The following is a 57,671-nucleotide window of genomic DNA, read 5'->3' on the forward strand; positions in this document are numbered from 1 at the left end:
CCAACATTTGCCGTACTTTCTACCCAAATTTTCCCATGGTTTAGTTCAACCAGTTCTTTACAGATAGAAAGCCCTAGGCCGGTACCCTTTTCGTTGTTGGTTCCAGTAGTTGTGAAGGAAGTGTTCTTAAACAACTTTTCCATATTCTCTTTAGAAATACCTATTCCAGTATCGGCAATACTAACAATACAACTCCCATTACTGATATGGTTTGATATGGTAATCGTGTCACCACTCTTACAGAATTTAATAGCGTTGGCTAGTAGATTTTGAATCACAATTTCAAACATACTTCTATCGGCATAAGCAAAATCCCTGAGAGAATGGTCTACTAATGTAATTCCTTTACTTTCCATTCTATTGTCAACAAGTTTAATTTTATCCTCAAATACTTCTTGTACATCAAATAAGCTAGGTTTTGGTTCTAAGGCGTGCATTTGAGATTTAGACCAGTTTAGCAAATTAAAAAGTAATAAAGAGGCACTGTGGGCATTCTCACTTAATTCAGGTATAAGGTTATCAAACTCTTCTCTAGAAAGAGAGCCATCACGTAATAATTCAATAAAGCCGTTGATGGAAGAGAGGGAATCCTTCAAATCATGAGAAACAATAGAGAATAGTTTGTCCTTCACATTATTTACATTCTCTAGGTGTTTGGTCTGTTCCTGGAAAGCTTGGTTCTGTAATTTAATCTTAATATTCTTCTCTTCGAGTTCTTGCATATACTTAATACTACTGTTTCGTCTTAAGTATATTAAAACAAGAAACGTAGTAACAATAGCAAGGGCAGCCAATAAACCATAAAAGATAAGTTTGTACTTATCTAATTTTGAATTTATTTGAGCTGTTTCCGAAGTAGCTGCATTAGTATCTTTTTGTGGAATGGCCTTTTCTTTTGGCTTATCAAAGTTTGGGTCAAATTCAAGAGGAATATTAGGTTTTGTGTTTTTTGTTAAAATATTCTCGCTTTCGATTTGGTCTTTCAGGTTGTAATATTCCCGTTGCCAGACAAATGCCCTGTCAAACCTACGTCTTATAGAGTCTAAGGTTTTCCTAAGTTTGTAATGTTTTAATAACTCTTGTTTGTTGTTTAGTTCTTTGGCAATAACTCCAGCCTCTATAAGCTGTTTTTCCGCAACTACTAATCTGTTTTGTTGAATGTTTAAGTCTCCTAAGTAATTATAGGCAATTAGCAAGTTAGCCTTGTCGTTATTTCTAAAAGCAGTATTGTAACCTTTAATGAGGTACTCGGTCGCTTTATCGTAATTGTTGAACAATAAATATTCACCACCTAATTTGGGGTAAATAGCAGCTTTAATAGAATCATGGGTATTCGTTGCCAATACTTTCTCGTAATACTCAATAGCTTTTCTATGCTCTTTTTTGAAGGAATATAACTCGGCTAGATTTTTATGCGAAATGTTAATGCCTTTCTTGTCGTTGAGTTGTAGCTGAATAAGCAATGCTTTTTCAAAGTACTCAATAGCTTTGTCGTTAGCTTTTATGTTTTTGTATGCTTTTGCTAAACTACTATATGCTAGTTTAAGTTCTTTTTGTAGACCTCTGTTTTCAAGTTCCTCAATTGAGGCTAGAGCGTATTGAAGTCCTAAAGCATAGTTTCCGCGTTTAATTTCTATAAGACCAATGCTGTTGTTTACTTTCGCAACATTTAATGTGTCACCTAGCGATTTAAAAAGAGATTTGGCTTTTTCGTAACCGTCAAGAGCATTGATGAAATCATTTTTTTGGGAATAGATAAGAGCTTTGTAGTATGTGATTTGAGCAATTCCTTTGTCATATTTTATACTACTAGATAGCTTTTCGCTCTGTACAATATACTTCAGGGCTCTGTCGTATTCGCCCATCTCGTAAAGAGATTCTATAAGTTTCAATGAAGTATCGACTTTAAGGGAGTCTTGAGTTTGGTAAGCTAGTTCAATTGAGAGGCTATCTATGTTATTGGTTTGGGAAAAACCAATGCACATGGATAAACAAAAAATTAAAGTAAATACTTTCCTCATCAATTTTAACATAATAAAACAACCCAAAAAAGATGTCTTATTTTGAGGGAAAAGTAAGATAACTTTATAAAGTTGTAATGGTTTGTCAGTATTTTAATATCCCCAAAGAAATATTGAGTGATAATAGCTCTCTAGACAAAATTTGGAAAATCCCATTTCATAATCTAATTTCTAGGTTTTATTACCGATAAATTAGATAAAATGATACCCTGTATTTTCGGAAAAAATCGACGAATAGACGAACGGTAAAAAACATGGGAAAAATGCACTTTGCTCGATGAAATACACTTTGTTTTGGAACGTATTTCGTGTGTTATCATAATATCTTAATTATGAGTTTTTTAAGTTATGTTGTTTAAATGTCATCCTATTTATTTTGCTTTATTTTTATTAGAAGAAAACTTTATCTTTGCTCACCTAAAAAATATTTAATGAGCCTTCAGGATACCTTATCTAAACATGTAAAACAAGCCGTTTTAGAAACGTTTAATGTAGAAATTGAATCTGTTGAATTTCAAGCGACGAGAAAAGAATTTGCAGGAGACATAACAGTTGTTATTTTTCCTATGCTTAGGTATGTAAAAGGTAACCCCGTTCACATTGGAGAGACCATTGGAAATTACTTGGTAGAAAATGTTGGAGACGTTAACGCATTTAACGTTGTGAAAGGCTTTTTGAATATTGAAATTAGTGACTCGTATTACCTTAGCTTTTTTAGTAACATTACAAACAACAGTGATTATGGTTTTAAGTCTCATAATCCCGAAGAAAAGGCTGTTATGGTTGAGTATTCATCGCCTAATACCAATAAACCTTTGCATCTGGGACATATTAGAAACAACCTTTTGGGTTATAGTGTTTCCGAAATCTTAAAAGCTAGTGGAAAGAAAGTTTACAAGACACAAATTATCAACGACAGGGGTATTCATATTTGTAAAAGCATGCTGGCATGGCAGCGTTTTGGTAATGGAGAAACTCCTGAAAGCACAGGTCTTAAAGGTGACAAGTTAGTCGGGAACTACTATGTAAAGTTCGATCAGGAATACAAAAAGGAAATAGAAGGTTTAGTTGCTAAAGGAGAAGATTTAGAACAAGCTAAGAAGAATGCTCCAATTTTGTTATCGGCACAAGAAATGTTGAGAAAATGGGAGTCTGGAGATGCCGAAATCGTAGCCCTTTGGAAAAGCATGAACGATTGGGTCTATGAAGGTTTTAATGAAACGTATAAAAATCTTGGAGTAGATTTCGATAGTTTATATTTCGAAAGCAATACTTACTTGCTAGGTAAGGAATTTGTAACCGAAGGTTTAAAGTCGGGTGTTTTTCACACCGAAAAAGATGGTTCTGTTTGGTGCGATTTAACAGATGAAGGTCTTGATAAAAAGATTGTACAGCGCGCAGACGGAACAGCCGTTTATATGACTCAGGATATTGGTACCGCTATACAGCGAATTAAAGACTTTCCAGATGTTGGTGGTATGGTTTATACTGTTGGAAATGAACAAGATTACCACTTTCAAGTACTGTTCTTAATTTTAAAGAAATTAGGTTTTGATTGGGCAGATAACTTATATCACTTGAGTTATGGTATGGTAGATTTGCCAAGTGGCAAAATGAAAAGTAGAGAAGGTACAGTTGTCGATGCCGATGATTTAATCGATGAAATGGCTGCTACAGCTGAAGAAATATCAAAAGAGCTAGGTAAGCTCGACGGATATTCTGAAGAAGAAAAGAAACAATTATACAAAACTATAGGGTTAGGTGCTTTAAAATATTATATATTAAAAGTAGATCCTAAAAAGCGAATTTTATTCGACCCCAAAGAATCTATAGATTTTCAGGGTAATACAGGGCCTTTTATCCAATATACTTATGCCCGAATTCAATCTATACTTAGAAAAGCTAATTTAAATGCAGATGTTAAATTAAATGCCTCTCAAATAGCTTTGCACGATAAAGAGAAAGCGCTGCTTAAACAGTTACAATTGTTTCCTGAAATCATTCAGAATGGGGCATCTCAACATAGTCCAGCACTAATAGCTAATTACACCTATGAATTGGTAAAAGAATTTAATTCATTCTATCAAAATGTATCGATTTTAGGAGCTGATAACGAGCATGAAAAAAACTTTAGGGTACAACTATCTAAAGTAGTAGCTTTTACCATTAAAAATGCGTTCCAAGTATTGGGAATTAATGTTCCTGAGCGAATGTAATTTTAAATTACTAGCTATATTTTAATGATTTTATGGATTTCTTTTTTGCCACCTAAAATCTCAATGAAATAAACTCCAGAACTTAGTGTAAACATAGCAACTTCAGCGCTGCCATCTACTATCGTACTAGAGCTTTCTGTAAGGAAAAGCCCAGACGAATTATAAATTCTATAACTTACTGTTTCAGAAGTAGTGATACCAGACATGTTTATGTAATCTTTACATGGGTTAGGGTATAAGAGCCAGTTTTTTGGATTTCCCTCGCCTGGATTGCTGTTGGAAACACAATTCTTAGAAATGTCATATTCAGCTCTTAAAATATCTTCAATTTTTAAATTAGTGAAACTATCATTTAAAGAGTGGTTAAAGAATGTATTATCTATAATAGCATTGTCTGCTCCAAGGAAATCCTGAAGTAAAGTAGCAAAGGTCTGCCTGTAGTCATATTGCACAGTTTTAATCTGCCAGTTATTATCCTGAACGGCCTCAGATAAATCGGGGTTTATTCCTGTCATACCTCCAGAGACGGGTTTTCCAAATATAAACATTGGCGCTATTTCACCATGATCGGTTCCTAGATTGCCGTTTTCGGCAGCTTTTCTACCAAACTCAGAAAACGTAACGCCAACAACATCCTCAGATAGATTTTGACTTTCTAAGTCGGCTGTAAAAGCATCGATACTCTCAGAGAGTTCAGTTAACAAGGCATGGTGTCTTCCTAAAACATCGCCCTGTGCTTGTACTTGAGCGTTGTGTGTATCGAACCCACCAATTCTTACCATGTATATTTTAGATCCTAAATCGCCACTAATTAGACGTGCCACAGTTTTTAATTGATCTGCTAAATCTGTATCTGGATAAGTAACATCATTTTTACCTTTGTTAAACGCGTTTGATATAGAGGCAGCATAAGTGTTTGTTAGGCTATCGGTATTGCTAATAAATTCTAACTGTTTTCCGTAATCTGAATCTGGAATATTTGTTGGGTTTTCTCCTCCCAAACCACTAATAACATTATAAAAACCAGCTGGATCTTGCCCCGTTATGTTAAGAGACAGACCATGAGCTTCTTCAGCATGAAACCCAAGCGAGGTCTGGTTTGAACCAATTTCAATGGCTAAAGGGAATGACTCAACTATTAAATCTGAATAATATTGTTCCATAAATCTACCCATCCAACCGGTGTCTAAACCATTCTGCATACTGTTTCCGTCGTTTCCGGTAAAGTAAAGATCTGTAGATTTGAAGTGACTTTTATTTTGCGAGGGGTAACCAACACCCTGAACGATTCTCAAAATACCTTTTTCGTAAAGCGGTTTAAAACTTGCTAATGCCGGATTTAGACCAACCTGTTGTTCTTCTGGTAAAGTACTGTCTAGAGTGATGTATTTGTTAAGTCCGCTTTCTGGCACTTTTATGGTAGGTCTAAGATTACTATAAACATCGTATTGGTTAAGCGGAACAATACTGTTCAAACCGTCGTTCGCACCTCTAAGGTTAACTAAGACCAGTTTTCTGCCAGAAATATCCGGACAATTTATAGGAATAAAAGTTTTTAAAGCAGCTTGAATTTGAAACGGAGTAAGTCCAATAACAGAAGCGGTTGCCGATAATTTTATAAAATTTCTTCTTTTCATGATTTTAGACTTTTACATTAGTTGAAATTCTGCTGCATTAACCAAAGAAAGAATTAACGAATCAAGTCTGGTTTTAACTGTGATTTTATCATCTTCACTGTGCGTGTTAATATATTGTAACCATGCACCAGTCCAATTATAATCGCCTGCACCACCTAATAATATGCTTTTAAAGTAGTCTGTTCTGTCGGTGTCGATGTTTTCAGGAAACATTAAGTTGGCCAAAGCTAAAATTAATGTTTCAGGGTATTTAGCCTCTTCGGGGTCAATTTTAGTTTCAACGAAAATAACTGTATCAATATCTGTATAAATATTATTTCTAGTAAATAAAACGGGCATGAGGGTATATCTGCCTATAATCGTATTTGAAGAAAACCAATTTCTGTCAAATCCAGGCTCTTGATAATATGCAGGGTAACCGGCTACAGAATCTGGATTGAAAAACTCCATTCCCGAGCTTTTAAAATAGGCATTGTGTATGTATCTCAAGAAGAAGTTTCTGTAATACCATAGAGCTTGTGTTTCTGGATCAGGGTATTTCACTTCAAACAGGGAAACGACTTCAGAAAGTAATTGCAATGGACTCTTAATTATAGCGCCTATCGTGTGGTCTGTACTATCGTCGTCATCTGCATCATAAAAATGTTCACTAGATAGCAGTGCCGTTACTACAGGTAAAATTTCATAATTATTATTAACCATTATTTCCGCAAGAGGTGTAATAATGTCGGTTTCAACCGATGCTGAAATATTACTTTTTACAAAATACCTGTAGAGTTTTCTACAATATGACTTAGAGGTTTCTTCTTGAGAAAACACCATATCAACAAAGTCCTTCAGCTCGTCTAAAATACCTTCTTTTGTGTTTCTTCCAGTAATTACCTGGTTGTTAAATGCGCTGGAAAACGTTTTGTCTTTTGGGTCGTGTTGATTTGCATTGATATACCCAATGGGTATATTGGTTTCGGGGTCAATGTCACCATTTCTGTCACCTTTCTTTTTAAATCCAGAAAAGACTTTGGCAGCTTGCTGGATATCTATTTCGGTATAATTAGTATAATTATCCTCTCCAATTTGTTCCCCCTTTAGAATGGTAAATAGTTCTAGATACTCTCTTGCATAGTTTTCATTAGGATTGTTTTTGTTATTTTGAGTATTATCCAAATAATCCAGCATACCATTATCTAAAGTGATTTTTGTTGCCAATGTTTTAATATTCCCAAGGGCATAAAAATCCAGTAAGCGAAGGTGGTCAAAAAAGAATGTTGCTGCGCCGACACCAGAGTCTTTACCTACTGTAAAGCAGGTATGCAAAAAGAATGACAACTTATATTTTAAAGTAGTTTGATTTACAGCATTGTGCCACCACCATGCAGCTACATGAGCTCTTTTCCTGCCTTGACCATCGAAAGAATTTGGATGTTCACTTGAAGAGGTCCAAAAGCCGTCTGGAGACGATGTGGGTAGAGGATCGTAGGGCTCGTTGATTACATATGGTGTGTTAGATGTTAGGCTATTAACTGCTTCGGTAGCAGTGAGTCCAACTAATGCATCTAACTCTGCTTTGTTATAGTTAAAAGTAGCTCTCCTAAGCAGGTGTTTTGCCTTCCTTAGGTCTAAATTTGAACTGAGCGGATTAAGTGAAGCCATGAACTATTTTTTTTCAATGTAATAAATAAAATGTTTCAACATCTAAAAACCATTCGTAAAAGTCTGTATTTGAGTTTTTTTCATCGATGAACGGTATTTTATATTTAAAAATGAAATCTTAAACTTACATTTGGGGTGATTCCTAACGATTCGTTTTTAACCGAAGTAATTTCATCATCTATTATTGTGTAGTATTCATTGATGATGTTTTTCCTGTTTAAAATATTCCAAACTGAAGCACCCAAAACAGCTCTTGAAGTTCTAGATACATCCAGTGTATATGTTGCAGAACAATCTACCCTAAAATATTTGCTTAAGTTAGCAGCATTTGGATTTTGATAAATTATGGATTGTTGCCCTATATCATCGACTTCAATGCGAATAGGTAGTGTTTTGGGCCTTCCCGAATTCCAGTTTAATCCAGCTCCAAGTTTTAAATTATTATAGGTATAATTTCCTCCAAAGCTTAGTACATGTCTTATGTCTACGTTATTCCTGAATTTTTTCCCATCATTTAAATCAGGAAACATATAATTGTTGTTGCTAATTGAATAAGAAACCCAAGTACTAAAAATATCATCAAATTGTTTGTTACACAGCAAGTCAATACCTTTTATTTCGTAACTACCTATGCTATTGGAAAATTGGAATTGGTTTTGGAAACCTTGGCTCCTTGCGGTTATGCCGTCTACTTTTTTTATGTATGATTCTGCACTAACCAATAATTTGTTTTTGTTGTAGTGAATTCCGGCAGAAACCTGTTTGCTTTTTAGTATTGGAACTGGATAAACGGTTTGATTGTTTATTTGGGTCTCCTCTACGAGGTTATTGGATAATATCCATCTACGCTTTTCAATGCCCAGAAAATCATTTTGTAAATCTATTCTCTGTGAAGTTACTTGACTTTTAAATTCGCCTAAGACCTCAAATCTAAAACCATTTAAAAAACGTTGACTGAAGCGTAATCTAGGTTCAAAAATAAATTTATTGAATTTATCAATGTAATTTAACCGCGCGCCTAATTTTAATTTGGTTTTGGCATCATAGGATAGAACCGAGGTTTCGCCATAAAGTGCATGCGTTTCTAAAACTTCTTTAATGAAGCTTCTAAATAGCGGATTGTTAACGTCTTCTAAATTACTTATTCCAACTTCATTGAACTGATAGCCGCTAATGAATGAAAGTCTTTGGTTGTGTTTGTAATTAATGTTTAGCTTTATCGCTCTGTCGTTTACACGATTTTCTTGAATTAATCTTTGGTTGTTTAAAATATCATGATTGGTGGCATCTAGATCGTAATTCGAAGCATATGCTTGTATCGATGTAGATAACTGACTATTCCAATCGCGTTGATAGGTCAACCCAACCGATATATTTTGCTGAGACAGTTTACTGTTTAAAACTTCGGTTCTGTTATTTATGCGCGACTGTTCATCGTAATCAAATTTGTTATTGATATTTAAAAAATTGAGTCTTAACTTATCTTTTTCTGTGAGGTCTACAAGAAGTTTAGCCGTGATATCGTAGAAATAAAACGATTCGTTTTGAGATAGTGAATTTCTACCTCTGTTACTAAAATCAGAGTCTCCAAAAACACGGTTGAAATACTGTTCGTAGGTTGCAGATTCAACTACATCTGTTATGGATCTTCTTGAGGATAGATGTAATTGAGTGTTGTCTGAAATTGGGATTTTTACGAACCCATCGGCATTGATAAAGTTTAAACCAATTCCTCCTTTAAATTCGTTATCTATTTCATCGGGTAATTGCATGTCTATAATGCTGGAAATACCATCTCCATATATGGCGCTAGTACCGTTTTTATAGACATTAACTTTTTTAGTTATGTAAGGGTTAAATGCAGAAATGAGTCCGAAAAAATGTCCGGATTGATACATTTTTATACCATCCCAAAGTAATAAGTTCTGGTCGTGTGTTCCTCCTCTTACATTAATATTCGAAACGGTTTCGTCGGTACTTAAAACCCCAGGTAAGAACTGAATGGTCTGCAACACATCGGGTTCAATTAATCCCGGTAAAATGCCAAAACTTTCAGGTTTTATCGTTACAGAACCATCATTAAGTTTTGTTAATCCAGTGGTTAAGTAGTTGTTGATGACGACTTCCTCTAGTTTTTGAACCCTAAAACTGGTACGCTTTTTTTTTATGGGCTTTATTACAATAAATCTATTGTTCAGTAATTCAAAATCTAGTTTAGTCTCTTTTTTTAGCAGCCGCAGTACCTCTTCAAGAGGGAGTTCCTTTGGTGGTAATGTGGCTGTTTTGTCTTCTATGGTTTTGTCCGCATAAGAAAAGCTCACATTATATGACTCTTCTAAAATTTTTAAAATAGCAGTAAGGGGTTGTTTTTCTTTTTGAATGCTTTGTGCCCTTGAATGAGAAGCATTCAAAAAAAATAACAAGACAAAAAAGGGAAGTAGGTGCTTGCTTTTATTCACGCTTTAAAATTATAGTATCGTTAGATTGACTATAAGTTAAGTGTAAAGGTAATGTAATAGATTTTAATGCAACCTCAATACTGTCGTGAGTAAAATTGCCGGTAAACTTTTCGTTAGAATCTACGCCAATCAAAGTAATATTTACATTGTATTGTCTCTCAAATTCTTGAATAACCTGTTTGTATGGTAGACTTTTAAATTGGCTTTCGTTATTAAGCCACGAAGGAGTTAAGCCGTTTTCTTTTTCTTTAGCAATAATTTCCCCATCTAAAATTAAAAAACTGTCGCCAGGATTTAATTTTGTCTCTTGAGAATTGAACGTAACGCCAACTAAACCTTCGTAGCAAATAACCTCAAAGTAATTTTTTCTTTGTTTTACATTAAATTGTGTTCCATAAACAGTAACAGTACCTGTTTCTGTTCTAACGTTGAAAGAAGAGCCTTTTGCGACCTTAAAAAAGGCTTCGCCTTGTAACTCTACTTCTCTGTTGTTTTTCCAGGAACTTTTGTTGAATATCAGGGCCGATTCGGCATTCAAGGCCACGCTTGAGTTGTCTGGCAATTCAACTGTGGTTTTTTGAGCCAAATCTGTGGTAATGGTAGTGTCTATTGTGGTGGTGTAATAATAAAGACTGAAGCATATTGCTAAAATTGCAGCAACACGCATTAATGGTTTAAGCCACAGGTTTTTTTCTGTTTTCTTTTTTGTGATGGACGAGAGAACATGTTCAAGCTCTTTGTTGGCATCGTATTCCGGAGCCTTAAAAGCGTGTAGGTTGTTATTTAACATTACTAAATCGTCATAGTCTTCAAGGCTTTTAAAAGCCTGAAGTTCTTGGTCGTTAAGTTCGTTATTTAACCATTTTAATATGAGTTCTTCTCTTTCCATTTTTCCTTTATTCAACTATAAAACAATTAACTTTAATTTTTTCCTACCCTTGTCATTTATTTTTTTATGAGAAATTGAATTTCAGTGTTCAGTGTTTGTAGTGCATACTTCCAATTGAGGACTAGGGTTTTTACAACTCCTTAATATCTTCCCTTAGTTTTTTCAATGCGCCGTATATGCGTTTTTCAACAGCTTTGGTAGAGATGCCTAATAATTCCGCAATTTCTTTAAAGCGTTTGCCTTCAACACGGTTCATCATAAAAGCAACACGTTGAGGTTCTGTTAAATTAGCCAAGGCATTTTGTAATTTGACGCTATATTCTTTTTCACGCATTAAAAACTCAGGACTTTCATTGGTGCTCAATTTAGGTTTGGCTATTTGCTGGTGTTTTAAAACAACCTTTTGGTGTGCAGCCTCATTGAGCATAAGGTTATTGGCAGTAGTAAAAAGAAAACTTTTGGCTTTATCTGGTGCAACCTTTGCACAGTTTTCCCAAAGCTTAACAAAAGCTTCTTGAGCTTTATCTTTTGGATTTAATAAATCGCCGAATTTGTAATAAAGAAAATTGTGTAGGTCTTTGGCGTGTTTTTTAAATATAGCAGAAAAAATATGCTCAGCGCAGATATTATCGTGCAGTTGTTTACTCATTTTTATTGGTAGTTGGAGCCACTAAAATAAAGGTTTTGAAACTTGGATTTTGAATTTTTTTTGAAATTTTTTTTAAAAGTGGGGTAGGAATTTTTAAAATTAAAATGTTTTATTACCAAAAAGCTATGTTTAACCCAAAATCAAATACTATGAAAACTAATTGGAGAATACTTTTGTTATTACCTTTTTTTGCCTTTTTACTATTTTCCTCATGTCAAGAGGAAGTCATTGAGATTTCGGATCCTTCCGAAGCCGAAACAGAAGCGCCTTTAGAGGCTACATCAGAATTAGCCTCTTTTGTTAGCGCTGCATCTAAGCTCGATGGTTCTAAGGATAACATCATTGATAGAGCCAGTTGTATTTCTGTAAAATTACCGTTAACTGTAGTTGTTAATGGGCTGGAAATTATTATTGATGCCGAGGAAGACTTCGCAACTATTGAAGCTATTTTTGATGAGTTCGAAGACGACGAAGACGACTTAGATTTTTTCTTTCCTATAACTGTTATAAACGCAGATCATGATGAAATTACAGTAAATAATCAAGACGAACTAGATGCTTATGTAGAAGCATGTGGTGGAGAAGATGAAGAAGACGAAGATATCGAGTGTATCGATTTTCAATATCCAATTTCTTTTTCAGTGTTCAATTCAGATTTTTTAATCATCGATACTATTGAGATTGAAAACGACAGACAATTACACCATTTTATGAAACGCGTTAGAAACAAAGAAGTTATTGCTAGCATTAATTATCCGGTAACTATGGAATTAGCTGATGGTTCGGAGATTATTGTAAATAGTAACCAAGAATTGCACAGCACCATTAGAGAAGCTAAAGATGCTTGCGATGAAGATGATGATAACGATTACAACGATGACGATTTTTCTAAAGAGCGTTTAGATAATTATTTAGTTAAATGTCCTTGGTTGGTTCATGAGTTTAAAAGATATAATCAATTAAACACAGAAGCTTACTTTGAATATGCTATAAATTTTAAAGAAGAAGGTGTTGTTGTAATGCGAGCTAGAAATGGAGATGTGCTTACCGGAACTTGGGAAACAAGAATGGTAAGAGGAAGAGGTGCTAAATTAAAAATGGAATTCGATAATTTGGCAGATTTCACGCTAGAATGGTTTATCTACGAAATAGAAGAAGGTAAAGTTAAAGTTTATAATGGTGATGGAGGAAGAATTATCCTAAAGCGTAATTGTGATGTTGTTATAGATCATACAAAAGAACGTGTAGAGAACTTTTTAAAAGAGTGTTTATGGAGAGTAGCTAGATTGAGTGTTGACGGAGCTGATAATGAAAAAGAATACATAGGCACACCTCTTAAGTTTTTTGGAAATAATGTTGTTAAAATCAGAATTAATGGAGAACTCGTTGAAGGTACCTACGAAGTTATAGTTAGACCAGCTGGAATTGGCTTGGAAATTAACTTAGAAGGCAGACCAAACTTAAAATTAAGATGGTTAATTTCTTTCTTAAGGCATGATTTAATCAAGTTAGAAAACAACCAAAACAAGATGGTGTTGAAGAGACATTGTCCTAGAGTAGACCAAGATTTAAATTACATTGATAATGTATTAATCTCTGGAATATGGAAAGTAGCGTCTTACATGGTGCAAGATGCCGATTTAACAGAAAACTACAGTGATTATGTTATTGGTTTCAGAGAAGAAGGGAAATTATTTGCTGAAGGCGATGGAAGAAACATATTCGGGTCATGGTTGTCTTACAGGAATGAGGGACTACACTTAGGAGTTAAATTCAATGACGAGGTGTTAAAGGAATTTAATCACAGATGGAGAATTAAAGAAGTATCTCCTAACAGAATTGAATTGAAAGATTATGCTCCCAACGGAATGATAGTTCGTATACTAGTTCTTGAAGCAACACAATAAATTATAGTTTGTTGGTTAATAAAAAAGAGAAACTTGGATTTTCGGTTTGTTAGGTTAGTTAGCTAAGTTTCCTTTAAGGCTGTCGGATTAATATCTGACAGCCTTTTTTACATCCTTTTTTTTAGAATATCATTCATTAATAGCTTCAATTCCTTAACTTTGCATTTCTTAAAATTTCAATAAAATTATGTTTAATAATTTAAGTGATAAGTTAGATAAAGCATTACATGTTTTAAAGGGACACGGTAGTATTACCGAGGTAAATGTAGCTGAAACTCTAAAAGAAGTTAGAAGAGCCTTACTTGATGCTGATGTTAACTTTAAAATAGCTAAGGATTTTACCAATAGAGTTAAGGAAAAAGCGCTTGGGCAAGATGTATTAACGACATTGCAACCCGGGCAATTAATGGTTAAGATTGTTAAGGACGAATTAACCGAACTAATGGGAGGAGATGCTGCCGGTGTTAATCTTTCGGGAACTCCAAGTATTATTTTAATGTCTGGTCTACAAGGTTCTGGTAAAACAACTTTTTCGGGTAAACTTGCTAACTATCTTAAAAATAAAAAAACTAAAAAACCTTTATTGGTTGCTTGTGATGTATATCGCCCTGCAGCTATTGATCAATTGCATGTAGTTGGAGACCAAATTGGTGTAGAGGTTTTTAGTGATAGAGGCAATAATGATCCGGTTGCCATTTCTCAAGCGGCGATTGCACATGCGAAATCTAATGGTCACAACGTAGTGATTATTGATACCGCGGGACGTTTGGCGGTTGATGAAGCCATGATGACGGAGATATCGAATATCCATAAAGCCATCGAGCCACAAGAAACGTTGTTTGTTGTAGATTCTATGACAGGGCAGGATGCGGTTAATACTGCGAAAGCTTTTAATGATGTCTTGAATTTTGATGGTGTTATTCTTACCAAGCTGGATGGTGATACGCGTGGTGGTGCAGCTATTTCTATTAAATCTGTTGTAAACAAGCCAATTAAATTTATTGGTACCGGAGAAAAAATGGAAGCTATTGATGTGTTCCATCCGTCTCGTATGGCAGATCGTATCCTTGGAATGGGAGATGTCGTGTCACTTGTTGAAAGAGCTCAAGAACAATTTGATGAAGAAGAAGCCAGAAAACTTCAAAAGAAGATTGCTAAAAACAAATTTGGCTTTGATGATTTCTTAAAGCAGATTCAGCAGATTAAGAAAATGGGTAACATGAAAGACCTTATTGGTATGATACCCGGAGCTGGAAAAATGATGAAAGATGTTGATATCGACGACGATGCGTTTAAGAGCATTGAAGCGATTATACACTCTATGACGCCAAAGGAAAGAGCCAATCCATCTATCATAAATGCCAGTAGAAAAAAGCGAATAGGTAAGGGGTCGGGCACCTCGGTTCAAGAAGTTAATCAGTTATTGAAGCAATTCAACCAAATGAGCAAAATGATGAAGATGATGCAAGGTGGCGGCGGTAGAAAAATGATGCAAATGATGCAGAATATGCGTTAACTTGTTAGAAGTTAGAAGTTAGAAGTTAGAAGTGATGTCACACTGAGTGCAGTCGAAGTGTAATCGAAGTACCCAAAAAACATTAAAACAAAACTTGGCGTTTTTAGCGCCTTTGCGAGAAATAATATGACAATTTTAGACGGTAAAAAAGTAAGTAACGATATTAAAGAGGAAATCGCAGAACACGTTGCTTCAATGGTTTCCAAAGGTGAAAAAGTACCTCATTTAGCTGCTGTTTTAGTGGGGAGTGATGGTGCTAGTATGACCTATGTTAACGCCAAAGTTAAGGCTTGTGAGAAAATAGGGTTCGAATCTACTTTAATTGAATTGCCGGAATATACTTCTGAAGAAGAATTGTTAGAGAAAATCCAAGAACTGAATACCAATGAGAATATCGATGGTTTCATAGTTCAGCTACCTCTACCAGAGCAAATAGATGAACAAAAGGTTTTAATGGCCATTGACCCGGATAAGGATGTGGACGGTTTTCATCCAACCAATGTGGGTAGAATGGCTCTAGATTTACCAACCTTTTTACCAGCAACACCATATGGTATTATGGAGTTGTTAGAGCGCTATCAAGTTGAGACTTCTGGTAAGAATGTTGTTGTAATGGGTAGGAGTCATATTGTTGGTAGGCCTATGAGTATTTTAATGAGCCAGAAGCGCAAAGCTGGTGACGCCACAGTTACAGTCGTTCACAGTCGTTCTAAAAACTTAACAGAGATTACTAGGGAAGCCGATATTATAGTTGCTGCAATTGGTATCTCTGAGTTCTTAACTGGAGACATGGTTAAAGAAGATGTCGTTGTTATTGATGTTGGAATTACTCGTGTGCCGGACCAGACAAAGAAAAACGGTTATAGACTAGCTGGTGATGTGCATTTTGAAAGCGTTAGCAAAAAGGCCAGTTATATCACCCCTGTGCCCGGTGGTGTAGGGCCTATGACAATCGCCATGTTGCTAAAAAACACCTTATTGGCAAGGGAAAGACGCGACTAAATTAACGTCTTCTTTTTATTGTTTTTGGTGCGAATTCTTTAGAAGAATTACTAATTAACTTATCCAGTTCAATATATTCCTCCTTGTTAAGTTCTCTGTATTCGCCAACAGGTAAGTCTAATTTGATATTCATAATCCTTATCCTTTTTAAGGTTTGAACGTCATAGTTTAAATGTGAACACATTCTACGAATCTGCCTGTTCAATCCTTGAGTGAGTATGATTTTAAAAGTATTGGAACTTAGTTTTTTTACCTTACAAGGTCTTGTAGTTTGCTTAAGCTCTTCTAAATAAATACCTTGAGACATACGCTCAATAAAAGTTTGTGAGATAGGTTTGTCTACTGTAACTATATATTCCTTTTCGTGATTATTGCTGGCCCTAAGAATTTTATTGACAATGTCTCCATCGTCAGTCAGGAGAATTAAACCCTCACTAGGTTTATCCAATCGCCCTATGGGGAATATGCGTTTGTGGTAGCCTATGTAGTCAATTATATTATCTTTTTCTACTCGGGTATCTGTAGTGCATACAATGCCAACGGGCTTGTTAAATGCGAGATAGGTAAATTTCTTTTTGGTGTTTTCAATCAATTCGCCATCAACATATACTTTATCTGAAGGTGTTAGTTTTGTGCCTTTTTCAGGTACATTTCCATTAACCGTAACACGTCCTGCCTCAATAAGTTTATCTGCTTCTCTTCGGGAGCAATAGCCAACTTCACTTAAATATTTATTGATTCTTTTTAAGGGTTCATCCATGGAGACAAAAGTACATGAATTATTTCATTTTCGAATTTCGAAATAGGTTTTAGAATTGAGCCTTTTCTAATGAATAATGTGTTTCTAATCTTTTAAAAAATCTAAAATGTTCTCGGTTACAGAAGTGTGATTTAACGAATGACCAAGGCCTTTGGTTGTAATAAGTTTGCTGTTTTTTAAATTCTTATGAATAAGTTTAGCGTCAGAGTAGGGGATGATGGTATCCTTGAAATCATGAATAATAAGGCCTTTTGTTTCAATTTCTTTAGAATATTTAGAGGTTGAAAAATCTCCAGGTTTAGCACCAAACTTTTTAAGGATTATTTTGTCCAGACTTTTTTCTACCTTTTTGTTATATCCCAGAAGTTTTATGTAGTTTTTTAGAATACCTTCAAACTCTGAAGGTGTTCCCAGTAAAATCATCTTTTTTACAGATTCTAACTGATATTTCTGCTGAAAGAATATGGAAGCCATACCACCAACCGAATGGCCAATAATCACTTCAGGCTTATGTTTTTTCGTTACTACATTTATGAATTCAGAAAATAAAAGCGCATTAAATAGTTTTCCTCCAGAAGCACCATGTGCTGGAGCATCCAAAGCAATAACATTGAAATCTTGATCGATAAAACGTTTAATTTTATTTTTCCACCGGGCAGAGTTGCTTTCCCAACCATGAACCAAAAGAATGGTCGCTCTGTTGCCTTTCCAGTGATAAGTTGCAATGTTAAGGCCTTCGAATGCCATGCTTTCTTGATAAGCCGATTCTAAAAACGTTTTTTGCAGCTCATTTAATCGTCCTTTTCTTGGTTTGGAGAATAAATGCAGCGCTTTATTCGCCGCATAATCGGCAGAAACATAGCTTAATACATTAAGATAAGAACCTACAAGTTTAATAATGAATTTTTGCATGAATCATTCAGCTTCTCGATTCACCAAATCCATAGAAAATGCAGGTGTACAAATGGCGATGTACTCACAAGGTTCTGGAAACGGATTAGAGTATTGAACCCTTGTGTTTCTTTCTATTTTTATAGACTGACCAGTTTCAAGAACCACGATTTCACCTTCAATAATAAATTGTTTTTTACCCTTAATGACAAAAGTAAACTCATCGAACTCTGGGGTTTGAAAAGGTTCGCTCCAACCTGAAGGCGCTTTCATGTGGGCAATGCTAATTTTAGAATTTCCATCTGTGGCTAAGCCAAAATGCTCCTTGATGGATTTGCCATCAGTAGTAGGTACAATAAAAGGATTGTCTTGGATGGAGTACTTTTTCATAACAAGTTATTAGTTATTCCAAATCAAGAAGAAATATTTAATTTTTGCATCATCTGGAATATGGGTTTCTTCGAATTTTAGGTCTAAATCAAAACGTAAATTGGCCGGAAGTTCTTTTTTGTCGATAACGAAACTGGCATTGATTTCTTTAATAGAGATAGCGATCGAATTAATAAGATTATCGATTTTTGAAACCTTATAAGCCGAAGTAATATCCTTGAAGGTACTCATAGTAGAAATGCCTTTTTCGGTCTTATATAGTGGGTCAATGATTTGAATACTTTCTATCGTAGCAGTAGAGTCTAAAGCTCTTGTTGGCGTTAAAACAAGTGTTTTGTTACCGTCTTTTTTAAATATTTCAATATTGTTGATGTTGCCAGCAAACTCATCGCCTCCAATATATCTTGAAATGGAGTCGTTAACAAAAATGGTTTTTAAATCCTTAACCTGTGTAGAATCGGTTAATAATCCAACGTGTTGTTTCGATATTTCAAACGGGTCTTGTTCGTTGTTACAGCTAACTAAAAATAGGCTAAGGACTATGAGGCTTAAAATTGATTTGTACATTATTTAAATTTGGTTTGATAATTTAATATCGATTATCGATTCTTCATTACTTTGTTAAGGATGCCGAAAACACTTCTAATAAACGTAGCGCTTGTAAGCACTTTTACTACGGGGTTCATACGCGTACTTTGACGTCTAGAGCTACTGCGGGTTTTCTTTTTGGCTTCTACTTTTTTAAGTTCTTCTTGCTCTTTTTTGGCTTTTTCTTTAGCCTCTTCGGCTTCGGCCTTTTTTATTTTTTCATTTAAAAGCTCATAAGCACTTTCCCGATCCACTTCCTCGTTGTATTTTTTAGAAAGTTTAGATTGAGAAAGTAAAGTGTTTAGTTCGGTATCTGTTAAGATATCCATTCTGCTCATAGGTGCTCGCATCATGGTAGCGGCCAATGGTGTTGGGCGTCCTTTTTCATCTAAAGCAGATACCAAGGCTTCACCTATACCCAATGAGGTTAGAACCTCTGTAGTGTCATAGTATTCTGAATCTGGATAATTTTGTGCGGTTAACTTTATGGCCTTTCTGTCTTTGGCAGTAAACGCTCTTAAAGCATGCTGAACTTTTAAACCCAATTGGCTTAAAACTTCTTCGGGAACATCGGTTGGATTTTGAGTAACAAAATATAAACCTACACCTTTACTTCTGATGAGTTTTACAATACTTTCAATTTGATTTAATAATGCTTTTGAAGCTTCGTCAAAAATAAGGTGAGCCTCATCAATAAACATGATCAGCTCTGGCCTGTCACTATCGCCTTGCTCGGGAAACGTAGAATAGATTTCAGCTAAAAGGCTCAACATAAATGTCGAGAAAAGCTTTGGTCTATCTTGGATATCGGTTAGCCTTATAATGTTAATATAACCCCGCCCGTCATCATCAACTCTTAACAAATCCTCTACATCAAAAGAAGTCTCGCCAAAGAACAGGTCTGCACCTTGTTGTTCTAATTCTACGATCTTTCTTAGGATCGCTCCTGTAGAAGCGGTTGAAATTCTTCCGTAAGCCTCGGTAAATTCTTTTTTACCTTCTTGGGTAGCGTATTGTAATATCTTTTTAAAATCCTTTAAATCTAAAAGTGGCAATTGGTTATCATCGCAATACTGAAAAATAACTGAAACGATACCGCTTTGTGTTTCGGTCAAATCTAAAATTCTTGATAGTAATACTGGGCCGAATTCACTTATGGTAGCTCTAAGCCTAACACCGTCTTGCTCGGAAAGTGTCAATACTTCAACAGGAAATGACTTGGCTTCGAAAGGTAGGCCTATTTTTTCATGACGTTCGTCAATCTTGGGATGACCGGGGCTGGGTTGAGCCAGTCCGCTTAAATCACCCTTAATATCCATCAAAATTACTGGAATACCTTTATCACTCAAGTTTTCGGCCAAAACTTGAAGCGATTTTGTCTTTCCAGTACCTGTAGCACCGGCAATTAATCCATGTCGGTTCATGGTCTTTAAGGGAATCTTTACGTGAGCACCTGTAACGGTTTCACCATCTAACATAGCTGCTCCAACAGGAATAAAATCTCCTTTGGTTGTATAGCCTTCGTTTATAAAATTGAAAAAAGTTTCCTTATTGTCCATGCCATATAATTTTGCATAAAAATAGCCATTACTTTACAAAGTTCAATAAACTACAAAATAAAACAATCAACATTTAATTATCATATAGTATCTTTGCACACTTATGAATAAAGAGATTCAAGAATTGGTCGACAAAGGCGAGATGTTACCTTTAATGGAAGAATTCTACACTATTCAAGGTGAGGGATTTTATAAAGGAACCGCAGCCTATTTTATTAGAATTGGAGGGTGTGATGTTGGGTGCCATTGGTGTGATGTTAAAGAAAGTTGGAATGCCGCTTTACATCCACCCACTGCGACTTCCAAAATCGTGGCCAATGCCAAAAGATATAGTGATACCATTGTGGTTACTGGTGGAGAGCCTCTAACGTGGGATATGACTGTTTTAACTTCAGAATTAAAGGCTCTTGGATTAAAAACACACATTGAAACTTCTGGCGCTTATAAATTAACCGGTGATTGGGATTGGATTTGTTTATCGCCTAAGAAAATAAAATTACCTACTGATGAGGTTTGTAACAAAGCTAATGAGTTAAAGGTTATTGTCTACAATAACGATGACCTAAGATTTGCCGAAGAACAAGCTGCAAAAGTTAATGAAGACTGTATTTTGTACTTGCAACCAGAATGGAGTAAACGGGATAAAGTAATTCCTTTAATAGTAGATTATGTGATGAAAAACCCAAAGTGGAAAGTGTCACTTCAAACGCATAAGTATTTAAATATACCGTAAAACTACTTCCTGCTGTAATAATTGAGCAATAGCTTAAGGTTTAATTATCTTTTTTGAGATTCTGCCCAGGTTGTTGTGGACTTCTAGAATATAAGTGCCCGATTTTAAATCGATTAAATTAAATTGATATTCCTTTTTAATTGAAGTTTCTATAGTTTCTCTGGCCAATTTCTTTATGAGTTTTCCATTAACATCATAGAGATGTATTAGTATATTATCTGGGGATTCAAAATCTATCGAAAACCTCAAGATATCCTTCACAGGATTAAGGTCTAGTTTAATTGCAAGCGGGTTTTGTTGAAAAGTATCCTCTAGGTCAGGGCTGTTTAAAGTTTGTGAGGTGAATTTATAAATTGTGGTGCCAGAGGCATAAGCTAGTGAAGAATTAATAATGAAAATTCTATTCAAATTACTTCCCGTGCTAAGATTGGTCCATGACATTCCTCCGTTGGTGGTTTCATAAAAACCAGTGGTATGCCCACCCATCCAACCAGTGTTTTCATCAATAAAACCAACCGCCTGAATTCTGCTTTCTGGAGCGTCAAAGCTCGACCAATTGAGACCGCCATCTATTGTTTTGATTAATTTGCCCTGATTTGGAGCGCTAGTGTCAATGGAACCGAAAATAACATTATTGTTACTATCTAACACCTGAAGTTTCCAAACATATTGCCCTGGTATGTTAGAGTTGTAAATTTCACTCCATGAAACACCTCCGTCGGTTGTTTTTAGCACTACTGCGCCAGAAGAACTTTTGCCTGCTGCATAGCCAAGGGATTCGGTTAAGAACTTAACCTCAACTAAAGCTGTGGCATAGGATGACATATCAAAATATGTCCAATTATCACCACTATCGGTCGATTTGATAATGAAAGCGGGTTCGAAAAAGGCACCGCATCCATAAACTGTTGATGGTCCGACGACATCCAGTCCACAAATAGCAACAGGATTTGGATCGATATTGTTAATAGGATTCCAGGTGCTGCCACCGTCTGTTGTTTTAAAAACAGTATTGTTCAGTGTTCCTACAAAACCGATATTTTCATTCAGGAAAACAATGTTTCTGAAGTAAAAATTTCCCGTTAAGTTGTTTTCGTTAAGTTGTTCGGTCCAAGTTAATCCACCATCGGTAGTTTTATATACAGCTGCATAAAAACCATTAGCGGCCCAACCAAGATTATCGTTTAGGAAATAAACGTCATCAAATCTTTGGTTATTGGTGTTTGGAGTAATATTGGGTACTGCTTGCCATGTGGCTTGTCCCAGAGCAAAAAAACCTGTAAAAAATATGATTAGATTTAAATACTTCATAAAACAAACTTACCCAAAAAATAGCAACTATTTTTATCTGAGATTTATCTTTTAATCACTTTAACATTCATCTCTTCTACTTTTTTATCAGACAGTGGCGAGGGGGCTCCAAATAGTAAATCTTCGCTGGTTCCGGTTTTGGGGAATGCCATAACCTCTCTAATAGAAGATTTCTTTTCTAGAATCATCATTAAGCGGTCAACACCCCAAGCAATACCACCGTGTGGTGGCGCTCCGTAATGGAAAGCCTTGTACATGGTGCCAACACTTTTAAGCATCTCTTCTTTGTTGTAGCCCATGTTCTTATAAGTGGCTTCTAATATTTCAGGTTTATGAGCACGAACAGAACCGCCGCCAATTTCATAGCCATTCAATATCAAATCATATTGTTGCGCTATGATAGAGCCAATCTCTTCTTCTTTACCATTCATATGTTTTTCAATATCATAAGTTACTGGCATTGAGAATGGGTTGTGTGTGAAGGTCCAATTACCATCATCTGTTTTTTCAAACATAGGAAAATCAACTACCCAAGCAGGTCTTAATTCTTTTGCGTTAATCAATTTTAGCATAGTCCCCATTTCTTGGCGAACAGCATCTAGGGCTTTATTTGCTGTGTCATAATCGGCAGCCGAGAAGAATACAATGTCTCCAACTTCGGCTTCTGTAGCCTTTATGATGTTGGCTGCGATGTCTTCACCCAAGAACTTGATTATTGGCGATTGTAAGTCATTTTCGTTAACAATAATATAAGCTAACCCACCTAAACCATGGTCTTGAGCAATAGCGGTTAATTTTTCAATTTGTCCTTTAGACATGCGCTTATTGCCTTGTTCTTCAGCAGAAACTTTAATACATTTTACAATACCACCTTCATCGATAGGTTTGCTAAATACTTGGAACGTGGTATCTTTTACAATATTAGTGATGTCTTGCATTTCCAAACCAAAGCGTAAGTCTGGTCTATCACAACCGTATTTGTCCATAGCCTCTTTATAGGTTAGGACCTGGAATGGTTTTAAAATCCATTTTTTGCCATATACTTTTTCAACGATTGCATTGAACATATTGGTGTTCAAGTCAATAATTTGCTGCATGCTCGCATAGGCCATTTCTATATCTAACTGTGTGAATTCCGGTTGACGGTCGCCACGAGAATCTTCGTCTCTAAAACAGCGTGCAATCTGAAAATATTTTTCGTAACCGCTTACCATCAACATTTGCTTAAACTGTTGTGGCGCCTGTGGTAGTGTATAAAACGAACCGGCTTCTTTTCTTGTTGGGACTATGAATTCACGTGCGCCTTCATCTGTTCCGGCACTTAAAATAGGGGTTTCTATTTCTAAGAAATCTTGTTCGTCTAATATGTCGCGCATCAGTTTTATAACTCTATGGCGATTTTTGATTGTACGATGTACATCTTGATTTCTGTGGTCTAAAAACTTGTACTGGAAACGAGTCGTTTCGTTGGTTTTAGTAGCGCGTTTTATTTCAAAAGGCAGTGTTTTAGAAAGGTTAAGGATTTCTAATTCTGAAGTTTCCAACTCAATAGTTCCCGTTCTTAAACTCGCATTGAAATCATCTTCTTTACGTTTCACGATATCACCGGTAACCATAATCACCGATTCTGGTTTCAGTTTTACCAAGTCATCTAGATTGGCAAACGATTCTCTACTTAATCGAACTTGGAAAATCTCGTTGCTAGAATCGCGTAAATCAATAAACATTAGCTCACCATGGTCACGTACACTAGAAACCCATCCTGCTAAGGTAACTTTTTCAGAAATTGAGGTTTCAGACAAATCGGTTGCAAGATGTGTTCTATACTCATCTTTTATTACCATAGGTATTTCTGGTAATATCTCTTCTTCGACTTCTTTAGCGATTTTACTTCCTTTTGAATCTTGGGATATTGTTTTATCTGTTGAAGCAGAAGCACTTGTACTCTCGCTTGAAAGTGCATTCAAAATACCCTGACGAATTACTTTTCCAGAGGCGCCCTTTCCGATAATACCAATAACCTTTCCAACTAGAATACCTGCCTTTCCTTGGTTTCCGCCTTTAATGTCGTTTACAATGGCTTCGTTCTCAGAAATAACTTTTGCAATGGCATTATCTATCTTTTCTTTTGAGATGGTGTTGTCTTCAAAATACTTGTTGTAATCAAAAGTTCTATCCTTTAAATAGGAAGTAATGGCATTTTGAACTAAAACAGAAGTGATTTTTTCCTCCTTAAATAGTTTGAAGATTTCAATGAGGTGTTCAATTCTGTAAATATCGGCATAGTCATCTGCACCAATATTATTAACTAGCGTTTTGGCTACAAACGAAGGGTCGTTTAGTTCTTTGTTAATAGTCATAAATGTTTTAGAACGTAATGAGTCTGCCGTAAAGAATTTAGCGTCTTGCGGCAATACACCACCTCTAATTAAAATACGTTCTACAGCATGCGGCAATTCGCTTACATCAACATGAATAGCATCTACGACATCTTTGATGTTTACAAACGGTAAATCTGGTTCAGAGATAAAACGGTAATCGGCTTCATACTCTTTTTTACGCATGGTTTTTGTTTGCTTTAAATCAGCATCAAAAAGCACGGTAGTTTGGTCTGGCCTGAAGTCTTTGTGTTCTAAATAGTAGCTCAGTTGCTTTCCAACTTCCTCTATAAGTGCCTCGGTCATAAACTTAAATGAGTTGAGGTTTTTAATCTCTGTTCTTGGGTTTAAGTTGTAGCTGCGTTTTTTACGGAGCGATACCGAAACATCCGATTTAAACTCACCCTTTTCAAGGTTAGCTTCTGAAATCTTTAAGTTCTGAACGATACGCTGTAAATATTGAGCATAAGTAGACGCATCTTCGATATGATGGATACAAGGCTCTGTAACAATCTCGATAAGTGGAACACCGGCTTTATTGAAATCAACAAGAGAAACCGTTTTCTCATGCATTAATTTAGCAGCATCTTCTTCAATATGAACCTGGGTTAAATTAACCGTAAACTCAGAACCGTCATTTCTAAAACAAGATACTTGCCCGTCTGGAATAATTGGATTATGGAACTGTGTGATCTGGATGTTCTTTGGGTTGTCGGGGTACTCATAATGTTTACGGTCCCATGAAATAACATCGTTTCTAAATGTAGATTTTACAGCTTTTCCAAAATAGATAGCCTTGGTAATAGCTTCTTTGTTTACTGCAGGCAAAACTCCCATTTGTCCTGTACAAACAGAGCAAATATGTTCGTTGGGTGTTTCTGTTTCTTCATTAGGACAAGAACAGAATAACTTGGTTTTAGTATTCAATCGAATGTGGGTTTCCAATCCGATAACCAATTCTAATTCGTGGGCTTTAAGCGCCTCGTTTAATTGCTCTAAATCCATTTATATCGTATCTTTTAAGAAGTTAGCAAACTTCAAAACAAGTTCGTCGTTGTCTTTTGCGGCTGTAATTTGTAAGCCTGTTTCGGTACCTTGCGGTACGGTTAAGGTTGGTAATTGTCCTAAGCTAAACCCAACAGTATAAGCATCGCTTAAATACATGGCCAATGGGTCTTTTAAGCTATCCCCAATTTTAGGAGGTGTGCTTGGTGTTACCGGTGAAATAATGATATCAACCTCGTTAAAATCATTTTCGAAATTTTGAGAAATCTGATCTCTAAGGGCTAATCCTCTTAAATAAATTTCGTCACTAAACCCTTGTGATAACACTTGGTTGCCTCCAACAATACGGCGTTTAGTTTCTTCTGAAAAGTTTTCAGAACGGGTAATGGAATAGCTGTCTTTTAAATTCTCTCCATCCAAACGGTTTCCGTAGTTTGTGCCATCTAAACGCGATAGGTTAGAAGCAGTTTCTGCCATTGCCAATGTGTAATATGTGGAAACCAAAGTATCCGATTTAAAGAAATCCAACACCTTTACTTCAATACCTTTAGCTTTGATTTTTTCTATGGCCGAAAGAAAATCTGCTTTCACTTTTTTATCTATGGCTTCGCTTTCAATAAAGTTTTTAAAGTACCCCACAGATTTTATAGAACCGTTTGATGTAATGGCATCTTCTGATATGGTTTCTGAAGTATAAGTAGTTTGGTCTCTCACGTCTTTGCCACTCATAACATTCAGTACGATTCTGATATCTTCAATAGATTTGGCAATAGGCCCTACGCAATCGGTTGATGATGCATAAGCCATTAAGCCGTATCTTGAAATACGACCGTAAGTAGGTTTTAAACCATATACGTTATTATAGCCTGCTGGTTGGCGGACAGAGCCTCCTGTATCACCACCAATAGAAAAAACCGTATAATCTTTAGCAACGTTTACTGCAGAACCACCACTGGAACCACCACCTACAAGTTCTGGGTTATGTGCATTTTTAACCGCTCCAAAAATGGTGTTCTCACTAGAAGAGCCATGTCCAAAACTGTCACAGTTTTCTTTAACTATTGGAATGGCGCCCGCATCTAATAATTTCTGAATCGCCGTTGCAGTATATGCCGATTTGTATTTTTTCAATAAATCTGAACTGGCAGTGGTATAAGTGCCTTCGACCATGTATACATCTTTAATCCCAAAAGGGATGCCTTCCAACAGATCGATACTATCGCCGTTTGCAATTTTCTCATCTACTTTAGCTGCCAGTGCCAATGCGGAATCTTCAAGAAGGCTATTTACAGTTTTGTAAGCATTAGGTTTTAGTAAACTTAGCTTCTCTTTTATTAGGTCTAAACAAGAAATTTCCTTGTTTGCCAGTTTTTGGTGTAAGTTTCGAATTTGAGAATCCATAATTATTCTTCTATCACTTTAGAAACAACTAAATATCCCTTTTTTTGCTTTGGGAAATTCTCTTTGATGATTTGTTTTTCTGTTGCAGAACTTTCAACAACAACATCCGCTCTTAAATCATCTACAGAAACAGCATTAAATTGATTACTGTTTATGGAACTGTCATTTGATGTATGCGCATTTTTAATTACATCAAATAGTTTGCTAACCGCTTCAGAGGGTTGAGCGCCTTTAATGCTCGACAGGATGTCGACAGTCATTATTTTACTCATATTGTTATATGTGTTTGTCTACAAAAAAAGCCTTCCGTTATTGGAAGGCTTTTCAATATGTTTTAACAATAACCTTCCAACCCTAGAGACTAGGATTATTGAAATTATTATTGTTTCTATTGTTTAACATGGTTATAAATCGCCCCAAATATATGCATTTATAAAGAGTTTGCTTAATTTTTTTAACCTTCAATTGCATTATTGACAAATTAGCAGAAAAATGATTTTAATTTGAAAGTCTTTTAGCTTATTTGGTCGATTTCTGAATTATGTATTGACAATAGGTTTTTGCATAGAGTTATAGTAATTGCTGGCAATTATTTCATTGAAATTTGATATTGAACAACGGCCATGCCCTTATAATTTTTTTGTTCTAAAGTAACGGCGTCAAAAATAGGTCTGTGTTGATAGCCAAGGCTAATTTTATTACTTTGTGAACCGTTCACTAAAAAGTTCACTGTAAAATCGTAAACCGTCATTGTATCATTTAATTTATCCCAGTCGGAATATTGAACACAAATATTGGGTTGTATAACAACATTTTGATTTAGAAATTTGGTTTCCCTAAAGGCATAGCCAAACTGGCCGTACCATGTGGTACCGGTACCAATCATTGGGAACGCTACCCCAGGGCCGTTAAAATCAATACCACCTCCAGAGGTTGGGTTGTTGGCGCCAACGTTTCTAATATAGTCTTTCCCGAAATCGTAATCATAAAACCCAAGATATGCAGTGATAGCATCCCCGTTTGTAAGTGGTAAATTAAGAAACGAATCTGCTGCAAAATGCTTCATATCATAAAATGTCGTGGTTTCTAACATCGCATCGCCATCACTCATGGCGTCTTGCTGATACTGAAAACCAGCTCCAATATTAAATACTTTCTTATTTTGTAAATACGTGCCGACTTGATATGCAGATTTGTTTGATTCATGCTCAAAGAATTGATATTTGACATAAGAAGACGTTTTTACTCGAGGTTTATTGTTAGCAAAATTCACTTCGCCATCAGGAATTACGGTAACAAAAAAGGGTCTGTTAAAAGCTAATCTGTAATCAAATTTTCCTGCTTGTCCCTTAATCCATGCGCCAAATAAACGACCTATGTCGTCATTTTTTTCAACAGAATTCAGCGCAAATAACGGGGAGTCAAGTCCCATAAGTGTCTTGTTGGAGCGAATATTCCAGCGGCTTAAGCCTTGCCAACCAGATTTACCAACCCCAATTTCAAAAGACTTATCAAATGTATATTCGGCATAGAGGTCAAGAATTTCCAATTGGGCATCTTTTTTCTTAAAATTGAAATTATTGCCACCAAAAACGGAGTAAAAGAATATTTTAGGGGTTACTTGAGAGTATACAGGAATACGTAATCTACGAATTGAAATATCAAAAAATTCTGAAGTCGGTTCGCCTTGTATGAACGAGCCGTCGTTTAAATCGGAATATCGCATCCATATTTGGGCTCTGATATTCCAGTTGATTTTTGGTTTTTGATTGTTTTCGGTTTGACTAAAAGTTGAAAATGGAAACGCCAGTGTTATCAGGAATAACCATATAAGCACAGTCTTTTTTCTAAGGGTCATTTTAATTTACTATTATATTTTTAGGCAAATGTATAATGAACTTAAAGAGCAAAAAGTGACATGTATCATGTTTGGATTAATATTTGAATATTATTCAAGTACGCTTTCTGAAAAGATAATTTGGGACAAAAACCTCTTTTTCTAAAATGGAAATACTAGCTTCTAAGCTATTTTTGTGATTTGTTGTTTCTGAAATATAAAAAAACAACTTGGAATTAGTTTTAAGGTGTTTTTTAGGCGATTTAAGCAACTTTCGTGTAATTAACAATTGTTGATAATTTTTGTATAAACTCTGTTAAATGCTTTAAAAAGGCTTCTTTATTTGTTATCTTTGTTATAGTGAGGATGATGCTTTGGCGTCATTTTTTTGTGTTAATAAGGTTCTGATTTTTATGATGAAAACTTTTTTATCGAATTAATTTCTTTAAGAAGTTTGAATTCAATAAATCAAATATCTACAGGCGCATACCATAACTAAATAAAAAAAGAAAAACATTAAATAAATGAGCGAAGAAGCTAAAAAACAAAATTATTCTGCCGATAGTATTCAGGCTTTGGAAGGCATGGAACACGTGCGTATGCGTCCATCCATGTATATTGGAGATGTAGGTGTGCGCGGATTGCACCATTTGGTTTATGAGGTGGTGGATAATTCTATTGACGAGGCCTTGGCGGGTCATTGTGATAATATAACCGTAACTATAAACGAAGATAATTCCATCACTACCGAAGATGACGGTCGTGGTATTCCAGTAGGTTTGCACAAAAAAGAAGGGGTTTCTGCTCTTGAAGTTGTTATGACCAAGATTGGTGCTGGTGGAAAGTTTGATAAAGACTCTTATAAAGTATCAGGTGGACTTCATGGAGTTGGTGTGAGTTGTGTGAATGCACTTTCAGAACATTTAAAAGCTAGTGTTTACAGAGAAGGGAAAATTTGGGAACAAGAATATGAGCGTGGTAAAGCATTATATCCTGTAAAGACAGTTGGTGATTCTGAAAAAACGGGAACCATTGTAACTTTTAAACCAGATCCAACGATTTTCACCCAAACCTTAGAATATAATTATGATACTTTGGCGAGTCGTTTACGTGAATTGGCTTTTTTAAATAAAGGGATTACAGTTCATTTAGTTGATAAGCGTCATAAAAAAGAAGATGGTGAATTTGAAGGAGAGACATTCCATTCCAACGAGGGGTTAACAGAGTTTGTTAAGTATTTAGATGCTACAAGAGAGCCTTTAATGAAAGATGTGATTTCTTTTGAAGGTGAAAAAAATGGTGTGCCTGTTGAGGTGGCTATGGTGTATAATACATCGTATGCTGAAAATTTACACTCTTATGTAAATAATATCAATACGCATGAAGGAGGTACGCATTTATCTGGTTTCCGTCGTGGTTTAACGCATACATTGAAGAAGTATGCCGATGGTTCAGGTATGTTGGATAAATTGAAATTTGATATCTCAGGTGATGATTTCCGTGAGGGATTAACAGCTATTATTTCGGTAAAAGTTCAAGAGCCTCAATTTGAAGGGCAAACTAAAACAAAATTAGGTAATAGAGAGGTGTCTGCTTCTGTAAGTCAGGCGGTATCTGAGATGTTAACTGATTATTTGGAAGAACACCCAGACGACGCTAAGACTATTGTGCAGAAAGTAATACTAGCGGCACAAGCCCGTCATGCAGCACAAAAAGCTCGTGAAATGGTGCAACGTAAAACCGTAATGAGTATTGGTGGCTTACCGGGCAAATTAAGTGATTGTTCTGAGCAGGATCCTGCAAAATGTGAGGTGTTCTTGGTAGAGGGAGATTCTGCAGGTGGAACAGCCAAACAAGGGCGAGACAGAAACTTTCAAGCTATTTTGCCATTAAGAGGTAAGATTCTTAATGTTGAAAAGGCCATGCAACATAAAGTTTTTGAAAACGAAGAAATCAAAAATATTTTTACAGCGCTTGGTGTTACTATAGGTACAGAAGAAGATAGTAAAGCCTTGAACCTTTCAAAATTGCGTTATCATAAAATTGTAATTATGTGTGATGCCGATATTGATGGTAGTCATATTGCAACCTTGATTTTAACCTTCTTCTTCAGATATATGAAGGAATTAATAGAAAACGGTCATGTGTATATTGCAACACCACCATTGTACTTAGTAAAACGTGGTGCTAAAAAACAATATGCATGGAATGACAAGGAGCGCGATGAAATTATAGAAGAGTTTGGAGATGGTAGTAAAATCCAACGTTATAAAGGTCTTGGTGAAATGAATGCAGAACAATTATGGGATACTACCATGAATCCAGAATTTAGAACTATGCGACAGGTGCAAATAGATAACGGGTCTGAAGCAGATAGAATCTTCTCTATGCTGATGGGTGATGAAGTGCCGCCACGTAGAGATTTTATCGAAAAGAATGCTATTTATGCGAATATAGACGCTTAGTAAAAAGATAATAAGTATTGAAACCCCATAATAGTCAGCTATTATGGGGTTTGTTTTAAGTGTTTAATAAATCGTTTTAAAATAAACCTACCCTAACGTTTGGGGCGTTTAACCTAATGTTGGTGTTAATGCTGCTACCTCTACTAGGGTATCTGTTGTAGTAGCCATCGTACCTGTAGTAGTAAAAAGTTGCATGATGGTAGTAATGGTCACTGTGATGACAATGATTATTGCAATGCTCGTAGTGTTCTGCATAAGCGTCTTTTTTTCCTTGCATGTAGGCTTTGTAAGCCTTTTTGTCTCTCTTTTTCAGGTCTCTTTCGTATGCTTTTTGTTCGCTCCAAAATTCTTTTTCTTCACTTTCATTTTCAGCAACAAAATGTTGTTCGAATTTAGCATCTTCATGGGCGCGTTTTTGGTAGTAAGATGTTTTGTCTACGTGAGTACTGTCTTTTTGTGATTCTTGCGCAAAAGTTGAAATTGATAGTCCTAAAACGATAATAAATATTGATGTTTTTAATGTTTTCATAATCTTTAAAATTTGTTTAACAATCATTCTATTGTGCTTTCATTATTAAGACAACACAGTTGAGTTTTACCCTACCAAGTATTTCTCATTTTTGTGGGATATGATTTTTTTTTTATTGCAAGAACATTGTTTTAGAAACAATAAGAGACCGTATAAAATTAGCTTTTACGGTCTCTTTTTTTAGTTAAGGAAAGATGAAAATGTTCTTTCTGGAAATTTATTTATTGAAGGTGCCCTAATACTAATACACTGGCACTTAATTGTGAGTTGGCATCTACTTTAATACTTCCTAAATTTACAGATGTTGAAGACTCAACGTTTAACATAGCTGAAAATTTAAATGTGTTGCTATTGTCTGTTTTGTTATATGATGCAAAGTGAAGTTCATACTCCCCTTCATCAAGGAAATTTAACTCATAACTGCCTGTGATATTATTAACAACGGAACTTGTAACGGCATTTGCAAATTCTATTTTAGAAGCACCCTGTCCTTTGGTTTCAGATTCTGCATTGAAGCTTCCTTTCTTGTAGGCGTAGACAACGATTTTGTCTGATGTGTTTTCAGAATCACTTACATTACCTTGAATTTCGCCAGTTTCTAAATCGTTCACAATGCGTAATCCGTTAGAAAGCTCTGAAGCTGTAACAAAATCGAATGCATTAGAAGATTCAGTTTGAGATGTAATGGTTTTTCTTAAATCGAAATCGATAACCATTTTATTCGCATTGCTTCGAAGTACTTCAAACGAATCGTTGATTTGTATTTCGTTCGATACAGAGGCCAAGGCATGCTTTGTGTTATCTGTTGTTAAAATGTAGCATCCTGGAGCATTTCCGTTGGCATCAGATGCGGTATCTATTACTAGGCTAATATTAGAATACATTCTGCTTTTTAGGTCTAAATTTCCTAGTAATTTAGTAGAACCATTTTGATAAGCCATTAAATCTATGGTTGTTTTACTGAATCCTTCTATTGAGTTTCCATCAATTTTTACATCGGTAATAGTAACAAAGGCGCCTTTCACATTTGTATTATCAATTGGGGCATCTGTAATGTGTACAGCTGTTGGGTATGTTTCATCATTTGTTGGGTCATCATTTTTAGAACATGACGTAATTCCTGCTAATAAGATAACTGCTAAGATTATTGTTTTTACTTGTGTTTTCATAACTTTTAAATTTTATTTAATTATTAATAAATTGGGGTTTTCATTATTAAGACACCTCAAACGTTTTTCACCCTACCATTTTTTTATTTTTTTTTATTTAAAGCAATTTTACTATTGTGAATTTGATATAGATTTGTGTCTATTTTATTGATAATAAATGAATTAACACTTGTTTTTAGGTGTGGTGTAGTGTGGGCTTAATTGAAGTAAAATTATTTAGATACCTTTTGACTGTGCTAGAAGTTTGTTAAACTTATAGCTGTTCTCTTATAAGTTTTATGCTGGACTCAAGTTTTTAAAAATGCTCAAAGTTTAAGAAAAAGAAAAACCGCTTAATTTTTCAATTAAACGGCCAATACAAAACCTTGAATTATGTGAGCTTAAATTTAGAAATCGAAACCAATTGAAAATTGCCACACTCTATTTTGGGGGCTGCCTTCATCATAAACATCTCCCATTCCTAAGTGATATCTAACACCAAGACTAACTCCAGAATCGGTCTTAAATCCGCCACCAAAGTTAACGCCCCAATCAAATTTTTCAGGGTCAAATTCTTGGGAAGTGTTAAATAGTCCAAACCCACTGTCAAACTCTTCTTTGTGGTTTATTGCAAGTCCAATTTGAGGACCCGCTTCTAAAAAGAAATTTGAATTGGGATAAATCTTTAATGACAAGGGTAGATTTATGTAATCTAATTTTTGGGTAAACGTACTACCGTTATCTTCAATTTCATATCCTTGTTGTGAGTAGAGGAATTCAATTTGAAGCGCTACCACTTCCGAAAGGAATGATTCTCCATAAAGCCCGGCATGAAACCCGTTTCTTTGTCCGGTTTCTGTTTCCCCGTCATAACTTACAGCCGCTAGGTTATAGCCCAACTTTAGACCAGCATTTGATTTGCTATCTTCCTGAGCAGTTAAATTAAAAATTAGGCTAAAAAATATTCCTATGGTTAAAACTTTTATTTTCATTTTTATTGTATTTATTAATTGATTTGAGTTTGAATTTTTTATTTGCCGCCATTGGCTTGCAAATCTGCAATACAATGGGCGTCTAATTGAGGAGCTGCACTAGTGCCTATTAAGTTAGATAGACCATCTCCAGTCTCTGCAGACCAATACATTAAACAGCTTTCTACATTACAGTGTTTTGCATGTGTATCGTCTTCATGATTCTGAACCATATCGGCTCCTAAATCTGTAAGCCCTAAAATATGGCCAACTTCATGAGTAATTACTGTAGTTTCCAAAACACTTCGGTTTGGTTCTAAGGGGTTATCACTTAAACCTTGAATGGTTTTTTCGAAAATCACAAACGATGTGTTTCTATAAGCTGTGCCTAATACTACACTACTATTTGATTTCCTATCCGATTCTCCATCTACAAAAAATGCCCAAACAGCAATTGTATTACTATTATTGAATTTTGTTCTGTTATCGTCTTCAATAGTTATAATGTCTTGGGTAGAATACCTGTCTTTACCTGGAGAGGGAATGGCTTTTTTTTCTATGGTAATTCCATTTGGTTTATGAACTCTGACCTCCATGAAACTTTTAAAATTGTTAATGGCCTTTTGTGTAGGTTCATATCCCTCTACATAGACAAGTTCGACGATCATACTTGTAAATACATCATCAGACAGCAAGTCCTTAGAAGAAGTCCCCGTGCCCGCTTTATTTCCTATTGTATTAGGGGTGTTGTCTTCATTATCGTTGGCTTGTTCTTGATTGTTGTTTTCTGTACTACAACCAAGTAATAACAATAAAATAAGGCTTGTTAGATAATATGTATATTTCATTTTTATGACTTTTTAAAACAGCTGCCTTTTAATGGCAGCTGTTTAACCATAACACACTTTACAAATGCAAACCTAGTTTTAAATTTGGGATAGCACAAGGGTTATTGCTGCATTTGTGGAACTTTGCAGAGAGATTGAATTTTCAGAATAGCTTGTAACCTCCCATGTATGGTTTAATAGTTGGAAAGTAGCATCTCCAGAAAATGTCAATGTTAAGAATACTTCAAGTTCAGAGGTTACGGCGTATGTTCCCTCAACGTCATCAATAGTTGCGTTAACGGTGTTTTCTGCGATACAGCTTAAGTCGTTTGCAAAATCTATAGTATAATCTGCATAAACGTTTGCCGTGTTTATCCCTGCGGTTATAAAAGATTCGACTCTAAAAAGCCCATCAACTAAAATGTTTTCTAGTGTATTAGCGTTTTCTTCTGCTTCTTCCATTTCGTTGTCAACCTCTAAACATTCACTTATTCTGGAGTTTAAATCCATATCACTTGTTATTTCAACAACAGTTTCATTATTTAAGGTGGCTGTTATAGGGTAGTTTACAGAGAATAGTTCGTTGCTTCCAAAATTATTCATGTAGGTATATAGTTCTTGTTCAGATTCTAGAACCACACTTCCTGTTTGTTCTGCATCTAAACTAAAGGTTAGAATCGTTACAGGGAAGTCTATATCTAAACAATTAATGGCATTTTCGCCTTTGTTTTCCGCTTCCTCACAAGCAGTCATAAGGGCGTCATACTCTGTTTGGTTGGCAACTTGTACTTCGGTATAATTGCTTAACCTAACGGATAATGGAAACTGAAATGTTATGGTGTCATCATCTCCAATAAATTCACCTAAAATATTTAAGACCAAGTTGTAATCTGATTCTGTGACCAGTGTAAGCTGAGTTCCGTTAACAGTTGCCGTAACAGGTAGTAATATAGATGAACAAGAGATGCCGTCTAAAAAATCGTCAAAACTGCCATCGTAAGCAGAAGAGCGTTCTAAGTTCTTGGCGGTGCTGGAGTTGGCAGAGTTTGTATCTGTTCGGTTTCCGTTTTCGGAGTCTATTTCATCTTGACAAGACGTTAATGCCATAAAGACTACAGCTAGGGCAGTGGTTAATATGTTTAAATGTTTCATGATTTTAATTTTTCTTGGGTTATTTACTTTCTTTTTCATAGCACTTTTTTTTGCTTTTGTATATGTAAGACAACCTTATTTAGTTTTACCCTACCAACTTATTTGAAAATTAGTGATATGTTGAGTAGCAAGATTAGTACAACAATAATAATTAAGATTATTTTTAAAATTTTAAGAGATGCGTATCTTTTCATAATAATACTAACTTATTTGTTTTCTTACGTTCTTAAGACAACTTAAAATATTTTTACCCTACTTTTGTTTGAGTTTTATTTTAAATACCATCATAATCTACAATCATGGAGCGAAATAAACTTTGTGAAGAAACCTACTTTAATAATTTTTATTTAGAGCATGTGCAAGCGGCCAGTAATTTTGCCTATTACAAATGTGGGGACAAGGATGGAGCCATGGATTTTGTACAAGATGCCTTTTCAAAAATTTGGCAAAATTGTTCTAAAATAGATTTTACCAAAGCAAAAACCTACTTGTTTACCACAGTAAATAATTTATTTCTTAATAATGTTAAGCACAAAAAGGTGGTTATGGAATATGCCAAAGCGGCCCCATATGTAGATAAAACCAATGAAAGTCCCGAATATATTTTAGAGGAGGAAGAGTTTAAAAAGAAATTGCAGAATGCCATTTCGTTATTATCTGAATCTCAGAGGGAAGTTTTTTTAATGAATAGGATAGATGGAAAGAAATACAGGGAAATAGCCGAAATACTGGGGGTTTCACAAAAAGCTGTTGAAAAAAGAATGTCAGGAGCCTTAAAAATTTTAAGAGAGCATATAAAAAACATATAAATAGGGTAGGGTAAAACTAAATAGGGTTGTCTTAGTATTGAAGTAACAAACATGAAAAACGAAAACGACATATTAAAATGGTTTGATAATGAGCTTTCAGAGCTGGAAATTGAACGGTTGAAAACAACTGAAGATTTTGAAGTTCTTAATAAGATTGCTCATTATGCCTCTCAAATGCAAGCGCCCCAAATAGATGCAGATAAAGCATTAGAGCAGTTCAAGACTAAGAACTTGAAAAAGGAAGAACCCAAAGTCATACCACTTAATTTTAAAACCTTTTTAAGGGTAGCGGCTATTTTAGTAGTATTGTTAACCTCCTCTTACTTTTTGTTTTTCAATAGTATTAAGTCTTATTCTACCGATATTGCTCAAACCGAAACTTTGCGTTTACCCGATGACTCCCAAGTTGTATTAAATGCGCAGTCGGACTTAACATTCAACAAAAAATCTTGGAAGGACAGTAGAACACTCACCCTTGATGGAGAGGCCTATTTTAAGGTAACTAAGGGTCAAAAATTTACGGTACAGACAGAAATTGGGAATGTACAAGTTTTAGGAACTGAATTTAATGTAAAGGAACGTGAGAATTACTTTGAAGTTACTTGTTACGAAGGCTCTGTGCAAGTTACACAAAATGAAAATAGCAAGGTGTTAACACCAGGTAAGACATTTAGATTGGTTGATGGACAGGTTATCAACGTTGAAGATTTCAAGGCCACATCCCCGGCTTGGTTGTCTAAAGAATCATCCTTTATTAATGTGCCTTTGTGGCAAGTAATAGCAGAATTAGAAATTCAATATGACATCCAAATTTCTACTAAAGACGTAAATATTACTGAACCGTTTACAGGGAGTTTTACGCATACGGATAAAGATATTGCACTACAATCTGTAACCATACCACTAAAGTTAAGCTATAAAACAAATGGTAAAAAAGTTGAGTTCTATAACTATGAATCTAACTAAGCTATTTTCGTTTTTAATACTATTCTTTGCAATAACATCTCAATTACAGGCTCAGGAAAAGAAACTGCTTGCCAACCTAATTTCAGAATTGGAAACAGAATTTGATGTAAAATTCTCATATTCTGTAAATGATGTTGAGGGTGTAGCGGTTACCATTCCTAAAGAGGTAAAATCACTTAATCAAATAGTTGATTACTTAAATGAGGTAACACTCCTGAATTTTAAATTTTTAAATGAACGCTACATTACGGTTTCTACATTAAATAAAACCATTACCGTATGTGGTGTTTTGGTTTCTGGGTTTGATGATAGCCCGCTTTTTGGTGCATCTGTAGTTGTAAAGCATAGCTCTAAAGGAGTTATAACAGACGATAATGGCGTGTTTACGCTTACCGATATTAGAGTAAACGATATTATAAGTTTGTCTTACCTGGGTTATGAATCTCTCGAGATAAAAGCCAAAGATTTACTGAAAACAGATAATAGTTGTAAAACTTTGGTTTTAATAGAAAAGGAAGAAGCACTTAATAAAGTGGTAGTCTATAAATTCCTTACTACAGGTTTGCAAAAACAAACCGATGGGAGCACAGTCTTGAACACTTCAAAATTTGGAATACTTCCAGGGCTTACAGAACCTGATGTGCTACAGTCAATTCAAGCGTTGCCTGGTGTAGAAAGTGTAAATGAGAGTATAGCGAATATTAACGTTCGTGGTGGTACAAACGACCAGAATTTAGTGCTTTGGGATGGTATTAAAATGTATCATTCTGGACATTTTTTTGGATTGATTTCTGCGTACAATCCTTATTTGACCAACAAGGTAATTGTTGCCAAAAACGGAACATCGAGTGAGTTTAGTGATGGTGTTTCCAGTACAATAGATATGCGAACCAAAAACGAACTTACGTCTCGTTTTACCGGAGGTTTTGGTGCAAATTTAATTCATGCCGATGCCTTTTTGGAAATACCAATAAGTAAAAAGCTGGCCTTTCATTTTTCGGGAAGGCGTTCGTTTGCAGATTATTTAAGTTCTCCAACATATGATAATTACTTTGAACGCAGCTTTCAGGATAGTGAACTAAGTACAAATAGAGATAATATTAGTGAGAGTAATCGTTCGTCAGATTTTTTCTTTTACGACTATTCTGCAAAAGTGCTTTATGATTTTAATGAAAATCATAAGTTTAGAGCCACTATTATTGGTGTTAATAATAATCTGGATTATACAGAGGCATTCACAAATAATAACGGGGAAAAAGAATCTAAGACAAGTAATTTAAAACAAGAGAATCTTGGTTTTGGCGGCAGTTGGAATGCCATTTGGAATAACAAATTTTCAACGGATTTTAATGTGTTTTATTCAAAGTACAATGTGTTTTCATTAGACAATAGAATTGAAACAAATCAGGAGTTTTCTCAAGCCAATGAAGTTTTGGAAACTGGTCTAAAATTTAAAACCAATTTTAGGCTCAGTAATTTTATTAACCTTTTAAATGGGTATCAGTTTAGTGAAATAGGTGTTTTAAATGCCACCGAAGTAAGTGCGCCAGCTTATGATAAAACTAAGAAAGATGTATTATTAAATCATGCGGTATTTAACGAGCTGGAGTTTAATAACAAAAACACCTACTTAAGGTTTGGAGTGCGATGGAATTATTTTCAAAAGTTCAATAAACTTATAATTGAACCTAGATTGAATTTTAGACAAAGACTTTTAAATGGTTTAGCTTTCAAGTTGCAAGGCGAGTTTAAAAACCAATCGGCAACCCAGATAATTGACTTTCAAGATGATTTTTTGGGAGTTGAAAAAAGACGTTGGATCTTGGCTAATGAAAGAAGTATTCCCATTTCTGAAAGTAAGCAAGTGTCCTCGGGTTTTGAATTAAAAAAGAACAATTGGTTGCTTGATATAGAAGGGTTTTATAAACATGTTGATGGAATAACGACTTCAAATCAAGGGTTTTATAATAATTTTCAGAGTATAAACGCTATTGGGAGCTACACGGCAAGGGGCGCTGAGGTTTTAGTTAATAAAACATCAAAAAACCTGAGTGCTTGGTTAAGTTATACTTACAGCCTTAATGATTATGAATTCAAGACGCTAACACCGTCAACCTTTCCCAATAATGTAGATATTCGTCATTCTATATCGTTAGCATTTAATTATGAGATTGTCAAAAGTTTTAAGGTATCTGTAGGAGGTATTTGGAGAACAGGTAGACCATATACTAAACCGGTAGAGGGTAATGAAACAGTGCAAAGCGGGAATAATACCTTTGTAAATTATGACACCCCAAACAGCGAGAACTTAGATGATTTTATGAGATTGGATACTTCGCTAAACTATAGCTTTAATATTAGTAATGGTATATATTCTTCCTTAAGACTTGGGGTTATTAATTTCCTAAACAAACGTAATAGTATTAATAGGTACTATGAAGTCAGCCCTAACGATTCCAATACAACCATCGAAATAGAAAATAGGTCATTAGGTTTAACGCCTAACCTTAGTTGGAGGTGTAGATTCTAAATACAATAAATTCGATAAAATACATTTTTTTTCGATAAAAAGTTGTTTTTAGAAGAAAAATGTATATATTTGTTTAACCCAAATCAAAATAATGAAGAAGTTAACCTTACTTATGCTAGTGTGCTTTACGGCACTTACTTCAAAAGCACAAAATGATATTGATGCTTTACTAGCTGCTGGTGTTGAGGATGCCCAGCGTTTTGCAAACGATTATTTAATGCCAGGAACCAATGGTTTAATGCATAGCATGAACTCCAATTGGTTTAATACTGCAGATGCAAAGCCCTTAGGTGGTTTTGAAATATCCATAATCGCTAATGCTTCTCAAGCTACAGATGAAAATAAGACCTTTTTAATGAACACAGCTGAATACAATAATGTAAGGTTTGTTCAAGGTGGTCAATCTCAAATGGTTGCTTCGGTATTGGGACATAATGAAACTGATGTTATTGTTGAAATAACTTATGATGACCCAATTTTTGGAGAACAAACTGAAGAAATCACACTTCCAACAGGATTGGCTTCTCAAAATGTAAGCCTTATTCCTACTGCTTTCATACAAGGCGCCGTAGGTTTAGTTAAAGGTATAGAGGTCAAAGCGCGTTTTGTGCCAAAAATTGATACCGAAGACGTGAAATTAAATGCTTACGGAGCAGGTTTGCAGGTAGAGTTCACGAAGTGGTTACCTGCAGATAAATTATTACCCATTGCAATTTCTGGTTTAGTAGCCTATACACATTTAGATGCCAGTTACGATTTAACAGAATCTTCTGGAATTCAAGGTGAAAACCAAAGATTGGAAAATGATACAAACACATTGTTGTTACAATTAATAGCTTCAACTAAAATGCCTGTAATTAATTTTTACGGTGGGTTGGGCTATATAAAAGGTAAATCTAGTTCAGATATGTTAGGTACATATATTGTATCCAACGGAATAATAACGGCCGATGCTATTGAAGACCCGTTTTCCGTATCGAGTGAGGTGTCTTCAGTTCGAGGGACTTTAGGAACAAAACTAAAACTTGGTTTCTTTAGACTTAATGCTGAGTATCATATTTCAGATTTCAATGCATTTTCATTAGGAATCAATTTTGGATTTAGATAAAAAATAATACAATTATTGAAAAGTTTTCAAAAAGGATGTTTTAATTTTAGTTAGTTTATATTTAGTTTTTTGTTTTAGTTAAGTACAGGATTTTAATCCTGTACTTTTTTTATTTAGAGCTTTTTAATTCTTAATTTTGCCTAGCCTGAGTATATTCAAAAAGACTTTTTTGAATAGTTTAAGGCTAAGAATTTTACAAAAAAACATAACATATCAAAAATTAAAGACATGAAAGTAACAGTAGTTGGAGCAGGAGCAGTAGGAGCAAGTTGTGCGGAGTATATCGCCATTAAAGATTTTGCATCAGAAGTAGTTCTATTAGACATTAAAGAAGGTTATGCAGAAGGTAAAGCCATGGACTTAATGCAAACAGCATCATTAAATGGTTTTGACACTAAGATAACTGGTGTTACAAACGATTATAGTAAAACTGCTGGTAGCGATATTTGTGTTATCACTTCTGGTATTCCAAGAAAACCTGGTATGACTCGTGAGGAGTTAATAGGTATTAATGCTGGAATTGTAAAATCGGTATCTTCAAGTTTAATTGAATTTTCTCCAGAAACAATAATCATTGTGGTAAGTAACCCAATGGATACGATGACTTATTTAGTGCACCAATCTACAGATTTACCTAAAAATAAAATTATTGGAATGGGCGGAGCTTTAGATTCTGCACGTTTTAAATACAGATTAGCAGAAGCTCTAGAAGCTCCTATTAGTGATGTAGACGGGATGGTAATTGGTGGTCACAGTGATACAGGAATGGTGCCACTAACTAGCCATGCGACAAGAAATAGTATCAAGGTATCTGAGTTTTTGAGCGAAGAAAGGTTAGAGCAAGTTGCAGCCGATACTAAAGTTGGTGGAGCTACTTTAACAAAATTATTAGGAACTTCTGCTTGGTACGCACCAGGTGCTGCGGTTAGCGGTTTAGTTCAAGCTATTGCATGTGATCAAAAGAAAATCTATCCATGTTCTACGTTGTTAGATGGTGAATACGGATTAGAAGATATCTGTATAGGTGTACCTGTAGTATTGGGGAAAAATGGTATCGAAAAAATCGTTGATATCCCATTAAGTGATGCCGAAAAAGCACATATGCAGGCAAGTGCAGAAGGTGTTAGAAAAACCAATGGTTTATTAAATGTAGAGGCCTAATATACCTTATTCATATAATCATTTTAAAGACTGTAGCAATACAGTCTTTTTTTTTATATTTGGCGCATGAACGCAAAATGGTACTTTAGTACATTAATAATAGCATTAACACTTCTTGGTGTTTGCCAGAAACAAGATCCTGTGGCTAATCAGGAGATTGTTATGGAGTTTATTGATGTACAAATAACTGAAGAAGACGTTCAGGAAGCCATTGCCGATATAAAAGTCCGACTTTTAGATGTTGGAGCAAGTAACATTAAAGTTCAAGAAGCCAAAGGTGGTACTTTAAAAATCACTTACCATAGCGATGTTAATGTTACCAGCATAAAGCAAATCCTTTCAAAAGACAGTCATCTAGTACTCGAATATGCTTCTAGTCATTCAAGTAAAGACTCACGTCCATCTGATGATACTTCAGATTACAATTTAGATGTTTACGAAATAAAACAAGGTACCGAGTCTTCGAATTTAGGTGGTGGGAAATATGTTTTAGAAGTTAAATATGATTACGAAAGGTTTACAAATCCAAATGTTTACTTCCCGTTTATTAATCAAGTAACTTGTAAACTCAACCATTCCATAAAAACGGCTTACAAAGTCAACAGAAAGATTGCTGTTGCAATAGATAATACTTCACATAAAGAACCCGAAGTTAGAGCTGGACCTAACTCTAACTGCTAAAATCTATTAGGTGTTTTAATACACCCCAATTTTATCATTTTAAGAATATGCGTTAATACGCTACAAATCAATTATAATACATAAATAATTGTCAGGTTTTATGGTAAATGATACATTTGCCCGTTTTAAAATTTGATTATAAACTACAATAAGAATGCAAAACAAAGGATTAGTAAAATTATTTGCTTTACTGTTTGGGTTGGTAAGTATCTACCAATTATCATTTACATTTAAGGCAAGCCAAATTGAAAGCGATGCAGAAGCGCAAGCTATTGAAAAGATAGCTGATACTGAAGAGGACTATCGCGCAAAGAGAAGCCTGGAAGAGGCTAATTATTTAGAAGAAATAGCAACAGATACCGTATTTAATATTGGTGTTGGAAAATATACCTACAACGAGGTGAAGTCTAAGGCCATGAACCTTGGTCTTGATTTAAAGGGAGGTATAAACGTTATTCTTCAGGTGTCGGTAAAAGATATCTTAAAAGGATTAGCGAACAATACTAAAGATCCTGTTTTTAATACAGCTATAGATAATGCTTCCGAAGTACAAAAGAACAGTCAGAATACGTATTTAGAGGATTTCTTTGCCGAGTTCGATAAAATTAAAGGAGATACGAAATTAGCGTCACCCGATATTTTCTATACTAAAGATCTTGATGGCGAGATTGACGGAAGCATGAGTGATGATGAGGTTAAAACTATCATTCAAAGAAAGATTGATGAGTCTGTTGTGTCTGCTTTCGAGGTATTACGTAAACGTATCGATGGGTTAGGGGTAACGTCTCCAAATATTCAGCGTTTAGGAAACTCCGGTAGAATTTTAATTGAATTACCGGGGGTTAAAGATATCGAAAGAGCCGAGCGTAACTTTACTACTATGGCCCAGTTACAATTCTGGGATGCTTACAAAGGGGAGCAATTTTTCAACTTTTTAGGGCAGGCAAACGAAGTATTAAAGCCACTAGTTGAAACTTCCGAGGAGGTTGCTCAAACAACCGAAAGTGCAGACGCTGAAGATGCTACACAAGAAGATGCTGTTGATGAACTTTTAGGAGATGCTACTACAGATTCTACCCAGGTAGCAACCGTTAATCCTTTATTCGATTTGATTAAAGGTGGTGGTTCTCAAGGCGGACCTGTAATTGCACAGTTCGATATTAAAGACAAGGATTTAGTACTTGAGTACTTAAACAAGAAAGAAGTAAGGGCTTTATTGCCGGCCGAATTACGCTATACTAAGTTTGCCTTTGGGAAGCCTAAAAAAGATTCAGAGGTTGTTGGTTTGTATGCTTTAGCAGGAAATAGAGAAAACATTCCTCAACTTAGTGGGGCTGTGGTAACCGATGCTCGTACAGATTTTGGTCTTACAGGTGAACCTGAAGTAGCAATGCAAATGAATGCAAAAGGTGCTAAAGTATGGGAAAAAATGACTGGTGAGGCATATAGTAACAGAAGTCAGATTGCTATTGTTTTAGATGATATTGTATATTCTGCTCCAGGTGTAACTTCTGGACCAATTGCTGGCGGACGTTCATCTATTTCTGGAGATTTTACGGTTGCAGAAGCAAACGATTTAGCAAACGTATTAAGAGCTGGTAAATTACCTGCATCGGCTGATATTATTTCAAGTGAGGTTGTAGGACCGTCTTTAGGTCAGGAAGCTATTGATAGCGGTACTATGTCATTTGTTATCGCGTTAATCGTGGTATTACTTTGGATGATTTTCTACTACGGAAAAGCGGGTGGTATGGCAGATATCGCCATGGCATTGAATATCCTATTAATCTTCGGAATCTTATCAGGTCTTGGAGCTGTATTAACTTTACCTGGTATTGCGGGTATTGTATTGACCATTGGTATGTCTGTAGATGCAAACGTACTTATATTTGAGCGTATTCGAGAGGAGTTAGCCAAAGGTAAAGGTCAAAAAGAAGCTATTAAAGACGGTTTTGGTAATGCCTTATCATCTATTTTAGATGCTAATATTACTACAGGTTTAACGGCACTTATTTTATTTGTGTTTGGTACAGGTCCAATAAAAGGATTCGCAACGACCTTATTAATCGGTATTGGTACGTCGTTATTTACTGCTATTTTCATTACAAGACTGTTAATAGACTGGTATGTAAATAAAGGTGGTGTGCTAAACTTTTCAACGCCAATTACAAAGAACTTGTTTAGAAACATCAATATCGAGTTCTTAAAGAAGCGTAAAGTTGCCTTTATCATATCTGGTGTGTTTATCGCTTTAAGTTTAGGGTCTTTATTCACTAATGGTTTAGATCAAGGTGTAGATTTTGTTGGAGGTAGAACTTATCAAGTGCGTTTTGCTCATGATGTTAACGCCTCTGAAATCGCTAATGAATTATCTAAACCAGAATTTTTAACAAGTGCAGAAGCTAAAACATTTGGTACTACAAACCAGTTAAAGATTACAACAAAATATAAGGTAAACGAAAGTGGAGCAGAGGTTGATGCTGATATCAAAGAAAGATTGTACAACGGTTTACAATCGTATTTAGAAGGTGTTTCTATCGAGCAGTTCTTAGATCTTTCTGATGATACAAAACAAGTTGGTTTGTTAAAGTCTGATAAAGTGAGTCCAACCATAGCCGATGATATTAAACAAGCATCAGTTTGGGCAGTTTTGGGATCGTTGATTGTGGTGTTCCTTTATATCTTAATTCGTTTTAAGCGTTGGCAATATTCACTTGGTGCTGTTGTGGCAGTATTCCATGATGTATTGATTGTGTTAGGTATCTTCTCATTAACATATAAATTTATGCCATTCAACATGGAGATTAACCAAGCATTTATTGCAGCTATCTTAACGGTTATTGGTTACTCGCTGAATGATACCGTGGTTGTATTCGATAGAATTCGTGAGTTCTTTAATGAGCACACCAGCTGGAAATTTGACCGTGTGGTAAATTCGTCTTTAAGTAGTACATTAAGTAGGACATTAAATACATCGTTAACTACCTTGGTCGTATTATTAGCCATCTTTATTTTTGGAGGTGATTCTATTAGAGGATTCATGTTTGCATTAATAGTTGGTGTGATTGTGGGTACTTACTCATCATTATTTATTGCAACACCAATCATGTACGATACGGTGAACAAATTAGATGACAATAAGAAGAAGTAAACTTTCAATAACTTCCAGTAAAAAAAGCCTATCAACATATGTTGATAGGCTTTTTTTTAATTTGATTAATTGTATAATAAACCCGATGATAAGTGATGTTATTATTTATCTGACGATTAATATTGAAACTGAACGAATATTTAATAATTCATAGCAATGGTACAGAAGTATTTTTCTTATTTTTGAATTATAGCAAAAAGTAATTTAAAATTTGATTTTTAAAGCATTAAATTTAGTGCTTGTTCTTTAAGCGGTTTTCTCCCTCTGTTAGCCAAAATTCAAAAATCAGGCAATTACTAATTGATGTGATTAAAAGATTAAAGGTGGTCACACCTTATATCAAAAAGCTATCTAATTACTACATAAAGGTATTCTAGTTATACTCAAGACTGTTTCATAATGTAGATTGAAGTTTTTTGTAAAGACATTTTTTAGTTAGTTTTAATAATAGTCATGTAGTAGATAGGTTTTAACATTAATATTTTAATTAATGCATAGGAGAATTATAAGCATCGATATTTTAAAATTTATCGCTGCTATACTTATAACGAATTCACATTTGGATATTCTCTATCCCAATGATGATTATGCAACTGGGGGAGCCATAGGTAATGCCCTTTTCTTTTTCTGTTCGGGATTTACTATCTTTTTAAAGCCTGTTGGTCGTTTTGATAATTTCTACAAAAGGAGGATTAGTAGAATATTTCCAACAGTATTTACATGGGCACTTCTGGCCTACACATGTTTTAATGAAAAAGAGAATATTTTTTATATACTTTTTTATGGCAGTGGATGGTTCATATCTTGTATTATGGTGCATTATGTACTTCTTTATTTTGTTAAAAAGTTTCTTTCTAAGTATTTAGTCCATGTGTTTCTAAGCTTTTTGATAGCTGTACTTTCCTTTGTGTTTTGGTGTTGTTTTAGTCAAACAGATTACAGTAGTTATTCATTATATGCTGATGTTTACGTTTTTAGGTGGGTATATTATTTCCTTTTTGTTTTACTAGGGGCTATATCAGCAACTTACAGAAGGAATCAAGTGTGTAATTTTAAGTTGAATATTCTCAAGCTTTTAGGGTTATTTGTTTTATTTTACGGTCTATTGTTTTTGGCAAGGGAGAATGTGTTTTTTAATAAAATACAGGTTGTATCTTTATTTCCCCTTCTTGGTATAACCTTTTATTTCCATAAAGTAGTAAGCTCAAGTAGTGTAAAGAGGTTTTATGATAGAAAAATACCAAGATTGATCATTAGAACTATAGGTGGTCTTTGTCTTGAGATATACTTAATACAAAAGTACCTGATATTTGATTCTTTAAATAACATATTTCCTGCCAACATAATAATAGTCTTTTTAGTCATAATCCTTGGCGCTTACATTTTAAGGACTCTATCTAGGATAATGTCGCAAATCTTCAGGGATCAAGATTTTGATTGGAAAGCTGTATTTAACTTGTATTAAGCCTATTGGTTTTTTTAAAACTTGGTAAAATCAATGCTATCCCCAACTAAAAGTCTCCAAGTATCAACCATGCCAGCATTAACTTCTAGGACATATTTGGCAGGAGCGTTGGATGGTAACGAGCTTTCATCGAAAGGTTTTGCATTTTTCTGAAAACTCACAATGGTTTTTTTAGCATTAATAAAGATGAGGTCTAAAGGGATTTTCGTGTTTTTCATGTAGAAAGAACGCGGACTTTCATCCTCAAAAACGAATAGCATGCCGTGGTTTACTTTCATTTCACTTCGGTACATAAGCCCTGTTTGAATTTCGAAAGGGGTATCGGCTATTTCAATATCAATTACAACTTTTGTAGAGTCACTCTTAATCTTATGAATTGTAAGTTCGCCTTCTTTTTTAAAGGTGACTTCTGTTTGCGTAATAACTTTTTTGTTGTCTTTACAGGCTGAGAGACATATTATAAAATAGCAAGAAAGTAAAACAATATAGCGCATTAATTTACTGATGCCTTCTTGGGTTTAAATACAAACATAAAATATAGACCAATAAGAATAAACGGTATGCTTAACCATTGCCCAGTTTGTAGTCCGAACCAGTTTATGTATTCTTTTCCTTGAGGTTCTTTAACAAATTCTACGATAAAACGTACTGTCCAGAGCAGAATTAAAAATAGTCCAAATAAGAATCCAGTTTGGTCTTTTTTAGTGGTTTTAGAGTAGAAATACCAAAGGATGATGAATACAAAAATATAACTGAATGATTCGTATAATTGGGCGGGGTGTCGGTAAGGTACTTTTTCTAGTAACGAAGCAAATTCAGGATTCTCTGTTACGGCATTATAGGCCTTCTGAACATCTCTAATTCCTGTAAGCTGTGTGATTTGACTCTTATAGTAATGATCTTGAATAAACCTTACACCCAAAGCAAAATCTCCAGATTTTCTACCGATAATTTCAGAGTTAATAAAGTTGCCTATTCTAATAAATACAGCTCCAGAGGCCACTGCAATTACAATTCTATCCAATATCCAAAGTAGCGATTTATATTTGTATTTTTTGCGATATAGGTACATGCCTAATATGATGCCTATTGCCGCACCATGGCTGGCCAGCCCTTGAAACCCCGTAAACTCTATACCATCTTTAAAGCTAAAAGGGAGGAAAATACTCCAGAAATCTTGTGATATTAACTCTCTCTGGTAGAATAAAACATGGCCAAGTCGAGCGCCTAACATAGTGGCTAGAACTGTGTAAATAAACAATGGGTCTAAGTAGTCGAGTGAAACTTTTTCTTTGGTGAATATACGTTTCATGATATACCACCCTGCAATGAATGCTATAACCCACATAAGGCTGTAAAAATGCAATTTAAAATTACCAACAATATCAATACCTGTTACCGGGTTCCAGTCATATTTTAATGCATGCATGTGTTTACTTTTGATTTGTAAATATAAGTGTTTGGCGTAACTTAAGTGTTAAAAAATCATGTTGGTTTATTCTACTAATTCTATAACTTCAACTTCAAAAATTAAGTTAGCTTTTGGAGGGATGCCTCTGTTTCCAGCTTCACCATAAGCTAGATGATATGGTAAAAACAAGGTAGCTTTGTCCCCTACACGCAATTGTTTTAGCCCTTCTTTAAATCCAGGAATCATTTGCGCGTCTGGACCAATATCTGCGATTATAGGCTGGTATCCATTGGCATTTTTTCGTCTTTCATTTACGGCGCCTAGGGCATTAGCAATGTCAAGACTGCTTGTTTGAAGTAATGCGCCATTTTCGAAATACACGGCGTAATGTGTTTTTACCTGACCATTTTCTGGAAGTTTTTCACCTTCACCTATTTCGGAAATATAATATTGTAAGCCCGATGCTAATTTGATTGCTTCTGCTTTTTGTTTCTTGAATTTTTCTTGAGTTGCTCTTAAAATCGCTTCAGCTTTTTCTTTTTCAGCTTTTTCTCGGTTAGCTTCCTCTATAAAGTGATTTTTAAAAATTTTGGGAGCATCAAATTTTTTTGCGTCTTTTCCCTTTCTTATAATATTTACCTCTTCAATTATTACGTCTTCAACAGGTCTGTTTAATCCACTTGTTTTAACGTTAGATATACTATCTTGAATATTCAACCCTATAACTAACTCTCCAAAAACAGTATAACCTTTGTCGAGGTGGGGTCGAGGTACTTCAGTAATATAAAATTGACTGCCATTGGTGTCCGGACCACTATTGGCCATTGCTAAAATGCCAGGTTTATCGTGTTTTAGGTCTGGGTGAGTTTCATTTTTAAATCGGTAACCAGGATTTCCGGAGCCATTACCTTTTGGGTCTCCGCCCTGAATCATAAACGAGTCTATTACCCTGTGGAAAATAAGACCATTGTAAAACTTTTTATCTTTATAAGCCTCGTCTACCATGGTGTTGGTACCTTCTGCTAAAGCTACAAAGTTAGCTACAGTGATAGGGGTTTTATCGAACGCTAATTGCGCTACCATAGTTCCCATAGAGGTTTTGATTTCTGCATATAAACCGTCCTCGAGATCGTTATACTGGCTTTTGCAAGAAGCGGTGAAAAGCATTAAAACAAGAAATGAAATCTGTGTAATTTTCTTGAAAAATATCATTTGTTTTATTGTTTTTTTGTGATTGAATTCACTGTTACCTCACAAATTAAAGGAACATTAGTGCCAATTTTATTATTATCCCCATAATAACCATATGCTTTTTGAGATGGGAATAAAAAGGTAATTGTTTCTCCAGTTTTCATGAGTTTTAAACCCTCTCGTAGGCCAGTAAAAAGTTCTTGTTGGTCCATGGTGTAGTCTTGGGTGCTAATATCAGATTTTGAATAAATAAGATTACCGTTCAAGTTTTTTACACTGTAATTGTAGTTTACGATATCTCCAAATACGGGTGTTCTTAGAGTGTCCGAGTCAATTTTGGTGTTATAGTAGTACCAAAATCCGCTTTCAGAAGTTAGATATTCGTAATTGTTTTTTTTCAAAAGTGCTTCTATGGCCTCTTTTTCTTTGGTGTTAAGAGCTTTATTTCTAGCTATAGATTCATTTATAAATGAACCAGATTTTGAAGAAATCGGTCTTCTGGCCTCAGGTGTTTTGCATCCCAAAACGACCAAGAGTAGGGCTAGGGAAAGTAATTTATTCATTGTTTAGGGCATTGTTATAATAGGGTAAGATACTAATAAATTTTTCAACGGTATCTTTTAATGATAAATAGCTCTTTCCTCCAGCAGCATTGGTGTGGCCGCCACCGTTGAAATGTGCACGAGACATTTCGTTGACAGAAAAATTCCCTTTAGAACGCAATGAGATTTTTATAATACCTTCCTGCTTGTCTTCAATAAATATTGCAGCAAGAATAATGCCTTCTAGAGAAAGTCCGTAGTTAACTACCCCTTCAGTATCGCCTTTTGTATAGTTATTTTTATTTAATTCTTCTTGAGACAGGGTGATGTAAGCCGCTCTTGACTCTGCGATAACTTTTAAATTCTCTAGTGCTGTACCTAATAATTGGAGCCTATTCAAACTATTGGTGTCATATACATTATTGTGGATTTGCGAGTTGTTAGCACCCCTCTCAATAAGGTCTGCCACAATTTTATGAGTTGTACTAGTGGTAGAAGAAAACCTGAAAGATCCTGTATCGGTCATGATGCCAGCATATAAACATGTGGAAACATCAGCATCAATTAAATCAATATCCCCGAGCATATTTATAAAATGATAGATCATTTCGCAAGTAGAACTCATGTTAACATCGCTGAACATGTAGGTGGCGTAATCATCTGGTGCTTGATGGTGGTCTATCATTATTTTTAATCCTTCACTTTCTGATAAAACGGATTCCATAGGGCCTGTTCTATGGAAAGCATTAAAATCAAGGGTAAAAATAATATCGGCTTTATTTACTAAGTTGTTACATTCTTTAGTCTGCGAATCATACCTTAATATGGAATTTTCAGCTGGCATCCATTTTAAAAACTTCGGATAATCGTTTGGGGTAATTACCTGTGCATTGTGTTTTGTTTTAATAAGGTAGTGATACAATCCAAGTGTAGATCCAATAGCGTCACCGTCAGGGTTTTTATGAGGAACAATTACTATGTTTTTCGGTGTTGATAATAACTGCTTTATATCTTTAATATCTTGTTTTTTCATAGACGACGAATATACAATTTTTTAACCCGCCCTGTACATTAGAACTTTGTAATGAAGTTTTGAAGTGCAATAAAATCTGCAAGTTTCTTAATTTCAGCATAGCAGTGTTATGGGGAAATTAAAAACTTGATGTAATCTCAGATTTTGAAGTAATTTAAAGCTGTAATAAATTTTCTAATGTATAGATTGGGTTTAATATTGGAATATCTTGTTTTTCGGCAGAAATACATTACTTTTGCGGCAACTTAAAATAATAAAATGGCAACAAATAGAACATTTACAATGCTAAAGCCAGATGCTGTTGAAAAAGGGCACATTGGCGCAATTTTAGAAAAGATTTCGGCTTCAGGATTTAGAATTGTAGCTATGAAATTAACACAGATGACAAAGGCGGATGCTGAAACGTTTTATGCGATTCATAAAGAACGTCCGTTTTTTGCAGATTTGGTTGAATATATGACTCGTGGTCCCATTGTAGCTGCTATCTTAGAAAAAGATAATGCAGTTGAAGATTTTAGAACATTAATTGGAGCGACCAATCCAGCTGATGCTGCCGAGGGAACTATTAGAAAAATGTACGCAGATTCTATAAGCGAAAATGCAGTTCACGGAAGTGATAGTGATGACAATGCCGCTATAGAAGGGGATTTCCACTTCTCGGGAAGAGAGCAATTTTAGCAATTAAGAACACTGAACAAAAAAAAGTCCCGCAACATTGTTGCGGGACTTTTTTTTAATTGTAAATAAAAAGTGAAATAATATATATTAGATAACTTTTACGTTTACTGCGTTTAAGCCTTTTCTACCTTCCTGAAGATCGAATTCAACTTCATCACCCTGTTTAACTTCATCGATTAATCCAGAAATGTGAACAAAATGTTCTTTGTTTGAACCTTCTTCTACAATAAAACCAAAACCTTTAGTATCATTGAAGAATTTAACTGTTCCTTTACTCATGTTAAAAAAATTAAATTATTATTGTGAGCAAAGTTAATGTTTAAAAGTATTGTAAATCATTAAATTACAATTAATTTTAAATAAAATTTAAATTAAGCCTTTTAAGTCCTTTAAAATAAGACATTGGTTAAAATCTAAAAAGTAATGGAGGTTGGCTTTTTTTACCTTAAAATGAGTTTTTTTACAATTTCTTTGCCTAACTCCTCATTTAACATATCTATAATCTTCTGCTTGCCATAGCTCAATTCCTCTCTTAAAACACTCGAACTTAATTGAACATAAAGTGTCTCTCTTTGCAGGTTTACAGAGGTTGTATAGTTGTTAATGCCATTACCCATAAGTTTAGCCCACGCCTCGGCAACATTTACTTTGTCTAAACCTTTTTCGAGTTTATTGGTTTCTACAAATTCCTTTAGGGCGTCCTTTATGCTTATGTGTTCGTTATGGCGTTTGGGCATCTTTCCTGAATTTCTATGGAGTTGTTAAAATTTTAATCACTATAATTTAAAAATCTCATAAGATTGGTGTACTTGTTTTACGGCATTTTCAGTACGGTCAGCATGGGTGTCGCTTATAAATAACTGACCAAAGTTTTCATCGTCCACTAATTTAATGATTTGTGCAACACGATGCTCATCTAGTTTATCGAAAATATCATCTAACAACAGAATAGGGTTTACGCCACTTTGCGCTTTTATAAAATCGAATTGCGCTAATTTTAAGGCAATTAAAAACGACTTTTGTTGACCCTGACTTCCAAATTTTTTGATAGGATGAGTTTCTATATTAAAATATAAGTCATCTTTATGAATGCCCACACTGGTGTATTGTAATGCTTTGTCTTTATTCAAGGCGTTTTGTAAAAGTGAGTTTAAATCATCTTCGAACAAATTACTGTGATATACCAAATCTACTATTTCATTACCGCTACTAATTGCTTGGTAGCGTTCCTTAAAAATGGGAATGAACTCTTTTAAAAAAGCATCCCTTTTTTCGAAAATGTGGGTGCCGTATTCGGTTAGTTGATTATTGTAAACCTCAAGAGTGTCTGCATTAAAGGTGTGGTTTAAAGCAAAGTATTTAAATAACGCGTTGCGTTGGGCTAAAATTTTGTTGTAATTAATCAGGTAGCTTAAATAGGACTTGTCGCTCTGTGAAATAACACTGTCAATAAATTTTCTTCTGGTGTCGCTGCCTTCAACAATAAGGTTTCTATCAGCAGGCGATATAATTACCAGCGGTAAAAAACCAATATGCTCACTAAATTTCTCGTAGGCTTTGGCATTGCGCTTGATGATTTTTTTTTGACCTTTTTTGAGACTTACTACGATTTTTTCAGTTTTTTCTTCTTTATCGTATTCACCATTAATTACAAAGAAATCTTCGCCATGTCTTATATTTTGAGTGGCCACAGGATTAAAATAACTTTTGCCAAACGATAAATGGTAAATGGCATCTAAGACGTTTGTTTTTCCAATGCCGTTATTGCCTACAATACAGTTGATTTTATCATTAAAAGCAAACGATTTACTATCAAAGTTTTTATAGTTGAGTAATGAAAGCGATTTTAAAATCATGTAGCAATATGCAATTTTAAGCCTGTTTCTATGGAAAATCCCTCAAAAAGAAGTGCAAATTATTGAAAAATATCAAATAAATAGCCTTTTAGTTATGAAGAAAAATTATATTTTTGCGGCGCACAAATTTATAATATATGGCAACGTACAAGAAGAGAGGTTACAAACCTAAAACTAAGGTAGAAAAGCAACAGGATATTGAAGAAGGATCTACAACAGCAGAGGTTTTTAATACCCTAGATGAAGGAGCTTCAAAGACCGAAGCGTTTGTTGAGAAAAACCAAAAATATATATTCATTATTATAGGTGTTGTAGCTGCGGTGGTTTTAGGTACCATGGGGTATAAAGAATTTATTTCAGGCCCGAAACAGACCGCTGCTATGAACGATATGTTTCAGGCTCAAAAGTATTTCGATCAAGCTACAACTGCTGTAGAGAAGGATTCTTTATACAACTTAGCATTAAACGGCGGAGAAGGAAAGTATGGTATGCTAGATATTATAAGTGAATATGGAGGTACCGATGCTGCTAATTTAGCGAGTTACTATGCTGGAACAGCCTATTTGCGTTTAAAAGATTACAAAAGCGCAGTAGAGCATTTGAGTAATTTTAAAAGTGATGATTTAGTTTTAGGCCCATTAGCCAAAGGAAATATTGGTGATGCTTTTGTACAATTAGATCAACCTGAAGATGCTTTAGGGTATTACGAAGAAGCTGCTAAAATGCGTGATAATGAATTTACCACTCCTATGTATCTTTATAAAGCTGGAAGTATAGCTTTAGAGTTAGGGGATGCTGATAAAGCTCTAAGCTATTTCGAAAAAATTAAAGCTGATTATTCTGAGTCTACTGAAGGTTCTAACATTGATGTATTCATAGGAAAAGCAAGGGTTTTAGCCAGTAAATAGGCAAGCAGAACATGGCAACTGAAAATAAAAATTTATCGGCTTACGATAAAGCAACAATCCCAGACGCGAACGATTTTCGGTTTGGGATTGTTGTTTCTGAATGGAACGACTCCATAACCGAACCACTTTATCAAGGAGCTTACGATGCATTAATAGATAATGGAGTAAGCCCAAGCAATATTGTGCGTTGGGATGTTCCTGGGAGTTTTGAGCTTATCTACGGAAGTAAAAAAATGCAGGAGCAAATGGTTAACGCTGTTATTGCCATAGGAAGCGTTATTCAAGGTGAAACCAAGCACTTCGATTTTGTTTGTCAAGGTGTTGCTCAAGGTATCAAGGATTTAAATGTAATGCACGAAACTCCCGTGATATTCTGTGTTTTAACAGACAATAATCTAGAACAGGCTCAAGCGCGCTCGGGAGGTAAACACGGGAACAAGGGTACAGAAGCTGCTATCGCTGCCATAAAAATGGCAGAACTTCGTAGAAATAGTTAGTAGTATTCTGTGGGCAGTATCCAGTTGGTAGTAGGCGTTGCTGTTTAGAGTTTTATTACTTTGCATCTTAGCGATTTTGCGAGAGACTTTTCAAACTACATACTTGATATTATCTCAGGGTTTTTGTTAACAATTTTTGGCTTTTCTAAAGCTTAACTCTGTCTATTTTTAAGTATTTTTGAGATTAAGCATCATTACATTTGTTCAAACAAAGAAAAAATAGACAATTTAACTATCGGCCTAGATTTTCTAAAGAAAATCAGATAGATTCAAGCTCAGGACAAACTCCAGAAAAAGAGTTTGTTTCCAGATGGAAAGCTGAGAGAGAAGGCAAACGAAAAGTGAGAGGCGTTTTGCCAGTAAGAACGCTTATTTTAGCTTTGGTATTATTATTGATTCTTATGTATGTATTGGAAAAAAAATACATGTAAACAAAAAACTGAATCATCATGGGACTATTAAAATTACGTAAAAATAAAAAGTTTAGTTATTCACCCCGTTACTACAAAGGCGAGGGTAACCCTTATGAGATAAAGCATAAGTTCGATGAACATCGAGTAACTATCGGTAATAATTCTGGTTTGAAAACAAAGATAGATAATGCTTGGAACGACTATAAACATAACCCAAATAAAGAGGCCGATAAGCGTGTACTTATCATAGTTGCTATTTTAGTTTTGATTTTCTTAGTTATAATTGGGTTCGATTTATCTATATTCTTTTCTTAATAATACATGGCAGACATCATACAGCTTTTACCTGATCATGTTGCAAACCAAATAGCTGCTGGAGAAGTTGTACAGCGTCCCGCCTCTGTTGTAAAAGAGTTACTTGAAAATGCTATTGATGCCGGGGCAACTTCAATAAAACTTATCATAAAAGATGCAGGCAAAACCCTAATACAGGTTATTGACAACGGTAAAGGTATGAGTGTTACAGATGCTCGTCTAAGTTTCGAGCGTCATGCCACATCAAAGATTAAGTCGGCCGATGATCTTTTTCAATTACACACCAAAGGATTCCGTGGAGAAGCATTAGCGAGTATTGCTGCTATTGCACATGTTGAATTAAAAACCAAGCAAGAGCAAGATGATGTAGGAACGACTATTGTGATTGAGGGTAGTGAAATAACCTCACAAGAAGTGGTTGTTACACCCAAAGGCACATCGGTTTCGGTTAAAAATTTGTTTTATAATATACCAGCGCGTCGCAATTTTTTAAAATCCAATGCAGTAGAATTACGTCATGTCATCGATGAGTTTCATAGGGTCGCTTTAGCGCATTGCGATATTAATTTCATGATGTATAATAATGGCAGTGAGTCTTTTAACTTGCCCGCTAGCAACTACAGACAGCGCATTGTAAATATCTTTGGAAATAAAACCAATGAAAAATTAGTGCCTGTAAATGAGGATACCGAGGTGCTTAAAATTTCTGGTTTTGTAGGGAAACCCGAATTCGCTAAGAAGACTCGAGGCGAACAATATTTCTTCGTAAACGATAGATTCATAAAAAGCGCATATTTAAATCACGCTATTGCTTCGGCTTTCGATGGGCTTTTAAAAACGGGCACACATGCTAGTTATTTTTTAAATCTTACGGTAGACCCGCAAACTATTGATATTAATATCCATCCCACAAAAACAGAGATTAAGTTCGATGACGAACATACGTTGTACGCACTATTGCGTTCTGCTGTAAAGCATAGTCTCGGACAGTTCAATATAGCGCCTGTTTTAGATTTTGAAAGGGATTCTAGTCTTGATACACCTTACGATTTCAACCAAAAAAAC

The 57,671-nt window shown here is 35.1% G+C and carries 49 protein-coding genes (2 of these 49 only partly in view); 20 read left to right on the forward strand and 29 right to left on the reverse strand.

The genetic code is table 11. The features are described from left to right. On the reverse strand, positions 1-2,021 hold the 5' portion of the coding sequence (locus M0214_RS08910) for an ATP-binding protein (RefSeq protein WP_248722217.1). Its footprint begins 49 nt before the window's first position; only the first 2,021 of its 2,070 coding nucleotides appear in the window; the start codon lies at positions 2,019-2,021; its stop codon lies beyond the left edge, outside the window. A gap of 431 nt (positions 2,022-2,452) precedes the next feature. Here M0214_RS08910 and argS point away from each other — a divergent pair, with 431 nt between their 5' ends. Then, positions 2,453-4,237 carry an arginine--tRNA ligase gene (gene argS / locus M0214_RS08915; RefSeq protein WP_248722218.1) on the forward strand — a complete coding sequence of 595 codons (1,785 nt, stop codon included), beginning with the start codon at positions 2,453-2,455 and terminating at the stop codon, positions 4,235-4,237. A gap of 14 nt (positions 4,238-4,251) precedes the next feature. Here the strand turns inward: argS and M0214_RS08920 are convergent, their stop codons facing one another. The 5 genes from M0214_RS08920 to M0214_RS08940 form a co-directional block, all read right to left on the reverse strand. After that, positions 4,252-5,874: a DUF1501 domain-containing protein gene (locus M0214_RS08920; protein ID WP_248722219.1), complete on the reverse strand. Its 1,623-nt coding sequence runs from the start codon at positions 5,872-5,874 to the stop codon at positions 4,252-4,254. 12 nt (positions 5,875-5,886) lie between these two features. Beyond that, entirely contained in the window at positions 5,887-7,524 is a 1,638-nt protein-coding gene (locus tag M0214_RS08925; RefSeq protein ID WP_248722220.1) for a DUF1800 family protein, read from the reverse strand. 104 nt (positions 7,525-7,628) lie between these two features. Continuing rightward, complete coding sequence (locus M0214_RS08930; RefSeq protein ID WP_248722221.1) at positions 7,629-9,983, reverse strand: FecR domain-containing protein; 2,355 nt, start codon at positions 9,981-9,983, stop codon at positions 7,629-7,631. After that, complete coding sequence (locus M0214_RS08935) at positions 9,976-10,887, reverse strand: FecR family protein (protein WP_248722222.1); 912 nt, start codon at positions 10,885-10,887, stop codon at positions 9,976-9,978. Before M0214_RS08935 ends, M0214_RS08930 begins: the two co-directional genes overlap by 8 nt. A 115-nt stretch (positions 10,888-11,002) precedes the next feature. After that, a complete protein-coding gene (locus tag M0214_RS08940) occupies positions 11,003-11,521 on the reverse strand; it encodes an RNA polymerase sigma factor (protein ID WP_248722223.1) in 519 nt (172 codons plus the stop codon). A gap of 149 nt (positions 11,522-11,670) precedes the next feature. Here M0214_RS08940 and M0214_RS08945 point away from each other — a divergent pair, with 149 nt between their 5' ends. The 3 genes from M0214_RS08945 (at position 11,671) to folD (ending at position 15,946) form a co-directional block, all read left to right on the forward strand. After that, positions 11,671-13,428, forward strand: a complete 1,758-nt coding sequence (locus M0214_RS08945; RefSeq protein WP_248722224.1) for a hypothetical protein — start codon at positions 11,671-11,673, stop codon at positions 13,426-13,428. Between the two features lie 187 nt (positions 13,429-13,615). After that, positions 13,616-14,944 (forward strand): signal recognition particle protein, encoded by a 1,329-nt coding sequence (ffh, locus tag M0214_RS08950; protein ID WP_248722225.1) that lies wholly within the window; start codon positions 13,616-13,618, stop codon positions 14,942-14,944. A 126-nt stretch (positions 14,945-15,070) separates the two neighbouring features. Beyond that, complete coding sequence (gene folD / locus M0214_RS08955; protein WP_248722226.1) at positions 15,071-15,946, forward strand: bifunctional methylenetetrahydrofolate dehydrogenase/methenyltetrahydrofolate cyclohydrolase FolD; 876 nt, start codon at positions 15,071-15,073, stop codon at positions 15,944-15,946. A gap of 1 nt (position 15,947) precedes the next feature. Here the strand turns inward: folD and M0214_RS08960 are convergent, their stop codons facing one another. From M0214_RS08960 to M0214_RS08980, 5 genes are all read right to left on the reverse strand, one after another. After that, positions 15,948-16,706: a pseudouridine synthase gene (locus M0214_RS08960; protein WP_248722227.1), complete on the reverse strand. Its 759-nt coding sequence runs from the start codon at positions 16,704-16,706 to the stop codon at positions 15,948-15,950. A gap of 84 nt (positions 16,707-16,790) precedes the next feature. Further along, complete coding sequence (locus M0214_RS08965) at positions 16,791-17,618, reverse strand: alpha/beta hydrolase (RefSeq protein ID WP_248722228.1); 828 nt, start codon at positions 17,616-17,618, stop codon at positions 16,791-16,793. Positions 17,619-17,621: 3 nt separating this feature from the next. After that, positions 17,622-17,987, reverse strand: coding sequence for a cupin domain-containing protein (locus M0214_RS08970; RefSeq protein WP_248722229.1), 366 nt, complete (start codon positions 17,985-17,987; stop codon positions 17,622-17,624). A gap of 9 nt (positions 17,988-17,996) precedes the next feature. Next, entirely contained in the window at positions 17,997-18,554 is a 558-nt protein-coding gene (locus M0214_RS08975; protein ID WP_248722230.1) for a hypothetical protein, read from the reverse strand. Positions 18,555-18,586: 32 nt separating this feature from the next. After that, entirely contained in the window at positions 18,587-20,134 is a 1,548-nt protein-coding gene (locus M0214_RS08980) for a helicase HerA-like domain-containing protein (RefSeq protein WP_248722231.1), read from the reverse strand. Between the two features lie 103 nt (positions 20,135-20,237). Between M0214_RS08980 and M0214_RS08985 the strand changes: the two genes are divergently transcribed. Continuing rightward, complete coding sequence (locus tag M0214_RS08985; RefSeq protein WP_248722232.1) at positions 20,238-20,867, forward strand: 7-carboxy-7-deazaguanine synthase QueE; 630 nt, start codon at positions 20,238-20,240, stop codon at positions 20,865-20,867. A 33-nt stretch (positions 20,868-20,900) separates the two neighbouring features. Here the strand turns inward: M0214_RS08985 and M0214_RS08990 are convergent, their stop codons facing one another. From M0214_RS08990 to M0214_RS09010, 5 genes are all read right to left on the reverse strand, one after another. Then, positions 20,901-22,178 (reverse strand): T9SS type A sorting domain-containing protein, encoded by a 1,278-nt coding sequence (locus M0214_RS08990; protein WP_248722233.1) that lies wholly within the window; start codon positions 22,176-22,178, stop codon positions 20,901-20,903. 44 nt (positions 22,179-22,222) lie between these two features. After that, positions 22,223-25,561, reverse strand: a complete 3,339-nt coding sequence (gene gatB/aspS / locus M0214_RS08995) for a bifunctional amidotransferase subunit GatB/aspartate--tRNA ligase AspS (RefSeq protein WP_248722234.1) — start codon at positions 25,559-25,561, stop codon at positions 22,223-22,225. Then, entirely contained in the window at positions 25,562-26,962 is a 1,401-nt protein-coding gene (locus M0214_RS09000) for an amidase family protein (RefSeq protein WP_248722235.1), read from the reverse strand. 2 nt (positions 26,963-26,964) lie between these two features. Next, positions 26,965-27,234, reverse strand: a complete 270-nt coding sequence (locus M0214_RS09005; RefSeq protein WP_248722236.1) for a hypothetical protein — start codon at positions 27,232-27,234, stop codon at positions 26,965-26,967. 317 nt (positions 27,235-27,551) lie between these two features. Beyond that, complete coding sequence (locus M0214_RS09010) at positions 27,552-28,820, reverse strand: porin (protein WP_248722237.1); 1,269 nt, start codon at positions 28,818-28,820, stop codon at positions 27,552-27,554. 503 nt (positions 28,821-29,323) lie between these two features. On the opposite strand from M0214_RS09010, the gene gyrB reads away from it, so the two are divergent. Continuing rightward, positions 29,324-31,264 carry a DNA topoisomerase (ATP-hydrolyzing) subunit B gene (gene gyrB, locus M0214_RS09015; RefSeq protein WP_248722238.1) on the forward strand — a complete coding sequence of 647 codons (1,941 nt, stop codon included), beginning with the start codon at positions 29,324-29,326 and terminating at the stop codon, positions 31,262-31,264. 76 nt (positions 31,265-31,340) lie between these two features. Here gyrB and M0214_RS09020 read toward each other — a convergent pair whose 3' ends face one another. From M0214_RS09020 to M0214_RS09040, 5 genes are all read right to left on the reverse strand, one after another. Further along, positions 31,341-31,793, reverse strand: a complete 453-nt coding sequence (locus M0214_RS09020; RefSeq protein WP_248722239.1) for a hypothetical protein — start codon at positions 31,791-31,793, stop codon at positions 31,341-31,343. Positions 31,794-32,014: 221 nt separating this feature from the next. Continuing rightward, a complete protein-coding gene (locus M0214_RS09025) occupies positions 32,015-32,962 on the reverse strand; it encodes a DUF4382 domain-containing protein (protein ID WP_248722240.1) in 948 nt (315 codons plus the stop codon). A gap of 386 nt (positions 32,963-33,348) precedes the next feature. Continuing rightward, a complete protein-coding gene (locus tag M0214_RS09030; protein ID WP_248722241.1) occupies positions 33,349-33,933 on the reverse strand; it encodes a porin family protein in 585 nt (194 codons plus the stop codon). A 38-nt stretch (positions 33,934-33,971) separates the two neighbouring features. Next, a complete protein-coding gene (locus M0214_RS09035) occupies positions 33,972-34,760 on the reverse strand; it encodes a membrane metalloprotease (RefSeq protein ID WP_248722242.1) in 789 nt (262 codons plus the stop codon). A 78-nt stretch (positions 34,761-34,838) separates the two neighbouring features. After that, positions 34,839-35,930 carry a hypothetical protein gene (locus M0214_RS09040; protein WP_248722243.1) on the reverse strand — a complete coding sequence of 364 codons (1,092 nt, stop codon included), beginning with the start codon at positions 35,928-35,930 and terminating at the stop codon, positions 34,839-34,841. A 260-nt stretch (positions 35,931-36,190) separates the two neighbouring features. Here M0214_RS09040 and M0214_RS09045 point away from each other — a divergent pair, with 260 nt between their 5' ends. The 8 genes from M0214_RS09045 to M0214_RS09080 all read left to right on the forward strand — a co-directional run bounded on the left by M0214_RS09045 (position 36,191) and on the right by M0214_RS09080 (position 47,762). Continuing rightward, a complete protein-coding gene (locus tag M0214_RS09045) occupies positions 36,191-36,700 on the forward strand; it encodes an RNA polymerase sigma factor (protein ID WP_248722244.1) in 510 nt (169 codons plus the stop codon). Positions 36,701-36,751: 51 nt separating this feature from the next. Further along, entirely contained in the window at positions 36,752-37,666 is a 915-nt protein-coding gene (locus M0214_RS09050; RefSeq protein WP_248722245.1) for a FecR family protein, read from the forward strand. Further along, a complete protein-coding gene (locus tag M0214_RS09055; RefSeq protein ID WP_248722246.1) occupies positions 37,653-40,196 on the forward strand; it encodes a carboxypeptidase-like regulatory domain-containing protein in 2,544 nt (847 codons plus the stop codon). The genes M0214_RS09050 and M0214_RS09055 overlap by 14 nt, the downstream gene beginning before the upstream one ends. 91 nt (positions 40,197-40,287) lie before the next feature. Continuing rightward, positions 40,288-41,304 carry a DUF6588 family protein gene (locus tag M0214_RS09060; protein WP_248722247.1) on the forward strand — a complete coding sequence of 339 codons (1,017 nt, stop codon included), beginning with the start codon at positions 40,288-40,290 and terminating at the stop codon, positions 41,302-41,304. Between the two features lie 228 nt (positions 41,305-41,532). Continuing rightward, complete coding sequence (gene mdh / locus M0214_RS09065) at positions 41,533-42,465, forward strand: malate dehydrogenase (protein WP_248722248.1); 933 nt, start codon at positions 41,533-41,535, stop codon at positions 42,463-42,465. Positions 42,466-42,531: 66 nt separating this feature from the next. Next, entirely contained in the window at positions 42,532-43,146 is a 615-nt protein-coding gene (locus M0214_RS09070) for a hypothetical protein (protein WP_248722249.1), read from the forward strand. A gap of 154 nt (positions 43,147-43,300) precedes the next feature. Next, entirely contained in the window at positions 43,301-46,297 is a 2,997-nt protein-coding gene (secDF, locus tag M0214_RS09075; RefSeq protein ID WP_248722250.1) for a protein translocase subunit SecDF, read from the forward strand. Positions 46,298-46,787: 490 nt separating this feature from the next. Continuing rightward, positions 46,788-47,762, forward strand: coding sequence for an acyltransferase (locus M0214_RS09080; protein WP_248722251.1), 975 nt, complete (start codon positions 46,788-46,790; stop codon positions 47,760-47,762). A 14-nt stretch (positions 47,763-47,776) separates the two neighbouring features. Here M0214_RS09080 and M0214_RS09085 read toward each other — a convergent pair whose 3' ends face one another. The 5 genes from M0214_RS09085 to M0214_RS09105 all read right to left on the reverse strand — a co-directional run bounded on the left by M0214_RS09085 (position 47,777) and on the right by M0214_RS09105 (position 51,939). Continuing rightward, positions 47,777-48,256 (reverse strand): DUF192 domain-containing protein, encoded by a 480-nt coding sequence (locus M0214_RS09085; protein ID WP_248722252.1) that lies wholly within the window; start codon positions 48,254-48,256, stop codon positions 47,777-47,779. Beyond that, positions 48,256-49,191 (reverse strand): prolipoprotein diacylglyceryl transferase, encoded by a 936-nt coding sequence (gene lgt, locus M0214_RS09090; protein WP_248722253.1) that lies wholly within the window; start codon positions 49,189-49,191, stop codon positions 48,256-48,258. The genes M0214_RS09085 and lgt overlap by 1 nt, the downstream gene beginning before the upstream one ends. A 66-nt stretch (positions 49,192-49,257) precedes the next feature. After that, complete coding sequence (locus M0214_RS09095; protein ID WP_248722254.1) at positions 49,258-50,385, reverse strand: peptidylprolyl isomerase; 1,128 nt, start codon at positions 50,383-50,385, stop codon at positions 49,258-49,260. Between the two features lie 5 nt (positions 50,386-50,390). After that, positions 50,391-50,927: a gliding motility-associated peptidyl-prolyl isomerase GldI gene (gldI, locus tag M0214_RS09100; protein WP_248722255.1), complete on the reverse strand. Its 537-nt coding sequence runs from the start codon at positions 50,925-50,927 to the stop codon at positions 50,391-50,393. Next, positions 50,920-51,939 carry a bifunctional oligoribonuclease/PAP phosphatase NrnA gene (locus M0214_RS09105; RefSeq protein WP_248722256.1) on the reverse strand — a complete coding sequence of 340 codons (1,020 nt, stop codon included), beginning with the start codon at positions 51,937-51,939 and terminating at the stop codon, positions 50,920-50,922. The genes gldI and M0214_RS09105 overlap by 8 nt, the downstream gene beginning before the upstream one ends. Before the next feature lie 258 nt (positions 51,940-52,197). Here M0214_RS09105 and M0214_RS09110 point away from each other — a divergent pair, with 258 nt between their 5' ends. Continuing rightward, on the forward strand, positions 52,198-52,617 hold the full coding sequence (locus M0214_RS09110) for a nucleoside-diphosphate kinase (RefSeq protein WP_248722257.1): 420 nt from the start codon (positions 52,198-52,200) through the stop codon (positions 52,615-52,617). An 87-nt stretch (positions 52,618-52,704) separates the two neighbouring features. Here the strand turns inward: M0214_RS09110 and M0214_RS09115 are convergent, their stop codons facing one another. From M0214_RS09115 to M0214_RS09125, 3 genes are all read right to left on the reverse strand, one after another. Further along, complete coding sequence (locus tag M0214_RS09115; RefSeq protein ID WP_248722258.1) at positions 52,705-52,896, reverse strand: cold-shock protein; 192 nt, start codon at positions 52,894-52,896, stop codon at positions 52,705-52,707. Between the two features lie 161 nt (positions 52,897-53,057). Then, complete coding sequence (locus M0214_RS09120; RefSeq protein WP_248722259.1) at positions 53,058-53,354, reverse strand: DUF721 domain-containing protein; 297 nt, start codon at positions 53,352-53,354, stop codon at positions 53,058-53,060. Between the two features lie 39 nt (positions 53,355-53,393). Further along, positions 53,394-54,473 (reverse strand): DNA replication/repair protein RecF, encoded by a 1,080-nt coding sequence (locus M0214_RS09125; RefSeq protein WP_248722260.1) that lies wholly within the window; start codon positions 54,471-54,473, stop codon positions 53,394-53,396. A gap of 137 nt (positions 54,474-54,610) precedes the next feature. Between M0214_RS09125 and M0214_RS09130 the strand changes: the two genes are divergently transcribed. From M0214_RS09130 to mutL, 5 genes are all read left to right on the forward strand, one after another. Beyond that, entirely contained in the window at positions 54,611-55,381 is a 771-nt protein-coding gene (locus M0214_RS09130) for a tetratricopeptide repeat protein (protein WP_248722261.1), read from the forward strand. A gap of 11 nt (positions 55,382-55,392) precedes the next feature. Beyond that, a complete protein-coding gene (gene ribH / locus M0214_RS09135; RefSeq protein WP_248722262.1) occupies positions 55,393-55,878 on the forward strand; it encodes a 6,7-dimethyl-8-ribityllumazine synthase in 486 nt (161 codons plus the stop codon). A gap of 200 nt (positions 55,879-56,078) precedes the next feature. After that, complete coding sequence (locus M0214_RS09140; protein WP_248722263.1) at positions 56,079-56,309, forward strand: hypothetical protein; 231 nt, start codon at positions 56,079-56,081, stop codon at positions 56,307-56,309. 18 nt (positions 56,310-56,327) lie between these two features. Beyond that, positions 56,328-56,606 (forward strand): riboflavin synthase subunit beta, encoded by a 279-nt coding sequence (locus tag M0214_RS09145; RefSeq protein WP_248722264.1) that lies wholly within the window; start codon positions 56,328-56,330, stop codon positions 56,604-56,606. A gap of 6 nt (positions 56,607-56,612) precedes the next feature. Continuing rightward, on the forward strand, positions 56,613-57,671 hold the 5' portion of the coding sequence (gene mutL, locus M0214_RS09150) for a DNA mismatch repair endonuclease MutL (RefSeq protein WP_248722265.1). 807 nt of this gene lie beyond the right edge of the window; 1,059 of the gene's 1,866 nt are visible here — the first part of the coding sequence; its start codon is at positions 56,613-56,615; its stop codon lies off the right edge, out of view.

This window comes from Seonamhaeicola sp. ML3, from assembly GCF_023273855.1.
In the GTDB taxonomy this organism is placed as follows: Bacteria; Bacteroidota; Bacteroidia; order Flavobacteriales; family Flavobacteriaceae; genus Seonamhaeicola.

Coding starts and splice junctions, on each gene's coding strand:
- argS (WP_248722218.1), top strand. CDS start 2,453: ATGAGCCTTCAGGATACCTTATCTAAACATGTAAAACAAGCCGTTTTA.
- M0214_RS08920 (WP_248722219.1), bottom strand. CDS start 5,874: ATGAAAAGAAGAAATTTTATAAAATTATCGGCAACCGCTTCTGTTATT.
- M0214_RS08925 (WP_248722220.1), bottom strand. CDS start 7,524: ATGGCTTCACTTAATCCGCTCAGTTCAAATTTAGACCTAAGGAAGGCA.
- M0214_RS08940 (WP_248722223.1), bottom strand. CDS start 11,521: ATGAGTAAACAACTGCACGATAATATCTGCGCTGAGCATATTTTTTCT.
- M0214_RS08945 (WP_248722224.1), top strand. CDS start 11,671: ATGAAAACTAATTGGAGAATACTTTTGTTATTACCTTTTTTTGCCTTT.
- ffh (WP_248722225.1), top strand. CDS start 13,616: ATGTTTAATAATTTAAGTGATAAGTTAGATAAAGCATTACATGTTTTA.
- folD (WP_248722226.1), top strand. CDS start 15,071: ATGACAATTTTAGACGGTAAAAAAGTAAGTAACGATATTAAAGAGGAA.
- M0214_RS08960 (WP_248722227.1), bottom strand. CDS start 16,706: ATGGATGAACCCTTAAAAAGAATCAATAAATATTTAAGTGAAGTTGGC.
- M0214_RS08965 (WP_248722228.1), bottom strand. CDS start 17,618: ATGCAAAAATTCATTATTAAACTTGTAGGTTCTTATCTTAATGTATTA.
- M0214_RS08970 (WP_248722229.1), bottom strand. CDS start 17,987: ATGAAAAAGTACTCCATCCAAGACAATCCTTTTATTGTACCTACTACT.
- M0214_RS08975 (WP_248722230.1), bottom strand. CDS start 18,554: ATGTACAAATCAATTTTAAGCCTCATAGTCCTTAGCCTATTTTTAGTT.
- M0214_RS08980 (WP_248722231.1), bottom strand. CDS start 20,134: ATGGACAATAAGGAAACTTTTTTCAATTTTATAAACGAAGGCTATACA.
- M0214_RS08985 (WP_248722232.1), top strand. CDS start 20,238: ATGAATAAAGAGATTCAAGAATTGGTCGACAAAGGCGAGATGTTACCT.
- M0214_RS08990 (WP_248722233.1), bottom strand. CDS start 22,178: ATGAAGTATTTAAATCTAATCATATTTTTTACAGGTTTTTTTGCTCTG.
- gatB/aspS (WP_248722234.1), bottom strand. CDS start 25,561: ATGGATTTAGAGCAATTAAACGAGGCGCTTAAAGCCCACGAATTAGAA.
- M0214_RS09000 (WP_248722235.1), bottom strand. CDS start 26,962: ATGGATTCTCAAATTCGAAACTTACACCAAAAACTGGCAAACAAGGAA.
- M0214_RS09005 (WP_248722236.1), bottom strand. CDS start 27,234: ATGAGTAAAATAATGACTGTCGACATCCTGTCGAGCATTAAAGGCGCT.
- M0214_RS09010 (WP_248722237.1), bottom strand. CDS start 28,820: ATGACCCTTAGAAAAAAGACTGTGCTTATATGGTTATTCCTGATAACA.
- gyrB (WP_248722238.1), top strand. CDS start 29,324: ATGAGCGAAGAAGCTAAAAAACAAAATTATTCTGCCGATAGTATTCAG.
- M0214_RS09020 (WP_248722239.1), bottom strand. CDS start 31,793: ATGAAAACATTAAAAACATCAATATTTATTATCGTTTTAGGACTATCA.
- M0214_RS09025 (WP_248722240.1), bottom strand. CDS start 32,962: ATGAAAACACAAGTAAAAACAATAATCTTAGCAGTTATCTTATTAGCA.
- M0214_RS09030 (WP_248722241.1), bottom strand. CDS start 33,933: ATGAAAATAAAAGTTTTAACCATAGGAATATTTTTTAGCCTAATTTTT.
- M0214_RS09035 (WP_248722242.1), bottom strand. CDS start 34,760: ATGAAATATACATATTATCTAACAAGCCTTATTTTATTGTTATTACTT.
- M0214_RS09040 (WP_248722243.1), bottom strand. CDS start 35,930: ATGAAAAAGAAAGTAAATAACCCAAGAAAAATTAAAATCATGAAACAT.
- M0214_RS09045 (WP_248722244.1), top strand. CDS start 36,191: ATGGAGCGAAATAAACTTTGTGAAGAAACCTACTTTAATAATTTTTAT.
- M0214_RS09050 (WP_248722245.1), top strand. CDS start 36,752: ATGAAAAACGAAAACGACATATTAAAATGGTTTGATAATGAGCTTTCA.
- M0214_RS09055 (WP_248722246.1), top strand. CDS start 37,653: ATGAATCTAACTAAGCTATTTTCGTTTTTAATACTATTCTTTGCAATA.
- M0214_RS09060 (WP_248722247.1), top strand. CDS start 40,288: ATGAAGAAGTTAACCTTACTTATGCTAGTGTGCTTTACGGCACTTACT.
- mdh (WP_248722248.1), top strand. CDS start 41,533: ATGAAAGTAACAGTAGTTGGAGCAGGAGCAGTAGGAGCAAGTTGTGCG.
- M0214_RS09070 (WP_248722249.1), top strand. CDS start 42,532: ATGAACGCAAAATGGTACTTTAGTACATTAATAATAGCATTAACACTT.
- secDF (WP_248722250.1), top strand. CDS start 43,301: ATGCAAAACAAAGGATTAGTAAAATTATTTGCTTTACTGTTTGGGTTG.
- M0214_RS09080 (WP_248722251.1), top strand. CDS start 46,788: ATGCATAGGAGAATTATAAGCATCGATATTTTAAAATTTATCGCTGCT.
- M0214_RS09085 (WP_248722252.1), bottom strand. CDS start 48,256: ATGCGCTATATTGTTTTACTTTCTTGCTATTTTATAATATGTCTCTCA.
- lgt (WP_248722253.1), bottom strand. CDS start 49,191: ATGCATGCATTAAAATATGACTGGAACCCGGTAACAGGTATTGATATT.
- M0214_RS09095 (WP_248722254.1), bottom strand. CDS start 50,385: ATGATATTTTTCAAGAAAATTACACAGATTTCATTTCTTGTTTTAATG.
- gldI (WP_248722255.1), bottom strand. CDS start 50,927: ATGAATAAATTACTTTCCCTAGCCCTACTCTTGGTCGTTTTGGGATGC.
- M0214_RS09105 (WP_248722256.1), bottom strand. CDS start 51,939: ATGAAAAAACAAGATATTAAAGATATAAAGCAGTTATTATCAACACCG.
- M0214_RS09110 (WP_248722257.1), top strand. CDS start 52,198: ATGGCAACAAATAGAACATTTACAATGCTAAAGCCAGATGCTGTTGAA.
- M0214_RS09115 (WP_248722258.1), bottom strand. CDS start 52,896: ATGAGTAAAGGAACAGTTAAATTCTTCAATGATACTAAAGGTTTTGGT.
- M0214_RS09120 (WP_248722259.1), bottom strand. CDS start 53,354: ATGCCCAAACGCCATAACGAACACATAAGCATAAAGGACGCCCTAAAG.
- M0214_RS09125 (WP_248722260.1), bottom strand. CDS start 54,473: ATGATTTTAAAATCGCTTTCATTACTCAACTATAAAAACTTTGATAGT.
- M0214_RS09130 (WP_248722261.1), top strand. CDS start 54,611: ATGGCAACGTACAAGAAGAGAGGTTACAAACCTAAAACTAAGGTAGAA.
- ribH (WP_248722262.1), top strand. CDS start 55,393: ATGGCAACTGAAAATAAAAATTTATCGGCTTACGATAAAGCAACAATC.
- M0214_RS09145 (WP_248722264.1), top strand. CDS start 56,328: ATGGGACTATTAAAATTACGTAAAAATAAAAAGTTTAGTTATTCACCC.